Here is a 57,671-nt window from a genome sequence, read left to right as displayed (position 1 = left end):
CCTTACAAAACACGCTGCGCGACGCTGACCTGACCGCCGAGCAGCGCCGGCAAGTGAGTGAGCAGCTGGCCCTGATTCAGAAGCAGCGCCAGGACGCCCGCGAAGATCTGCGCCAGGAACTGGCGGAAGGTCGCTCCGCATCTGGTGGCGACGAACAGCGCGCGGCGGAAGCCGCTGACCGGGCCCGGGAAGCTGAAATGCGCCGCCACGAGGCCGAAATGCGCCGACTAGAGGTAGAGATGCGTCGCCACGAGTCGGAAATGCGGCGGCATGAGTCGGAGATGCGCCGGGTGGAATCAGATGAGCGCCGCCAGGAAAGCAGCGCCACGGAAGAAGCCCTGCGCCGCGAGCTGCGCAAGGATGGCCTAATCACGGACGACAACAACTTTCAGTTCAGCCTTAACACCACCAGCCTCACGGTGAACGGCAAAAAACAGTCGGCTGCCCTGCGCGACAAATACCTGAAGCTGGTAGAAAAGCAAACCGGCCGCAAGCTGGGCCCCAAAAGCACGTTCGGCATCAACCGCCAAACCTCCGGCACTACCACCGTTGACGGCCAGGTAGCGCCGCCTCGCCCACCCCGGCCCCCGCGGGCTCCCCGGGCGCCGCTAGCCCCGGCGGCTCCTTCAGTGCTGGCTCCGGCCGCCCCGAACGCGCCCCTGCCGCCCGCCCCGCCGAAAGCTCCTAACGCCAACTCCGACGAGGTGCGCGCCGAGCTTCGCAAAGACGGCTTGCTGGGCGCTACCGAGAAAGCCTACCAGCTGCAGCTCAACGAGTCGGGCCTGACAGTGAACGGCCAGAAGCAGTCGGCGGAGCTAGCCGAAAAGTACCGCCGCTTGCTGGATGTCCCGGCCAGCAACGGCGGCAAAACCCGCAGCAACATTCAGATATCAGTAAGTGAGTAACTAACTTCTGGTACTTCCGGCCGCCGCTACAACGGCGGCCGGTTTTTTTATAGCAAATTCTGAATACAGCGAGGCAACGGTTTCCTTCCTGCCCGCATCTATTGCAGCATTCCGCCGGCCTGCCCGGTCCCGTTACCTCGTCCTGACGCCGCTTGCCCCCAGCCGGTCGTCGGGTGTTTTGCCCACCCCGTCACCCTACCCGTTTGTCCTATTTTTACTCCCGCCTTTGCGTCGTGAATTGCTGCCGTGTGTTCCTGCTGGCTTGCCTGCTCTTCGTTTGCGGCGCTTTGCAAGCCCAAACTCCCACTCCTCCCGCGGCCGCTACCGTAGCCACGGCGGCTGCCACGCCCGCGCCCAAGCGCCAGCTGCAAGCCGTGCGCATTACGGAGGCCATTAAGCTCGACGGGCAGCTCGACGAAGCCATCTGGCAGCAGGCCCCCATTGCTACCGATTTTATTCAGAACCGGCCCAACCCCGGCCCCCACGAAAAACACCCCACGGAAGTGCGCATCCTCTATGATGACGCCAACCTCTACATCGGGGCCGTGATGCACGATGTCGCTCAGGACTCCATCATGCGGGAGCTTTCCCCGCGCGACGATGCCGGCAATACCGATTTCTTCGGCATCTTTCTGGATACCTACCACGACAAAATCAACGGCTACGGCTTCATCGTGACGACGGGCGGCGTGCAGATGGATTCGCGCTACTCCCCGGCCGGAGGCGAAGATTTCAACTGGAATGCCGTGTGGGACGCGCGCACCAGCATGCGCGGCACCGACTGGATTGCCGAACTGCGCATTCCCTACTCCGCAATCCGCTTCAGCAACGCTTCCGAGCAGCTTTGGGGCCTCAACTTCATGCGCCAGCGCAAGCGCGACAACCAGGCATTTTTCTGGAACGAAGTAAAGCCTGCCGTGGATGGCTTCGTGAACCAGTGGGGCGAACTGCGGGGCTTGCGCGACATCAAGCCCCCGCTGCGCCTCTCGCTCACGCCCTACGTCTCGGCCTATGTGAATCACTACCCCTACAACGAGCAAGGAACCCGCAATACCAGCACCAGCTTCAACGGCGGGGCCGACGTGAAGTGGGGCATCAACGAGAGCTTCACCCTGGACGCTACACTGGTGCCCGACTTTGGGCAGGTGCAGAGCGACAACCAGGTGCTGAACCTCTCGCCCTTCGAGGTGCAGTTTCAGGAAAACCGCCAGTTTTTCACCGAAGGCACGGAGCTGTTCAACAAGGGCAACCTGTTTTATTCTCGCCGCGTGGGCGCTACCCCCATCGGGTTTGGCAACGTAGATGGGCAGTTGCGCCAGGGCGAAAGGGGCCCGGATGGGCAGCGCCGGCCGGGTGAGGCCGTGGTGAGCAACCCCGGCGTGACGCGCCTGCTCAACGCCACCAAAGTATCGGGCCGCACCAAGCAGGGGCTAGGCATTGGGGTGTTCAACGCCCTGAGCAACGACGTGTACGCCACCGTGCGCGACTCCGTGAACGGGCAGCAGCGGGAGGTGCTCACCCAACCGTTCAGCAACTACAACATCATGGTGCTGGACCAGAGCCTGAAGAACAACTCCTACGTCTCGCTCATCAACACCAACGTCACGCGCTGGGGTAGCACCTACGACGCCAACGTAACCGGCGGCTTGTTCCGCTTCGCCAACAAAAAGAACGCCTACGCCATTGACGGGCGGCTGGTGTACTCGCGGCGGCGCGGCACCGTGTTCGGCTCCGAGCAGCAGATTGACGACCAGGACGGCTACAAGTACCAGATTGGGGTCAGCAAAATCAGCGGCAACTTTACCTGGCAGGTAGGGCAGGGCATTGAGTCGGACAAGTACAACCCCAACGACCTCGGCATTCTGTTCGGCAACAACAACATCAGCCAGTTCGTCAATTTCAGCTATAACAAGTACAAGCCCTTCTGGAAGGTCAACAACTTTTACTCCTGGTGGAGCCTGAACCACTCCCTACTCTACAAGCCCACGCGCTACCAGAACGCCAACATTGCGGCCGGCTTTAACAGCACCTTCACCAAGAACTTTCTGACGGTAGGGGCCAACTTCGACGCTAACCCCGTCACGCACGACTACTACGAGCCGCGCCAGTACCCGCTGGGCGACTACTACGTGCGCGTACCGGCCAATGTCAACCTGGGCGGCTTTGCCTCCTCTGACTACCGCAAGAAGCTGGCCTGGGACGTGAATGCCGGGGTGCGCTGGTACGCCCAGGATGAGCGCCTCGTGCGTCCCCGCCGCATGGGCTACGGCTGGGCCATTTCGCCCCGCTACCGAGTGAACAATCAGTTGAACTTCCGTTACTCCCTCGACTGGAACCTGCGCCAAAACCAAATCGGCTACGTGAACGGCGACCTGAATACCAGCCTGCCCGATGACGCCGACTTCCGCCGCAACTACCCCACCGACGTGCTGCTGGGCCGCCGCCGGGTACTCACGGTGACCAACACGCTGTCGGGGGCCTATACCTTCAACAACCGCATGTCGTTTACTATTCGCACGCGCCACTACACCAGCACGGTTACCTACCGCGACTTCGCTCGCCTGGGCACGAACGGGCAGGAAACGCTGGTGGACTACCGCCGCAACCGCGACAACACGTTCAACGCCTTCAACGTGGACGCGGTGTACTCCTGGTGGTTTGCGCCCGGCTCGCAGGTTAGCATCGTCTGGAAAAACGCCAGCTCCAGTTTCCTGGAGGCCAACGAGGCTACCCCGCTCTACTTCAACAACCTGAACAACACCATCAATACGCCCCACAACAACAACGTGTCTATCAAAATCCTCTACTACCTCGACTACCTGATGCTCAAGCGCCTGGGCTCCCGGTCCTGATAGTGGGCCTTGCGGAGCCGATACTTAATCCATAACAAGGGCCCACTTCTCACAAGGAGTGGGCCCTTGTTGTGGTGGAGGGTGGGTTGTGCGGCGAAGATGCGTAGCGTTTACCCAGCCAATAAACCAGGGGAAGCTACACGTAGCATAAGAAGCTGTGATTCAGCTGCCAGAGGTGCTGAGCACGCTTCTATCGGTGCCAATTGGCTAGTGGTCGATTACGATTGGGGAAGCGCTGGGTAGCAAGCAAATTCGGATACTGAATCACGAAATGCTTTAACCTGGGCTGCCTTATGGAACGCAAGAATTTTCTGAAAAGCTTATTTGTAGGAGCCGTTTCGGCGCCGGCGGTACTGGCCGCGTGCGGCAAAGAGTCGGACGCCGTGACGCCCACTACCACGGGCACTACCGGCGGCACCACGGGTACAACCGGTACCAGCAGCTGCGCCGTGGCGCCCACCGAAACGGAGGGCCCGTTCCCGACCAAAGTGCCCGCTTCTTACGTGCGCAGCGACATCACTGACGGCCGCACCGGCTACAAGATGACGGCCAAAATCACCATCACGAACACCAATAACAACTGCGCGGCTCTGGCCGGAGCCTTAGTCGACATCTGGCACTGCGACGCCGAGGGCAACTACTCCGAGTACGGAGGCAGCGGCATGCAATCCATCAACTACACGGGCGTGCACTTCCTGCGCGGCCGCCAAACCACCGACAGCAACGGGCAGGTAACGTTTACCTCCATCTTTCCCGGCTGGTACTCGGGCCGCGCTACCCACATTCATGTGCACGTGTATGCGGCCAACGGCACCTCCCTGAAAATAACTCAAATTGCTTTTCCCGAAGGCACTGGCTCGGCCGTGGCCGCCGTGAATGGCTACAAAAAAGGCCTGTCAGGCTACACCACCAACGCCACCGACAACGTCTTCCGCGACGGCGTGAGCCAGGAGCTGGCCACCGTAACCGGCAACACCACCGACGGATTCCAGTTGGCAATCAGTTTCGGGGTAGCCGCCTAGGCTTTAAGCAAAAGAGGGGAGCGTGAGCGTCAGGCGAGGCTGGTAGTAAGGCGTCTTACGGGCTGCTGTTGCCGGTGTGTTTAGGCTTGGACTTTAACTTACCAGATGCCTCGGCGCTGGCTCTGCCTGACGGGCCCTTCACGTTAAAACAGCTTCTTAATTCGACGCCATGCCCGACCGGATTATCACTTTCTGCTACCGAAAAATCATCGGCGCCAGCTCCGGGCAGCCTTGGGAGAAGCTGGTGTTCGAGGATACCTACCAGGAGTTTCGGCTGCAGGCTCAGCTGTATAATCCGGAGCGCCGCTACCGCACGTTTGGGGAGCTGGTGCACCACGCGCCGGGGGCAGAGCAGCTGCATTTTCTGGTGAGTGCCGCCGCTCGGGGCTACCTGCAGCAGCTTGGCGGGCTGGTACCCGATGTGCTTGATAACCTGGGCAAGCACTTCCTGAAGTTCAGCCAGTTTCAGTTCGAAATCATCAATTCCGACCTCCAGGACAAAGCACGCCACCAGGTAGCCATCAATTTTTACTCTGAGCCGCTGCGGTGGCATGATACGGTGGGCAGTTTCTTGCTGGTATCGGAAGCCGCCGGCCCGGCCGTTGCTCCCGGCGAGGTGCGGACGAACATGGTTCAGCTCCAGCCTTACCTGAGCATTTATTCTTTGCAACAACTGGCCTAAGATGAGCAAGCACACTCCCGGCCGCATCTACCTCGCCGATCAGCACGGCCAGCTACGTACGCCCCAATCCAGTCGCACCAGCGTGTTGTCCTTTGATGGCTTTACGGATGAGCAGCGCCCTGCCGCGGGCCACCTGCTGGCCTTCAATGAGGAAACGCTGGCCGGCGGGCAGCACGTAGTCTTGCCCGCTCCCGAAGCGGCCTACCTCATTCTGCTGCCCCTAACCGGCGAAATCTGTTTGGCTGGCTCCTCCAGCGAGGCAAAGTGCGCGCAGGTGGAGGAGGTTGTGGTGAGTTGGCTACCGGCCGGCGCTACCCTGCACCTCACCAACCCCTACGATGCGGAGCCAGTAAGCTTTCTGCACATCTGGGTGGCGGCGGGGCAGCAAACCAGCCGAACCGCGGCCGTATTCCCCTACACCTTTGAACAGCTTGAAAACGCACTGGTCGAGGTAGTGCCCCGCGCTGCTGAGCTGCCGCAGCCGTTGGGGCTGCCATTTTCCCTGAGCCTGGGGCGCTTTGCCGGTCGGCAGGAGGCCCTGTACTGCCCCGCGCAAACCGGTACGCTGGTTTTCGCCTATGTGCTGGCCGGTGCCTTTGAGGCCGAGGGCCGGTTGTTGCACGCCAAGGACGGCCTCGCCCTCTGGCAAGCAGCCGAAGTAGAATTGGAGGCCCTCAGCAACAACGCCCTGGTTGTGGTGCTGGAAGTCTTGACCTAAGGCGCGTTACCTCATCCCCAACGGTGGCAGTTTCCGCTTGACCAGAGGCCAGGATAACCTGTGGCGGCTGAGCGGCTACAGGCCTAGCAGCTCCTCGGCCGCGCCAAAAGCCGACTTACGCCCATCCATGACCTGTTGGCGCAGGGAGGGAAGGTGGGTGGCTACGTCGGGGCGGGCATAGAAGCGGGTTTCCAGGGCCTCGCGGATGGTTTCGTGGAGCCAGTGCAGGTTCTGCTCCTGGCGGTGGCGCTGGAAGTAACCGCTGGCCTGGGTCTGCTGCACGTACTGCTCTATCACAGCCCACACCTCCGGCACGCCTGCCCCCGACAGGGCCGAGCTGGTGGTAACCACCGGGCTCCAGGCGCTGGGGGCCAGCGGAAATAGGTGCAGGGCGTTCTGGTACTCCCGGCGGGCCCGGCGGGCGGCCTGCTCGTTGCCGCCGTCGGCCTTGGTGATGGTCACGGCGTCGGCCATTTCCATGATGCCTTTCTTGATGCCCTGCAGCTCGTCGCCGGCCCCGGCCAGCATCAGCAGCAAGAAAAAATCAACCATGCCGTGCACGGCCGTCTCGCTCTGGCCCACGCCCACGGTTTCCACAAAAATAACGTCGTGGCCCGCCGCCTCACAGAGCATCAGGGCCTCGCGGGTGCTGCGCGTAACGCCGCCCAGGCTGCGGCCGGCGGGCGAGGGCCGAATAAACGCCTGGGGGTGCGCAGCCAACTCGTTCATGCGGGTTTTGTCGCCGAGGATGCTGCCGCCGCTACGCTGGGAGCTGGGGTCAACGGCCAGCACGGCCAGGCGTCTGCCTTGCTCCCGTACCAAGTGCAGGCCCAGGGCCTCAATAAACGTGCTTTTTCCTACCCCTGGCACCCCCGTGATACCCACCCGTACCGAGCGACCGGCGTGGGGCAACACTGCATCCAGCACCTGCTGGGCCAGGGCCTGGTCGGAGGACAGGGTGCTTTCCACCAGGGTAATGGCGCGGCTGAGCAGCACGCGGTTGCCCGCCAGGATGCCGTCGGTGTATTCAGAAACGGAAAAGCGCTTGGCCATGAGTGCAGAAACGGAGCTGACCGAGAAAAGTAGCCCGCCAGCCGAGCATTACGGCTGCAAACTACCCCATATCGTACATTTGAAAAAATAGCTGCGGGCGCGCCGCCCCGTCTACTCGTCCTTACCTCGCTGCATCATGGGCAAAAAATTTACCTCGCTTCTCACGGCCTGCCTGCTGGCTAGCACGCTGCCGCTCTACGCCCAGAACGAGCTGAGCAACTTTACGGCCACGGGGCGCGGGGGCGTGGCTACCACTTTTGCCTCCGACTACCAAGCCATTGGCATCAACCCCGCCAACCTGGGGCGGGTAGGAGGCTCCACGGTGGCCTTTACCATTGGTGAGTTTGGGGCGGGAGCCGGTTCTCAGTCGCTCACGCGTCAGCAGCTGCGCAAGTTTATCTTCGACACCGGCCAGCGCCTTACCCTCACCGACAAGCAGGAACTGGCCCGTGCCTTCACGTCTGACAACGCGCTAAACTTCAACGCCGATGCCACTACCCTGGCCTTGGCCGTGCAACTACCGGTAATAGGAGGTATTGCCATCAGCAACCGGGTGCGTAGCGCCGGGCACGTGGCCCTTAACCAGACTGCCGCCGAAATTGCCTTTCTAGGTCGCGACGCCCCCATTTATACCTCCGCCAGTGCCGGCAACTTGCCCCTGGTTACGGAAGCGCTGGCCGGTACCGATTTGCAACTGGCCGTGATGAACGAGTTTAACCTAGCCTGGGGTACGCGCGTGCTCGATTTGCCGTTGCTGCAGGTGTCGGCGGGGGCGGGCTACCGCTACATTCAGGGCGTGGGCATTGTCGATATTCGGGTGCAGCCGGGCAGCCTGCGTGCTTACAGCTCCATGTCGCCGGTGTTCGACCTCAACTACGGCGACATGGTCAATGACCCCAGCTTTAACCTGCGCAACGGCGGGAGCGGCCTGCAACCCGTGGGCAAAGGCCACGGCTTCGACCTCGGGCTGGCCGTGGAAGCGGGCAAGGCCGTGCGGCTGGGCGTAGCCGTGACGGACATCGGCCACATGACCTGGGAAGGCAACCTGCTCACGGCCAACGACCAGAAGCTGAAGCAGCTAAAGTCGGAAGGCATTGGCTCTTACAACTTTATCAAGGAAGCAGCCGAAATCTTTGCTACCGGCACCGACAGCCTCTTTACGTATCAGACGGGGCAGGAGCGCCGGGCCGAGCTGCCCACCAAGCTGCGAGCGGGCGCGGGCCTGCGCATCAGCGAGTTTTTCGAGGCGGGCCTCGACGTGACCCTCCCCTTGAACAACGTGGCTGGCAACATCACTACCCCCTTCATCGGGGCGGGCCTCGATTACAAGCCCACCCGCTGGCTGCGCCTGAGCAGCGGCGTAACGGGCGGCGCCGGCTACGGCATCAGCGTCCCCCTGGGCCTCACGCTGGCCACCAAAGTCTACGAAGCTGGCATCAGCACCCGCGACGTAGCCGGCCTGCTTACCTCCGAAAATCCCTACCTCTCCGTCGCTGCTGGCTTCCTCCGTTTCAAGCTCGGCGGCAAAACGCAGTAGTGATTCGGTGAGTGATTCAGCAAGGGTAATAACGTTAAAACCGCTTGTCATCCTGACGAAGGAAGGACCTTACCACACCGGAACGAACATCGTTGTAACGACTCGTTCACTTGGGGTAAGGTCCTTCGCTGTATTCAGGATGACGGGCGGTTTGTAGGAATTCTTGGGCTGTCTACCGATCAATTCACCATCTTCGGTCATTTCCTAAATCATCAACACGTCAAACCCACCACCTCACTACTTCCCTGGCTCGGTGATGAAGCTGGGTAGGCCGAGCTTGCTGCGGCGGCCACCGAGCTTGAGGCCATCGTCAAGGTATTTGGCCGCGTCGGAGTTGGGGTTTTGGATGATGCCCAGGAAGAGGTTGTCCTCGCGGGCCACGTAGATGTTGCCATCGGGGGCGCGCTGCAGGGAGCCTACCTTGCGGTTAGCCGATTTGCCAATTACCGTGGCTTTGCCGGTTTTCATATCGAACTGAAAGATCTGGGCCTGGCCGCCGCCTTCGCCGTTGCTGGAGCCGTAGAGCTTGGTGCCGTCGGGGGAGAATTCTACGCCGTAGGCTTCCGGGTAGGGAGCAAAGGCTTTCACGTTGCGCACTTGGCCCGTGCTCCGGTCGAAATCAAACACCTCGTACTTGTTGGCCTCACGCCAGAGGGCCACGGCCAGCTTTTTGCCATCGGGGGAGAATTTCATGGCTCCAATGGCATTGCGGCCGGGGCCGGCGTGCATGCTACCCACGTTGCTCATGATAGGCTTGCTCTGCACCCCATCGGCCGTGACCAGGAAGCTCACGAAGGCGTTGGAGTTCCAGCGGTGGGCCACAATCCAGACGTCGCGGCCGTTTTGGTGGCGGACGGCGGCCAGCTTCTCGGCCACTGGCGTAATGAGCAGGGCATTGGCGCGAGGTACGTCGCCGAGGCCGTTTTCGCGGGTCATATCCACAATGGAGTAGCGCAAACCATTGGGGCCGCCCTGGGCGCCCACCGTGAATACGTAGAACACATTGCCGCTGCCGGGGTCCGGTACCACCAAGGCGCTTTGAGTGCTGGAATTGGAGCCCATCAGCTTTTTGCCGTTGGGCATTACCTGATGCTGGCGGTTAAACACAAACTCGCCGTTGGTATAGAACAACAGTTGACCCTGCTGATTGGTGGCTACCGCGGAGCCCTCATACGTGGTCATCTTGCTGGTGAGCAGCGGGGTAGGAGCGCCCCCGCCAGCCGGGAAGGTCAGGCCCGCCTGCTGGCCAAACAGCCACACGGATTGTTCCCGCTGGGCCAGTACCGCACCGGGCAAGAGCAACGCCAGCAAGAGCGGCAAAAGCGAAAGTCGTTTCATAGAGGTAAAAAGAACTACAGTCGTGTTATAACGCAATTTCGTGCCAAAATAGTAAGGGGTGAGGTGGCGCGTTAGTGATTGAGGTAATGAGGTAATGAAGTGATAAGGTGGTGAGTAAAGGCCATCATCCTGAGGCGGTAGCCGCAGGACCTTATCAGATAAGAACGAAAATCGTTGTGACGACCTATGCGGACGTGATAAGGTCCTGCGGCTACCGCCTAAGGATGACGTACCGCTATATGCTACTTCACCATCTCACTATCTCATACTTCCCACTCACCGGCCAGCAGGCGCGGAATTAGGGGCTGAATGATGCGGTAGCTGGCGCCCCAGAGCGGGTAGTTGCTGCCTACGCGGTAGAAGGGCACCCGGTACGGACTGGGCCAGCCGGCTAGTTGCCAGGTTTCCTCAGTGTGGTTGGCCGCGTCGGCGAGGTGGCGAAGCGGGATTTCCAGCACTTCATCTATTTCCGAGGTTTGCCACTGCCAAGCCGCCGGCCGACGGATGCGGCCCAGAAATGGGGCAATACGGAAGCCCGAGGGCACATCGACGGTAGGCAAAGCGGCCAGCACCTCTACGTCGGTGGGTGGCAGGTGTACTTCTTCGAAAGCCTCGCGCAGGGCCGTGGCTTGCAGGTTGGTATCCGTGGGCTCGTGCTTGCCGCCAGGAAAAGCCAGCTGGCCCCCGTGCACACCAAACGCCGCCCGTCGCACCATCACTACCTGTAACTCACCCTGCGCATCGCGGAAAATAGGAACGAGCACGGCCGAATCGCGCAGGTTCTTGGGAATTGGAAAATCGGGCATAACACAACAGCGCCGCCGCGGGCAAGTCCGCGGCGGCGCTGGCAAGGTACAACCCGCGCCGCTTAGGTAGCGGGGCCGGGCACTGGCGGGCTAGTAGAGGTAGCTAAGCGCCGTGCGGTCGTTGGCATTGAAGGGGCGGCTCTGGCCCGAGCCGATGCAGGCCAGCATCCAGGAGTTGGGGTCGGCCGCGGCGGGCGTGCCCGGAATCAGGACGGCGCCCACGGTGCTGGCGCCTTCATTGGCCGTAGAGCCACCGCAGCTATAGCTCCGGTCCATGTAATCGGTGTGGCGGAAGCCAATGCAGTGGCCAATTTCGTGGGCCAGAATGGTAGCTAAGTAGCCCTGCACTGGGGTGTTGCCGATGGCGCGCGAGTTCACTTTCACTTCGCCGTAGGGGTTGCCGCCGGTGGGGAAGCCGGCCGAAGCCAGGTAGCTGCCGCTGCCGCGCACAATGCTGATGTTGCCACCCGAAGAAACCCGGCTAAAGGTCAGCTGCAGGCCCTGGGCGTTGTAACGGGCAATGGCTTCGTCGAGACCCGCCACGTAGGCGCTGGGTAGCTGGCTGGAAATGCTCACGGTAATAACGCGCGGCAGGCCCGTTACCAAGTTGGTGGTACGGTACTGCTCGGCCGTGCCCACGCGCAGCAACTGCACGGCGGCACGGTTGCTCAGGTCGGCCGGCGACAACACAATGTCACCCTCTACCACGTAGTTGCCATCCTCGTCGCGCTGTACGTTCTCGGCGCTAAAGCCAAGCTGACGGATTTGGGTAAGCGCATCGGCACTGATGTCCTCGGCCTTATTTACTACTGCTTCTTTTTCCGAGCAGCTGCTCAGAGCCGTTAGCATGGCGAAGCCGCCCATCAGGAGGTAGGAAGTGATTTTCATAGAGTGTGTGAGGTTGTGTGAAAGGAAGGATTCAATGTATTCAAAATATCTATACTATAATTATTTTAATTTTATTTTAATGATATCAGCTGAACACTAGAGCTTTAGATACGGATAAGTAGGAAATGCCTCCTCACCGCACCGCGTAGCGGCCAGCGGCATCAACTGCCACCGTTGGGAGTTGGTGGTGGTCTTCGAAATGTTGGTAGCCGGCAGCCAGCTGCTGCCAAAACGCCAGGTGCGGACTGTTCAGGCGACGCGCCAGGTTATCAGCCGTCAGCTCAAAAGGAAAGATGTGCACGGGAATGGCTGCCTGGCCCGCCGCCCGAGCCTCCACGGCCAGCACGTACAGCTCCCGGATGCCCGCGTCGGTGATGGGCAGGCAGCCGATGGTTACATCAGAGCCGTGAATGAAAATATCCTGGCCGGGGTTGAGCGAGCCGCTCCGGTAAGCGTCGGCCGCATTGGGGTAATCAAGGCCCAACGATAGATGGTACTTGCTGGCCGGATTAAACCGGTCAATCGTATAAAAGCCTTCCGGCACTTGCCCGTCGCCGGCCTGCCGCTTGGGCCCTAGCGTGCCCGAAGTGCCCGCCAGCCGAAACGTGCGCAGCAGCACAAATTGACCCTCGTCGTGGTTGCGGCCCCACACCTCCAACCGGCGCCCTACCTTAAACGCCCGCAGAAATAGCTCCAGCCGCTCCGCTACCACACCATGCCGATGCAACAGTGCCTGCACGGGGGCGTGGTGCAGTGTATAGGCCGTGCGCACTCGCGGAAAGCGCTGCTGCTCACTTCGAAAGGTAAGGTTAGGCTCGGGCCGGCGGGCAGAGGAGCGGGCATAGAGGGCCACGAGTAGCGCGGCGGCAAGCAAAAGCAAAAGTCGCATCAGTTGGCAAGGGTAGGCGGGCAGCTATAGAAGGCAGCTGGGACTTCCTCAACGGTAGCACGGTGGCGGTTAGTATAGAGCGTTTGGTATATAGAGGCGTATCATTGTTTGCGCGCTGGCAGCAGGCAGCCAGGGGGTATCGGCAGCACCTTGTTTTCCGTAGTGCTGCTATGCCATCTGCCCCCGCTACTGCCGCGCCCTACCAGCCCGACCCGCTCGGGCCCGATTTCGAACAGTTGGTACTGCCTCAACCCGATGATTACGAGGGCCCGGTACGAGCCGTGCTGGTGCGCTGCCGCCAGGAGCTGCCCGCGCCTACCCCGCGGGCGGTGCTTTACGTGCACGGGTTCAACGACTACTTTTTTCAGCGCGAAATGGCGGAAGCGTACATCCAGCACGGCTACCGCTTTTACGCCCTCGACCTGCGCAAATACGGGCGGGCCCTGCTACCCCACCAGCGCCCCAACAACGTGCGCAGCCTCACGGAGTATTTCTTTGACCTAGACGCCGCTTTAAGCCAAATGCAGCGGGAAGGCAGCGCCAGCGTAATACTCAGTGGCCACTCCACGGGCAGCCTTATCACGACCCTTTACGCAACCCACCGCCGGCCGCCGGGTGTAGTGGCCCTGGTGCTGAACAGTCCGTTTCTGGAGCTACACCAGTCATGGCTGCGGCGGCACGTGGCCGTGCCGGTGGCCGTGGCACTCGGGGCCCGCTGGCCAAACCTGCCCTTGCCCGCCGGCCTGCCCCCTACCTACGGGCAAAGCCTGCACCGGGCCTATCGGGGCAATTGGGAATACAACCTAGCCTGGAAGCCCAACCATGTGTTTGCCGTGAATGCCGGCTGGCTGCGGGCCATCCGGCAGGGGCAGGCCCAGGTACGGCGCGGATTGGGACTGTCCTTGCCCGTACTGGTCCTGCACTCCGACCGCACCACGGAGGGCCGCACCTGGCACGAAGAAGTTAAACGCACCGACATTGTGTTGGAGGTGGCGCATATTGCGGCCCTTGCTCCCCGCCTCGGCCCCAACGTAACCGTGCGCGCTGTACCCGGGGCCGTACACGATGTATTTCTGTCGGCGCCGGCGGTACGGGCCGAGGCGTACCGGGCAGTATTTGCGTGGTTACGGCAGCAGGTACCGGTGCCAGCTTTAGGCCACCCGCAATCCGTGGTGTAGCGCCCACAGCTTATCTACCGGCGTTGTTCTACGGAGCCAACAAGGCAGGTTTACTTTATACCGCTCCCGTTTCTCTTTCTTCGACATGGCTTTCTATGCGCTACTTTCTGCCTTGCTGAGCATCCCGCTCTGGCTGGCCCCGGTAAGTGCCCCAGCCCAGGGGCTGCCAGCGGATGGTTTGGCCGCTACCCTCCACGCCAGCAAGTGGCAGCAGCGGGTGCTTTTGCTCTGCGCGCCAACCGCCGACAACGCCGAGCTGCGCCGGCAACAGCAGGTACTGCGCCCGGCAAAAGCCGAGTTAGTGGCCCGCGACGTGGTGGTGTACGAGGTAATTCAAAACCGGCTTTCTGCCGCCGACCAGCGCTACCTGCGCCAGCGGTTAGGAGTGGCAAGCGGCTCATTTACGGTGCTGCTCCTGGGCAAAGACGGCGGGGTAAAGCGGCGCGAAATGCAGCCCCTGTCCGCCGCTCAGCTGTTCGCTACCATTGATGCCATGCCCATGCGCCAGCAGGAGATGCGCCGGCCCCGGAAGTAGCGGATGCGGTACAAGCGGCGGCCGGTGCGTACTTTCGAGCGTGGCCACTACTCCCCCATATGACGTGCTGATTGTAGGTGCCGGTCCGGCCGGGGCGGCGTGCGCCTTGGCGCTGGCCGGGAGCGGCCTCCGGGTTGCGCTGGTCGATAAGGCCCGGTTTCCGCGCGACAAGGTGTGCGGTGATGCTATTCCGGGCCCTACGCTCAAGGCATTGGCCCGCCTGAAGCCCGCCTACGCCCAGGAATTGCGCAACCTCACCCAAGCCCACCGCACCGATGTCCGGACCAGCCGGCTGCTTTCCCCCGCCGGGGTTGAGGTGAGCGTGGAGTGGCGGGCGCCCGCCTTCAACAGCCCCCGCCTGCACTTTGATGAGGCCTTGCTCACGCTGGTGCGGCGCCACACCTCTACCACGCTCCTCGAAGGCGACGCGGTGAAAAAAGTGTGGCAGACCGACGAGCTGGTGATGGCGCAACTAACCGACCAGACCGAGCTACGGGCCCGCCTTATTATTGGGTGCGACGGGACCCATTCCGTGGTAGGCCGGAGCCTGCTGCCCCAGCCACTAAACCGGGCCCGGCACTGCGCGGCCGTGCGCGCCTACTACCGCGGCGTTACCGATGCCCCCGAAACGACCAGCGAGTTTCTGTTTTTGCGGCGGTACCGGGCGGGGTACTGCTGGGTTTTTCCGGTAGGCGGCGGGGTGTATAACGTAGGTTTCGGGATGCTCTCGGCTGATATTGCCCGTCACAAAGTAGACCTGAAGCAGGAGTTACAACAACTGCTTACAACTCATCCGGCGCTAGCCAGCCGCTTCCGGGCGGCGCTACCCCTGGGGCCAGTGCAAGGGTTTGGGCTTCCGTTGGGTGGGTCCGGAAGGCCCCTTTCCGGCCGCCGGGTTCTGCTCTGCGGCGACGCGGCCGCCCTCATTGATCCGCTCCAGGGGCACGGCATCGACAAAGCAGTTATCAGCGGAATCCTGGCCGCGGAGCACGCCCGGCGCTGCTGCGAAGCCCAGGATTTCAGCCGGGCTTCCCTCGCCCAGTACGACCAAGCCGTGCACCGCCGCCTTGGCCGCGACTTGGCCCGCCGCTACCAGCTCATGCGCGTACTGGCTCGGGCGCCTTGGCTGGTAGAGCTGGCGTTTGCGGCGGGCCGCTGGCCCCGGCTCCGACGGTGGCTGGTGCAAGCAGTCGGGTAGGAGCGAGGAAAGGCAGGCGCACAGCTGGTCGGGCTTACCATGTGTCCGGCAGCGTAATAGCATCAGCAGCAGATATTACTGTGTAACCTGCCGCGGCTTGAGTGCTTCGGCTACCTAGTTTTTGCCAGCTACACTGAAGCTGATCTATTTCGGGTTCCTGTCGTACTACCTTCCGGCGTCAACAGAAAATTGGGGCGGGGCACCGCCAACTCCCTGGTTTCTTTGTTTAGCGAAACAGTCCTTCGCCTGCTAGGCGGGCGCGGAGGCTGCCGGCTTTGGCTTTTCACTCAACCTACCTTTTCCATGTCCTTCACCTCTTCCCGTCCCGAAGACCTCCTGACCAACGCCGCCCGCAACGGCGACGTAGCCACGATTCAAACCCTGCTGGCCGAGGGCGCCGACGTCAATTACCAGGATGGCCGCGGTTTCACGCCCCTAATTCTGGCCGCCTACGATGGCCACCTCGAAGCCACGAAAGTACTGCTGCAAGCCGGCGCTAACCCCAACGTGCACGACGCCAGCGGCAACACGGCCCTGATGGGCGTTGCGTTCAAAGGCTACCCCGAAATTGCCCAGCTACTCATCGACAACGGCGCCGACTTGAACGCCCGCAACGGCAACGAGGGCACGGCCCTCATGTTTGCTACCCTCTTCGGCCGCCACAACATAGTGCCCCTGCTGCTCAAGGCCGGTGCCGACGCTACCCTGCGCGACGTGCGTGGCCTCTCGGCCCGCGACCTGGCCATTCAGCAAGGCAACGAGCAAGCTTTGGAGCTGCTGCCCCAGCAGTAGCCACTAGGTCAGCCCGACTGAAAACAGAACGTTCTGCTTTTACCCCGCGCCGTGGGGTAAAAGCAGAACGTTCTGTTTTCGGTGGGGCACCAGGGGTAGGAGCCACTATCAGTCGGTAGGCCGCGCATAATTCTGGCATGGGGTAGCCGTGCGCCCTGCTTGGTCGTATGGAAAGATGACCTGAGCATCTTACCTGTACTACTATGAAACTCAAACCACTTAAAAAGCAGACGCTGGTTATAACCGGCGCCACCAGCGGTATTGGTCTGGCTACGGCTCGCATGGCCGCCCAAGCCGGAGCCAACCTGGTGCTAGCCGCCCGCAGCGAGGAAGACCTGCGCAAAGTAGCCGCCGACCTGCGCAAGCGCGGCGGCCAGGTGGCCACGGTAACCGCCGACGTAGCCCGCATTCCCGACGTTCAGCGCATAGCCGCTACCGCCCAGGAGCGGTTTGGGGGCTTTGATACCTGGATTAACAACGCTGCCGCCTCTATTTGGGGCCGGCTAGAGGAAGTCAGCGACGAGGACAGCCGCCGCATGTTTGATACCAACTATTGGGGCGTCGTGAACGGCTCTCTGGAAGCCATCAAGCACCTAAAGCGGCATGGTGGGGCCCTGATTAATCTGGGTAGCGTGGCTTCGGATATTGCGTTTCCGCTCCAGGGTCAGTACTCGGCTAGTAAGCACGCCATTAAGGGCTTTACCGATGCCTTGCGCATGGAGCTGGAAGAGGAAGGGGCACCGGTTTCGGTTACCCTGATTAAGCCTTCGGCCATTAACACCCCCTTTCCGCAGCACGCCAAAAACTACATGGACCGGGAGCCCCAGCTGCCGCCGCCCGTGTATGAGCCTGAGGAAGTAGCCAACGCCATTATTCACGCCGCCCAGCACCCGGAACGCGACGTGTACATTGGCGGCGGGGGCAAGATGTTCAGCTCCTTGAACAAGCATTTCCCCCGGGCCATGGATTTCATGAACGAGAAGGTAAACATGAAGCTCCAGACCCGCGACGAGCGGCCCCGCCACCCCGCCGGTTCCCTGCACCGCCCCGAAGTGCGCGACGGCCACGTGCACGGCGACCATCCGGGTTACGTGATGAAGCGAAGCCTCTACACCCGCGCCAGCATGCACCCCGTCATGACGGGCGCTTTTGCCGCTCTGGCCGGGGGAGTGCTGGTAGCACTGCTGTCCGGCAAAAACGGTAAATAAACCTTGCTAGCTCACAAAAAAGTCTCCTGCTGCGTAACGCAGCAGGAGACTTTTCTGTGCTTGGAGGTAGGCAAAGTAACCCAGCAAGACTTGCCGTTTCACGCATTAACGCATCGTGCTGCCGTGGTGTCAGGGTAAAGTACTTAACAGCACTCCAGCTCTATGTTTGCTTCCTGTCTACTTGTCTAATGTATTCCCCGCAAATCGGTGAGGCCGGGCTATACTGCTGGGGCGCTTAGTCGCGCTTTTCCAGTGGCTGCCAGGGCTGTTCTACCACGGCGGCAGTATTGGTGGAGAGGTAGTGGTTGTAGAGCTGTTCAGCGGGGCCCTGGCCGAGCAGGGGTTGGCCTTCAGTAGGTAGCACCAGCAGCAGAGCGTCCGGGGCCAGGCCTAAGGCGGTAGTGAGCCGCTGCTGCAGGGCTGGCAAATCGGGTTGGTTGGCTTCTTGGAGCTTTACAACCGTAAGGTGCTGCCCCTCGTGCTCGATGCGGGCGAAAACGCCGGTGGGTCCGGTAGAAAAGGTATCTGTGGTCATGGCAGTAAAGAAGGTACGGCCTACTATACGCAAGCCGTCTTGGTCCCGCTGCCTTTTACGGAAGCTGGCCTATTTCCAACGTTTCGCCGGCGGCCAGGGCGTGCACCGTCACGTCATCGTCTTGCCGCAGGTATTCTTGCAACTGGTCCGGAGTGCCCACCAAGGAGGCAAACGTACCGTAGTGAAACGGCACGAGGTGGGCCACCCGCAGCAACCGGGCGGCGTACGCTGCCTCCCGGGGCCCCATCGTGTACCGGTCGCCGATGGGCAGTAGGGCCACAGTGGGCTTGTACAGGTCGGCTAGCAGGCGCATGTCGCCGAACAGGGCTGTGTCGCCGGCGGCGTAGAGCACGGTGTTATCCGAGAAGTGCAGGATGTAGCCCACCCTCTCGTGCTGAAAGCCAGGGGTGCCACCGGGCAACTCTACGTGGGCCGCGTGGTGGGCTACGGTCATGGTCAGGCGCAGGCCAACTACCTCAATGCTGCCGCCTACGTTCATGGCCTCGCACTGCTCACCGGGCACGCCTTGCTCCTGGAGGTAGAACCGCACGGGTGCGGGTGCTACAACCCGGGCTCCGGTGCGCGCCAGCAGGGCTGGTAACTCCGCATCCAGGTGGTCGTCGTGGCCGTGCGTGAGGAGCACGAGGTCGGCGTGTTCGGGCCGCCGAAGGTGCTCGGGCACGTAGGGGTTGCCCGTCAGCCAAGGGTCAAGCAGTAGGACGTGGCCTTCGGGGGTAGTGATGCGGAAGCTGGCGTGGCCCAGCAGTTGGAGGCGGGTGGTTGGCATAGCAGGGAAAGATGGGAAGCAGGCGGGAAGGTACTACAGCCGAAGGTGTGGTAGTACGGCCTTGGCAGTACCGGCCCCGCGGCACCCGGCCCCAGCCTCAAAATACCTTCCTGGCGGCTAGCTGAACCATAATTCGTTGATCTTCTTTTTACTATATTTGACTAATTCCTTCCTCGCCCTGGCCTCCTATGCCCGCAGCCTCAACCTTACACTTTGAAAATGTGGCCGGTCGCTTAACCGTGCACCCGGCCGGCTTTGTGGTAGTAACTTGGCACAAAGGCACGCGGCGGCTAGACGACTTCAAGGCCGTACTCAACCACCTCGACCAGCTGCTCCGCCTGCACCGCTTAAGCAAGCTGCTCGCCGACCAGCGGGAGCTGACGCCCTTCACGGAGGCGGAGCGCACCTGGGTTGTAACCGAGTGGCTGCCCCAGGCCGTGGGCAACGGGCCCTACCGCTACGCCGCCGTGTTACTGCCCCTCGACGTGTTTGCCCGCCTGGCCTCGAAGTCGGTGATGTCGGAGTCGCAGGAGAAATTTTTGGCCTACCAGTTCTGCGAAACCGAAGCGGAAGCCACTAAGTGGTTGCTGCTTCAGCGGTAGGGTAGGGGTGAAGTGGTCATTGGCTTACCGCTGCCCACGGGTTTTGACCTTGAAACGGCCTCCTTTCGGTATTGACTTCATCCCTCCGGAAAGTGGCCCTACGCGCCATCCACGGAAGAACTCTGGCAGCTACCGGGTTGCTTACACTCCCTTTTTTCAGGCTAGCAGCAGTGGCTGCGTCTGGAGCAAATGCCACCGGGGAGTGGTTCTCCGTAACCTACTTCTCCAGCGCACACGCCGCTACTTTTCTGTTTCTCAACCACAGCACTACCGATGACTAGCAACCGGATTCTGAGTGCCGCAGTTATGTTGCTGGCCCTGACCGGCTCCGGCCGAGCAATGGCTCAGGCGCGCCCGGCCGTAAATCACATTGCCCTCTACGTCTATGACTTGCAGAAAAGCACGAATTTCTATCAGAACGTGCTGGGGCTGCGGCAGATTTCGGAGCCGTTTAAGGATGGGCGCCACGTTTGGTTTCGGATGGGGCCGCACAGCCAGCTCCACCTCATTCAGGGCGCCGCGAGGGTAGAGGAGCACGCCAAAGACACGCACCTGGCCTTCCGGGTGAAAGACCTGGGCAAGTTCACCGCCCGCCTCGATCAATCGGCCACGCCCTACAGCAGCTGGACCGGAGAAGCCAAGCAAACCACTGCCCGCCCCGACGGCGTGAAGCAAGTGTACCTGCAGGACCCCGACAAGTTCTGGATTGAAGTCAATGACGACAAGTTTTAACGCGGCGGCTCTGTCTACTGCCAACCCAGCCGGTAAGCGTGCTTACTAAAGTGGTTTACCTCAGCGAAGTTGGTTAAACGAAACGGAGCTATTAGGAACCCCAGATTCCGGGAGCTAGAGTTTCTGGGAAACCGGGGGCTGGGCGCCGGTAATCTGTAGCAGCACCTCAGCCAAAGGCTCCAGGCTCGTAATTTCTTCCACGTGCGCCAGCGGACGGAGGCCGGCAAAGCGGTTCAGCCAAACCGGACGGATGCCCACGTCTAGCGCGCCGACCACATCGGCCTGCCAGTTGTCGCCGACCATCACGGTTTCGGCGGCGCGGCTGCGCAGGCGCTGCAGGGCCACTTCAAATATGCGCGGGTTAGGCTTGGTTACCCCGACTTCCTCGGAGGTAACAAGGGCATCAACCAGGTGCGCCATGCCCAGGTGCCGGAGCTTTTCTTGCTGCTCGGCCGTGCGGTTGTTGGTTACGATGCCAACCTTATAGTGGGGCCGGAGGGCTTCGAGCAAGGCCACCGCGCCCGCAATTGGCTGGCGCAGGCGCTGATAATGGCCGTAGTGCTGCTGGGCAAACTCCGTTGCCGCCGCATGGGTGCGGGCGAGGCCATACGGGGCCAGCAGGCGCTGGAAACGCAGGCGGCGGGCATCTTCATAAGTGCACTTGCCAGCCAGCACCTGCGGGTGCATTTCCTCCAGTATCTCGCTGTACTGCTGGTACAAGGCCTCCATATCGGCCCCCGCAAACTCCGGCAGCCCGGCCGTGCTGGTGGCCAGCGCCGCCCGAGCCGTATTGGCGTGGTCGAACAGGGTATCGTCCAGGTCGAAGAGGACGGTAGTAACGGGAACGATGCTGGACGACGGCTCTGGCTGCATGGCAACGGGTAAGTAGGCGACTTGACAATCAGAAACCCCGATAGTGCTTGTGGGGCACCCTACAAGATGGTTGCTACATCCAAGGTAGCCTGCCCTGCCACGGCACCCGGCAGTTGGGTTCGACGTAGCAGGGTAGCCATGTTCTTCGGCAGGTCAGCCACCGTGAGCGGCTGCAAGGGCCGGGCCACCACGTAGTAGCGCGTATCGGCGCGCTCGTGCAGGCGGGTTTTGGCGAAGGAGAACAGCCCGCGTCGGGCGTAGCGCGCAAAGCCCTGGTAGCTGCCCTCATCCGTGCCCTCGGCTACCCCCGCCGCCACCGCCGAATCGGTTTCCGGCAGCGTCAGGAAATACTGGTGCAGCTCCAGCAGCACCTCCTGGGAAGCCGCCACCGATTCAGGCAGTATCCCGCCGCCGGATGCTACGTGCACAACATGCCCGTTACTATCTGCCGCAAACCAATCAATGTCCGCGTCTTCTTGGTCTATGTCGTCAATGCGCATATTGTGTGTTATATTTATTTCACTGTTTTTATACCCTGGTTCGTATACCTTGCTAGACTCTTGCCATGAAATTTTTTAAATTTTATAATTAGTTCCTGGAACTTTAGATTAGCAGATGTTGGAACTGAGGAGCTTATTATATATCCTTCAATATTGTTCTTATCTAGCCTTTGTATTTTATTAAAATGATTTATCGTTTCGATTATTTGGTTAAAGGCATGCTCAATATCTTCACTTTTTAACTCTACAAAAAAATATGTGTTGTTTTCAGGTATTATAAATGCATAGTCGCATCTTATCTGTTTTCCTTTTATGAAACAACCATCTATGTGTATTTTGAAGACTTTTAATTTGTTGTTACACTCTATTCTAAATGTTTTATTTTTTTCTTTTGCAACAGTGCTATGTGATATACAAGCTTCTGCATTTAAAGAATGGATAATATTTTGTGCCATATTTACGAATATATTATATCTGTAAGTTGATTAAATTCATTCCCTATTTCTTCTGATACATCATCTATTTTGCTAGCTCCTATTGATTTAATATCGCTATTCATAATATTTTCAGTTAAGCCGTTATTTATATAGTATGCTGAAACTCTATTGTATTCTAACCAATAGTTTGGACTTATAATATCTTTTATTGATTCAATCATTTCCGGTCTCTCTTGAAATGCGTTTGCTCCTTGTATAAAGTTATTTATGCAAGTTAATATATATGGACTATGAGTAGTAATTGTAAGGCTTCCATTTTTGTTTGTGCATTTTGCAATAATGTATTCTATTAATTTCTTTTGATTAGTAGGATATAGGTTTAACTCAGGTTCTTCTATTATAAAATTTGTATTCTGGTCGTTTGTATATATTTTGTATTCAATGGCTAGATAGAGCGGGATTATTGTTTGTATACCACTAGCGGCTTTGCTTAATTCCGTCTCATATCCATTTTGTGTTATTATATTCTTGCCTTTATCAAACTTATATTTAGTTCCTATGAAATCTAAATTATACTCTTTGGAAGATATTTTTGCTTTTTCGACAATTGTTCCAAAATCGATCATTACTTGAGGCAATGCCAATTTGGCATTTTCAAAAGAAAACACCTTTTCTGTTATTAAAGAAAATAATATTCTTTCTGCTGGTATATATGTTGAACTTTGTACACTTTTTAATTCACTTAATTCATTCCTAAAGAAAATTATAGAATTTTTGGTCAATAATTCAATTTCGCTTACTATTTCTTCAAATTCATCTTCATCGTAATATAAACTTTCATCGTCTAAATCATAATTATCTGAATCTAATTCTGTGAATATTTTACTGTAAATAAAGCTAGCTCTGTGTGTTATGCTTTTAAAATTATAAAACGCTTTATAAGAAAGTTGGTTGAGTGATTTAACTATTGGTTCAGATAAAATTCTAAGATGTTCGAAGACGGGTTCGTATACCTCTAATTCTGTGTATTCGAAATCTACTGTTTGTGAAAGTTTTGCATATTGAAATAATGCGTTGTAAGAATCAATAATTATGTTTTCCTTAGGCACGTTTGAAATGCGTCCATTGTTTATAGTTAAAGTAAGTACATCAGAATCATATCTTATGTATGTGTTAGTTGTTAAATATTCACTAACATTATATTTTTCTAAATATTCTTTAAATTTAGAAAATCTCTTGACTTTTTTAATAAAGTCATAATCATTTAAAATTGCACACAGTTTTGCTATTGTGCTTTTGCCACTTGATGATGGACCAATAAATATGTTGACGTCCTTTAAAACTATAGATGCCCGGACGATGGGTCCGAAGTTTCTAACTTCTAGTGTTTCCATATTATTAGCTAAGTCTATCTAGCTTCTCCAATATCTCCTGCGCCGCCACGGCAATGACGGTGCCGGGACCGTACACGCCGACTACCCCGGCATTGTAGAGGAAGTCGTAGTCCTGGGCGGGGATGACGCCGCCAGCAATGACGAGGATGTCTTCGCGGCCGAGCTGCCGGAGCTCCGCAATGAGCTGCGGAATCAGGGTTTTGTGGCCGGCGGCGAGGCTGCTCACGCCCACTACGTGCACGTCGTTTTCGGCGGCCTGGCGGGCTACCTCGTCGGGGGTTTGGAACAGGGGCGCGATGTCCACGTCGAAGCCTACGTCGGCGAAGGAGGTAGCAATAATCTTGGAGCCCCGGTCGTGGCCGTCCTGGCCCATTTTGGCCACCATCATGCGAGGGCGGCGGCCTTCGCGGGCGGCAAAGTCGTCGGCCATCTGGCGGGCCTTGGCAAACTGCTCGTCGTAGTTCATTTCCTGAGAATACACGCCCGAAATAGCCCGAATGGTGGCCTGATGGCGGCCGTACACCTTTTCCAGAGCATCGGAAATCTCGCCGAGGGTAGCACGCAGGCGGGCCGCGTTTACGGCCAAGGCCAGTAGGTTTAATGAGGAATTAGGAGTGAGGAATGAGGAATGAATAGTCTCTCCCAGTTCCTCATTCTTCATTCCTGATTCCTCATTTCCTGAGCGGGCGGCTTCGGTGAGGGCCGCCAGGGCCTGCTGCACGGCGGCGTTGTCACGGGTAGCTTTAATTTGGTTTAGGCGCGCAATCTGCGACTCGCGCACGGCGGCGTTGTCGATGTCGAGTACCTCAATGTCGGTGGCCTCGTCGATGCGGTACTTGTTTACGCCTACCACGATTTCCTTGCCCGAGTCGATGCGGGCTTGCTTGCGGGCGGCGGCTTCCTCGATGCGCATTTTAGGCAGGCCAGTTTCAATGGCCTTGGCCATGCCGCCCAGTTCTTCAACCTCTTGGATAAGGGCCCAGGCTTTGTCGGCCAGCTCGTGGGTGAGGGTTTCCACGTAGTAGGAGCCGCCCCAGGGGTCCACCACGCGGGTAATGTCCGTTTCGTGCTGGAGGTAGAGCTGGGTGTTGCGGGCAATGCGGGCCGAGAAGTCGGTGGGTAGGGCAATGGCCTCGTCGAGGGCGTTGGTGTGCAGGCTCTGGGTGCCGCCCAGAGCCGCGGCCATGGCCTCGATGCAGGTGCGGGCCACGTTGTTGAAGGGGTCCTGCTCGGTGAGGGAGTAGCCCGAGGTCTGGCAGTGCGTGCGCAGGGCCAGGCTCTTGGGGTTTTGGGGCTCAAACTGCTTGATGAGCTTGGCCCAGAGCAGGCGGCCGGCCCGCATCTTGGCAATTTCCATGAAGTGGTTCATGCCAATGGCCCAGAAAAACGAGAGGCGCGGGGCAAACTGGTCGATGCTCATGCCCGCCGCCAACCCGGCGCGCACGTACTCCAGCCCATCGGCCAGGGTGTAAGCCAGTTCCAGATCAGCGGTAGCCCCGGCTTCCTGCATGTGGTAGCCCGAGATGCTGATGCTGTTGAACTTGGGCATATTCTGCGCCGTGTAGCTGAAAATATCCGCAATGATGCGCATGCTCGGCAGGGGCGGGTAGATGTAGGTGTTGCGCACCATGAACTCCTTCAGAATGTCGTTCTGAATGGTGCCCGCCAGCTTATCCGGCGTTACGCCCTGCTCCTCGGCCGCCACAATGTAGAAGGCCATAATGGGTAGCACCGCCCCGTTCATGGTCATCGACACCGACATCTGGTCCAGCGGAATCTCATCAAACAGGAGCTTCATGTCCTCCACCGAATCAATGGCCACGCCGGCTTTGCCCACGTCGCCCACCACGCGTGGGTGGTCGGAGTCGTAGCCCCGATGGGTAGCCAGGTCGAAGGCCACCGAAAGTCCTTTCTGCCCGCCGGCCAGGTTGCGGCGGTAGAAGGCGTTGCTGGCCTCAGCCGTGCTAAAGCCCGCGTACTGCCGGATGGTCCAGGGGTTCTGGATGTACATGGTGCTGTAGGGCCCGCGCAGGTAGGGCGCCTGCCCCGCCCCAAACCCAAGGTGGTCGAGGTGCTGCACATCCTGAGCGGTATAGAACTGCTTCAGCGCAATGCCTTCCGGAGTAGTGGTTTGGGTGGCTTCGGTGGTCGGCGCGGGCAGCTGAGCCGCGTCGTAGGATATCTGAGAGAAGTCGGGCTTCATGGCAATGGTGAAATGGTGAGTTTGTGAAATGGTGGAGTGCGGGGATAATGAAATGGAGGTATCGAATTCAGGTAGCGCAGTTTGCGCTGCCTGAACAGAGGCTCACTTCATCACCACTTCACTATTTCACTTTCTTGCCCTGCAAGCGGGCAAGCACGTCCTCGGTGCTGTAGCCTTGCACGGTAAATTCCTTGAAGCCGAACACGTGCACGGCTTCCTGCATGGTGGCCAGATCGGCGGTGAGCAGGGCGGGCGGAATGAAGTTGGGCTCGTCGATGGGCACGCGGCTGATGGCCCGGGAAAGGCGGCCGAACTGCTCGGGGGTAGCGTACATGAGCGTAGCTTCCTCCGTGGAGGAAAACAGTACCGACAGTGTCCCTTCCGGGTGAGCCGCCCGTAGTTCCAGCCGCTCCTTTTCGGGCAGCGTATTCAGGAAAGATTCCAGAATAATCTGGTTGGTGTGGGCGCCCAGTAGCACCAAGGCCGCCCGCTTCTTGCGCTTTTCTCGCCGCTCGAAGTGCAGGGCCGTCGCCAGCCGAAGCACTTCGGTAGGGTAGGTGGCGCGGGTGCTGTCAAACTCCCGGCTGCGCAACAGGCGCTTGGGGTTGTAGTCGAACGTCTCGTTGGGGTTCTGAAACTTGTTGGTGCCCACTACCACCTGCTCGCCGTTGGCAATGCGCCGAAACTGGGCCTGGGCCGAGGCGTGCAGCTCCTGCATCACGAGGCCCGTGGCGGCAGGTAGGCCCCCAGCCGCTTCCAGCTTCTGAAATAAGGCCCACGCTTCGCGGCTGAGCTGGTCGGTAAGGGTTTCGAGGTAGTAGGAGCCGGCGGCGGGGTCCTGCACTCTATCCAGGTAGGCTTCCTCACGCAGCAGTACTGGCAGGTTGCGGGCTAGGCGCTCGGCAAACTCGTTGGGAGCATGGAACAGGCAGTCGAAAGCCCCCACGCTCACGGCATCAGCCCCACCCAGTACGGCGCTCATGGCCTCGGTGGTGGTACGGAGCAGGTTGGTGTGCGGATCGAGGGTGGTCTGGCTCCAGGTAGCCGTGCTAGCGAAAATGGTTAGTTGCTGGGCTGCTTCGGCGGGTAGGCCGTAAGCATGCAGCAGGGTAGCCCACAGCCGGCGCAGGGCCCGTAGCTTGGCTATTTCAAAGAAGTAGTTCGGGCCAACGGCCACGTGCACATGCAAGGCGGCGGCCACGTCTGCTACGGTCACATCGGCAGTAGTGGGGAGGGCACTAAGGTAGGCGGCGGCCGTAGCCAGGGCGAAGGCTACTTGCTGCGTAGCCGTGGCGCCGCGGTTGCCATAAAAGGCGGCGTTAATCCCTAAGGCCCGAAACTCCGGCCAGTTTTTGCTTAGGCGGATGGCCGTGCGCAACTCCTCTTGCTGGTTGGCCAGGTCGGGAGCATGGCGGGTAATGGGGTCCGAAACTAGGAAGCCACGTGGTGCTACCTCCAGGGCCGCCAGGCGCTGTACCAGCCGGGCCGCGCCACCCCGCACCGTGTAACCCAAGTAGGTATCGGCCATAGGCAGGCGCTGCTGCAAGTGCTCCACGTCGAAGCCCTCGGCGTGAGCCAGCACGAAATGAGCACCGTCGGCGCCGCGGTGCAGGGCCGCGGCGGCACTGTCGATGGCGCTGCCGCCCCGCTCCAGGGCTGGCACCGAGTAGGTAGGCACGTTACGCCAGTGCGCGCTCGGTCGCACCTGGGGGGTAGGGGCGCCGCCCAGTTCCTGCAAGGCCTCCAGGTGGTAAAAAGGCTGCACCGGAAAACTATCAGGGGTTTGCCAGGTGAGGGTGGCCGGGTCCTGGCCTTTCAAGTCGCGGGCGATGCGCTCCAGCCACTGGGGGGTTGTGGTGGCGTCAAACTCAGAGAACGAAACAGGCGCGGGGCGCGGCGAATCGGCCATAATGCAGCGGGGTGGGGTGGGAAAACGAAAACCCAAAGGGGCGGGCTAAAGATACCGGTTCAGGGCCAGAACTAGGCTTTAGCAGATGCATACTAAGACCAGCAATATTTCGGCAAGTTCCTCTCTGTGCAGAGCCAGAAGCGTTATACAGTTGCTGGCGCCGCCCAGAGAAATCGGGTTTCTTCTGGTGAAGTATATGAACGCCAATTTCACCGAACATCCTGCCGTGGCGCCGTATTTTGCTTGACTGATGCTTGACCTGGGTGGCAGTGCTTACCGCACAGTGTTTTACTTTCTCGCACTGCCGAATGGGCTTTTGTGCGCACAAAAGCCGTAGTAGTTGCTAGCTGCCAGTGAGTATCAAGTATGAGGTTGGTGCCCCGCCTTCCGTTGTGCGCGCTGTCCGCTAGTGAGTGCCGCGAAGCAGCACGGGGAGCAGGTATGTTCAGTAATGCTGTCGAGTGGGTAGGCTGAAAACGAGTGAAATGCCCTGGTTTAACTGATTGGTAGTCTGTGTTTTTTGGGTGCGTTGTCTTCGGCAATAAAATACAGTCGTTCCAACTCCCGTTGCGCTGCCGTACCTTTGCCGCTCGCATTTCCCTTCTTCCTGACCTGATGCAACTTCTTCGTTCCCGCCTGGCTGCTCTGGGCCTGCTGACGGCCGTAGCACTGGCCCCTGCCTGCCAGCGCGGAGCCTACCTGCCCAAGGCGCAGCTGGCCCCGGTGACGGCCCAACCCGTTGGCAAAACCATCCCCGAAGACCCCAAAGCTGCCGCCACCATTGCCCCCTACCGCCAGCGCGTAACGGAGCAAATGACGGCCGTACTGGGCCAAGCCCCGGTAGCCATCGTCAAAAACAACGGGGAGTCGCCGCTGTCCAATTTTGTGGCCGACATTCAGCGCATTCGCGCCAGTCGGGAGCTAAAGCAGCCCGTGGAGCTCAGCGTCATGACCAACGGCGGCCTGCGGGCTCCCATTCCGGCTGGGCCCGTTACGATGGGCTCGGTGTTTGAGCTCATGCCCTTCGAAAACGAGCTGGTGGTGCTAGACGCTCCCGGCGCCGTAGTACAGCAACTTTTTGACTATGCTGCCCGCATCAAAATGCCGGTTTCCGGAGCGGTGTACGCTGCCGTTGAGGGCAAGCCCCAAGACATTCGCATCGAGGGGCAGCCGTTTGAGCCCGCGCGTACCTACACCATTGCTATTTCCGACTACCTAGCCGGCGGCGGCGACAACCTGACGTTCTTTAAAACCATCAAGCCCCGCGGGACCGGAGTGCTGCTGCGCACGGCTATTGCCGACTACATGCGCGAACAAACCCAGCAAGGCAAGTCCATTGAGGCCAGCGTTGACGGCCGGGTGAAATAGCGTAGCTGAGTAGGCTGAATAACGGAGCAAGAGCTCTGATAATCAGCCCCTCGAGTAGCTGCTCGCTCTCCTGCACTCTGCCACTCAATCACCCGTTACTTTCTCCTTCATGCAGCGTCGCGAATTTTTAAAACATACCGGCCTGGGCGCCGCTACTCTGGGCTTGTTGGGGGTTTCGGCCCTGCCAACGGTGGCCGCCGATAAAAAGGCTACCCGCCTGACCATCCTGCACACCAACGACATGCACTCCCGCATCGAGCCCTTCCCCGACAATGCCGCCCAGTGGGCTGGCTTGGGCGGAATGGCCCGGCGCGCGGCCCTGATTGAGCAAATCCGGAAGCAGGAGCCCAACGTGCTGCTCCTAGACTCCGGCGACATCTGGCAGGGCACGCCCTATTTCAACTTCTTTCAGGGGGAGCTGGAATATAAGCTCATGAGCCAGATGGCCTACGACGCCAGCACCCTCGGCAACCACGACTTCGACAACGGCTTAGAAGGGCTGCAGAAGCAGCTGCCCCACGCTACCTTCCCTTTTCTGATTGCTAATTACGACTTCTCCCAGACGATTCTGGCGGGTAAGTTTCAGCCTTACAAGGTGTTCGACAAGCAGGGCGTGCGGGTAGGCGTGTTCGGGTTGGGCATTGAAATGGCCGGACTGGTAGCCGATAAAAACTTTGGGGCCACGAAGTACCTTGACCCCGTAGCCACGGCCAAAGCCATGGTAGCCAAGCTGCGCGGCCCCGAAAAGTGCGACCTGGTGATTTGCCTTTCCCACCTCGGCTACAAATACGAAAGCGCCAAAATCGACGACCGGAAGCTGGCGGCCCAGGTAAGCGGCATCGACCTAATTCTGGGCGGGCATACCCACACCTTCCTGGAGCAGCCCGAGCCCATTGCCAGCCCCAACGGCCGCAACACCCTGGTCAACCAAGTTGGCTGGTCGGGCATTAACCTGGGCCGCCTAGATTACTCCTTTGAGCGGGGTACTCGCCAACCTACGGTAGCCGCTACCTCGGTAGTTCCCGTACAAGCCGCATAGGTTACCACTGGGCCAGCTCACCGTACTGTTGAGCTAGCCTTGCGGTAAAAGTGCGTAAAATGCAAGAGTTAAGGGCGTTTTTTTGTCTCCTGACTTTTCCACATTTTTGTCTCCCCCTAAAAAAAACGGGCCTTTCGCGGCTCGTAGCCAGCCTGTTATCCCGCCCACCTGCACCCCCGTTGCTTTTGCCTTATCTGATTGATGCTGAAGGATTGCCGAACCGTATGGGCCAACTGTCTTCGCGTCATCAAGGCAACAATTGGTGAGCAGAGCTTCCGAACATGGTTTCAACCCATTGTGCCGGTTCAGCTCCACAATAACGTCCTGCTGATTCAGGTGCCCAGCACCTACTTCTACGAGTTCCTGGAGGAGCACTACGTGGAGGAACTCAAGCGCGCCATTCACCAGGAACTGGGCCCAGAAGGGCGGCTGGAGTACAGCATTGTGGTAGACCAGGGCAATGCTCAGCAAAAGCCGCGCACCCTCAACCTCCCAACCACCCGCAAGGCCGCGGGACCAGCTGCTGTAGTTTCGCACGCCGCTACCTCGTTGGCGGCCAGCGCCATGACGGGCTCGGCCCGCAATACGGCGGCGGCTTCCGTAACGCCTGCCCCGGCGCCGCCTACCCTGCGCAACCCCTTCGAGGCCAGCAAAACCATTGAGCGCGACTACCTGAAGTCGCAGCTGAACACGACTTATACCTTCGAGAACTACATTGAGGGTGACTGTAACCGCTTGGCGCGTTCGGCGGGCCTCGCCGTTGCCAACAAGCCGGGTACTACCTCCTTTAACCCTTTAATGGTATATGGTGGGGTAGGGCTAGGCAAAACGCACCTGGTGCAAGCCATCGGTAACCACATCAAGGCCACGAACCTGGATAAGTTCGTGCTCTACGTGTCGGCCGAAAAGTTTACTAACCAGTTTATTGAGAGTCTGCGCTCCAATGCGGTGCAGGATTTTGCCAATTTCTACCTGCTGGTCGACATCCTGATCCTGGACGACGTACAGTTTCTCTCCGGCAAGGACAAAACTCAGGAGATGTTCTTCCACATCTTCAACCACTTGCACCAAGCGGGTAAGCAGATTGTAATGACCTCGGACCGGCCCCCGCGCGACCTAGTGGGCCTGGAAGACCGCCTACTCTCGCGCTTTAAGTGGGGCCTAACCGCCGACTTGCAAAGTCCTGACTTTGAGACGCGCATGGCCATCATCCAGAACAAGATGCAGCAGGATGGCATCGATATTCCGCCGCAGGTAGTGGAGTACCTGGCTCACTCGGTGAATACCAACGTGCGGGAGCTGGAAGGCGTGCTGATTTCTCTGGTAGCCCAGAGTAGCCTGAACCGCCGGGAAATTGACTTGGAAATGGCCAAGCAGGCCCTACGCCATATTATTGAGGAAGTAGAGGCCGAGGTAAACCTGGACTTCATCCAGAAAACTTGCGCTGAATACTTTGGTGTATCCCTGGATCTGCTCAAAGCCAAAACCCGCAAGAAGGAGGTAGTAACAGCCCGGCAGGTGGCCATGTACTTTGCCAAGGAGCACACTACTCACTCCCTCAAAAGCATCGGCCACCATTTCGGCGGCCGCGACCATAGTACCGTCATCCACTCCGTGCAAACGGTTTCGGACCTGATTGATTCCGATAAGTCTTTCCGCAGTACCATTGCGGAGTTGCGCAAGAAGTTCGCCGGTAAGTAAGTTCTTATTTGGCACAGCCTGATCAACAAAAGAGCCCGTTTGCGGAAGCAGACGGGCTCTTTTTTAGGCAAAAAACTGCCGGCGTATTAGGCCTGCGTATCGCGCAGGGCAATGTCGTGCTTGGAGGCGAAAGATCGTACCTGCTCGCGCATGAGACGCTTGCGGCGGGCTCCTTTCACTTGGCGCAGGCTCATGGCGTAGGTCGTGCCTTCCTTGAGTTGCACCCGCAGCTGCTGAGGAACCAGCTCCAGGGCAGCTATATCCTGGGCTGCAAAGGCTTGCTTGGGCCGGAACAGCCCGTCCTTGTGCACAATGTAGGCGGGCGTAAACTCCAGGTAGCTCTGGGTGCCGAACACGGGGGCATTGTGCACCAGCACGTAGCCCAGATACACCAAGCTAAACACCAGAAACACGTAGTGCAGGAAGTGCATGTCGCTGGCCCCTTCGCCCGTCACAATAAGCGACACGGTGTAGGCAATCCAGAGCAAACCAATGAAAAGCTGGCCCCAAAAAGGAATGCGCTGGGTGTTAGCGGGCTGAAGACGAATGCGAGTAGAATCTGGATGCATAAGGGCGTAAAAGTCGCTGAGGCCCGCAAAAGTAAGAAGTTCAGCTTGCGTTGTTTGTTTTTTGGTGATTTGCTTTTACTTACCCAGTGAGGGTAGCGGGTATCAAGTCGTTACCAATAAATCAACACTACCCACAAACCACGAAACGTAAACGGCAAGCAAGCCCTCTACTTTAGAGTAGCCGAAGCCAGTTCCATTTCCGGCACGGCCCGCAAAAGCTGCGAAATCGGGCAGTTCTTTTTCGCCGTTTCGGCGTACTGCTGAAACTCCTCCTGCGAAATACCCGCCACCCGGCCTTCCGTGGTAAGGCTGATCTTGACGATTTTAGGAATCTCGCCCGACGTGTCGAGCGTAACTTTCGATTCGGTGGTAATCTGCTGTACCTGCTTGCCTTCCTTGGTCAGAATGCTAGTCAGGAACATTGTGTAGCAGCCGGCGTGGGCCGCTCCCACCAACTCCTCCGGGTTTGTGCCTTTCTGGCCTTCAAACCGGGCGCCTACGGAATAGGGAGCTTCTACCGTACCGCTCTGGGTAGTAATACTACCGCTGCCTTTGATGTCGCCGTTCCAAACGGCAGTACCCCGCTGATTAATCATGAGAAAAACGGTAAGAGGTGATAGTTTGGGAGTAGATACGCGGACCACCGGCGAAAGGATGAGCTTGGCCCCGCTGATGGGGGCCGGGCCTTAGTAGCAAGGCGAGTACTTTTGCCGGCGCCACTTGTGCGGCGTAAGAAAAGCACCGTTAACTTCTCATCTTCGCACTTTCACACGTTTTCATGGGCCTGAAATCTACCCTGAGTCGGCCCCTGGCCGCTTACATCGCGCACCAGTACCGGCAGTGGCAGCACGACCCGATTGGCACCCAGCAGCGGGTGCTGCGCGGGCTACTAAGCCAAGGCACCCGCACCAGTTTCGGCCACGACCATGACCTGGCCAGCGCCCGCACCGCCCAGGACTTGGCCGCCCGCGTGCCAGTGCGGGATTACGAAGGGCTAGCTCCGTACTTCAACCGGGTGAAGGCCGGGGAGCCAAACGTGCTGTGGCCCGGTAAACCGCTGTATTTGGCCAAAACCAGCGGCACTACCTCCGGGGCCAAGTACATTCCAATAACTACCGACAGCATTCCGAACCACATCAACGGCGCCCGAGATGCCCTGCTTCATTACGTGCACGCCACCGGGAAAAGTCGGTTTCTGGACGGGAAACTGATTTTCCTGTCGGGCTCCCCCGAGCTGGAAACGGTAGGCGGCATTCACACCGGGCGCCTCTCCGGCATTGCCAACCACCACGTGCCCGCTTACCTGCGCCGCAACCAGCTACCCAGCTACCCAACCAACGTCATTGAGGATTGGGAAACCAAGCTGGACCGCATTGTGGAGGAAACCGTGGCTCAGCCTATGACCCTGATTTCGGGGATTCCGCCCTGGGTACAGATGTACTTCGACCGAATTGTGCAGCGCGCGGGCCGGCCGGTGGGGGAGGTGTTTCCGCAGTTCGACCTGTTCGTGTACGGCGGCGTCAACTTCGAGCCCTACCGCAAAAAGTTGTTCGATACCATTGGCCGGCCCGTGGACAGCATCGAGCTGTTTCCGGCCTCTGAAGGGTTTCTGGCTTTCCAGGACGAGCCGGGCAACCCTGGCCTGTTGCTGCTCCTAAATGCCGGAATTTTCTACGAGTTTATCCCGGCCGAGCGGTTCTTCGAGCCCAACCCGCCCCACCTAACCCTGGCCGATGTGGAGCTGGATAAGAACTACGCCCTGGTGCTGAACTCCAATGCTGGCCTTTGGGGCTACAGCCTCGGCGACACGGTGCGCTTCACCCAGAAGTACCCGTTCCGGGTGGTGGTTACGGGCCGCATCAAGCACTTTCTCTCGGCTTTCGGCGAGCATGTCATTGGCGAAGAAGTGGAACAAACCCTACGCGAGGCCATGCAGCAGCACCCGGAAGTGGAGGTAGTGGAATTCACGGTAGCCCCCCGCGTCAGCGACGACCCTGCCGTGCCCTCCCGCCACGAGTGGCTCATCGAGTTTGCCCGCCCGCCCCACGACCCGGCTGCCTTTGCCGCCGCCCTCGATGCGGGCCTGCGCCAGCGCAACGTCTACTACGACGACCTGCTGCGGGGTAGCATCCTGGCTTCGTTGCTGCTCACGCCGCTACCCGCTGGGGCCTTTCAACGCTACATGAAAAGCTTGGGCAAGCTAGGCGGCCAGAACAAAGTGCCCCGGTTGAGCAATGATAGGAAGGTAGCCGAGGGCTTGATACCAAGCGGAGAAGACACTATTAGCAGTTGATATGAAACAAGGAACCCTACGTATTTGCGCAAGCACTGATGATTACAGTGATGACCTGCGTACGTTTGACGTTGTAGTAGTGAAAGACAAGCTTGAAAGTCACGTCAGCTTCCTGGAGCATATCGATACATGGAGAGAATTCGGTCGTGAGTTGGTGCGCTTTCCTGAAAGCTCGTCCGCTAAAGTCGTGCTGCAAATGGGAGACATCAGTTCCTATGATAGCTACCTCAAGCTGCAGGCATACTGCTTTGATGCCTATGGGCACGCAGCTATCCACGTGTCTGTAGATAACAGAAAGCCCGACCCCAATCGGTGCAAACTAGAATTTTCAATACCTGCCGAAATAGCTTCCATCAATCGTTTAGGTCACCTCTTGGGTAACTGGCGAGTAGAAAATGACCCCGAAATTCTATGGCAGGCTATAACCAGCTAATGCTTAAACCCCACCTCCACGCCCTGTGCCTGGCCTACGTGCAGGAGCGCATCGACGCCTGCCAGGCTGCCATTGATGCCGCCCAGGAATCGGCCAACTCCGAAACCAAAAGCAGCGCCGGCGACAAGTACGAAACCGGCCGGGCCATGGCCCAGAACGAGCGAGACCGAAACGCCGTGCAGCTCCAGCAGGCCCGCCAACTGTTGGCCGAAGTACAGCGCATCAACCCCGACACACCCTGCGACACCGTGCGGCCAGGGGCGCTGGTTGTTACCAGCATGGGCCAGTTTTACATTAGCATCAGTGCGGGCAAGCTCACGATAGAGGGGCAAGACTACTTCGCCGTGTCGGGGGCGGCGCCGGTAGCGGCGGCCCTGAGCGGCAAGCGGGCAGGCGAGCAGGCCGTATTTAACGGCAAGCAAGTGCACATCAACGCTATCCAGTAATACGGCCCGCAATAACTGTTTCGCTACCCCTGCGCGGCCGAAGCAGCAGTATCAGCCCCTCCTTTTGCTGGTGGCCGCAACTGGCGATGCTTCGTGTACCTTTGCCCTTGTCCTGCCCTACCTTACATTATGCCCCCTGAATTTCCTAAGCGCGTTACCCTGCTCGGCTCCACCGGTTCCATTGGCACCCAGGCCCTTGATGTCATGCGCGCCCAGCCCGGCAAGTTCACTGTCACGGCCTTGTCAGCGCAGTCCAACGCCGAGCTGCTGGTGCAGCAAGCCCGCGAGTTTCGGCCGGCCGCGGTGGTTATCGGCGACGAAACGAAATACGCCACCGTAAAAGCTGCCCTAACCCAGCAGCCCGAAACGGAAGTACTGACTGGAGCCAGCGCCTTAGCCGATGTGGCCGGCCGTGAGGATGCCGATGTGGTGCTGACGGCCATGGTGGGTTACGCCGGACTGCTGCCCACGGTGCGCGCCATTCAGGCTGGCAAAACGATAGCCCTGGCCAACAAGGAAACCCTGGTAGTAGCTGGTCAGCTAATTACGGACTTGGTGAAGGAGCATGGAGTAGGTCTGTACCCTGTTGATTCTGAGCACTCGGCTATTTTTCAGTGCCTGGTAGGGGAGGAGCAAAACCCCATCGAAAAGATTATTCTGACGGCTTCGGGCGGACCATTCCGAGGCCGCAGCCGCGAACAGCTGGCCCTGGTAACTAAGGCCCAGGCCCTCAAACACCCCAACTGGGACATGGGCGCCAAAATCACTATCGACTCGGCTTCTTTGATGAACAAGGGCCTGGAGGTGATTGAGGCCAAGTGGCTGTTTGGGCTGCGCAATGAGCAGATTGACGTAGTAGTGCATCCGCAAAGCATCATTCACTCCCTGGTGCAGTTTGAGGACGGTTCCCTAAAAGCCCAGCTCGGTCTGCCCGACATGAAGCTCCCGATTCAGTATGCCCTGGGTTACCCCCAGCGCCTGCCCAGCCAGTTTCCGCGTTTTTCTTTCCTGGACTATCCCCAGCTAACCTTTGAGCCGGCTGATACCAGCACCTTCCGCAACCTGGCGTTGGCGTTTGAGGCCATGCAACGGGCCGGCAACGCGCCCTGCGTACTCAATGCCGCCAATGAGGTAGCGGTGGCTGCTTTCTTGCGCGACGAAATCGGGTTCCTGGAAATGTCGGAGGTGGTAGAAACCAGCCTCGCGCGGGTTTCGTACCTTGCCGCCCCGACCCTGGAAGACTACGTGCAAACCGACCTGGAAACGCGCCGCGTGGCGCAGGAGCTGGTGGGGGCCCGCGCCTGACACCCTGGCCGGAACGGGCACTACCCTTGGGTTCGGTGCGTTGTTTGTATTGCCTGCTCCCGGTGACCAGGCCCGGGGTAGCGCTGTTAGCGTGCCGCGGCTGTTCACCTCATTACCTCATCACCTAATACCCTCATCTTTTGGAAGGACTTATCATGGCCGGGCAGATGCTGCTGGGCCTTTCCATTCTGGTTGGTCTGCACGAGTTTGGACACTTTGCAGCGGCCAAATACTTTAAAATCCGGGTCGATAAATTTTATATCTTCTTCGACTTCCTGTTTCCCCTGCCTGGGGTAATGAACTTTGCCCTTTTCAAGAAGAAAATTGGGGAGACCGAATACGGCCTGGGCTGGTTTCCGCTGGGTGGCTACGTAGCCATTCACGGCATGATTGACGAAACCCAGGACGCCGACAGCCTGGCGGCCGAGCCTCAGGCCAACGAGTTTCGGGCCAAGCCGGCCTGGCAGCGTCTGATTGTGATGCTGGGCGGCATCATCATGAACGTTATTACTGGCATTGTCATCTTCTCCCTGCTCACCTTTACGTACGGGGAAAGATACCTGCCAGCCGCTGAGGCCCGCTTTGGAGTAGTACCTAGCAAGCTAGGTAAGGAAATCGGCTTTCAGAAGGGCGACAAAATTGTCAAGATAAACGGCCGGCCCTTCGATGACTTCAATGATATCTATAGCCCCGAGGTCATCCTGGGCTCCAACGCCTACTATACCGTAGACCGTGGCGGCCAGCTGCTGGATGTGCCCGTTCCGAACAACTTCATGGACCGGTTGGCGGATAATGGTGACCAGCGCTTCGTAGAGCCCCTGGATCCTTTCCGGGTAGACCAAGTAGTGCCCGGCAGCCCGGCAGCCAAGGCCGGCCTGCAGCCCGACGACCAGATTCTGCAGGTGGGCAACAAGCCGGTGCAGTTTTTCCGCGACCTGCAGGAGGCCCTACTGGAAAATGCCAATACGGTTGAAAAGCCGTCCTTGCTGGTGCGGTTTGTGAACTGGCTGCGCGGGGTGAAGCCAGCGCCGCAGCCCGCCGAAAAAATCACGCCCTTACTAGTTAACCGCGGCGGCCAGAACCTCACCCTGCAAGTGCGGGTAGATGAGGAGGGCAAAATTGGGTTTGGGCCCCGGTTTATGCTAAAAAGAAGCAACCGCGAGTACGGACTGCTTGAGTCGGTGCCGCTTGGTACCCAGCAGGCCTTCGGGGTAATTACCACCCAGGCTAAAGCTTTTGCCAAGATTTTCCGCGGCGAAGCCTCCTTCCGCAAGTCAGTGGGCGGCCCTATTGAAATTGCCCAACAGTACGGTGGCAAGTGGGACTGGTTCCGCTTCTGGATGCTCACGGGCATGCTGTCCATGGTGCTGGCCTTCATGAACCTGCTGCCCATTCCGGCCTTGGATGGTGGGCACGTGGTTTTCCTGCTCTACGAGATGATAGCCGGTCGTAAGCCCTCCGATAAATTCCTGGAAAACGCGCAGAAGGTAGGTATGATGCTAATTCTGGGCCTAATGGCCTTCGTGCTTATCATCAATCCGCTGCTCAAGGCCTTCAGCAATTAAGTGCATTAGCCAATAAACGCTTAGAAAAGCCGTGCTGCCGCGAGGTGGCACGGCTTTTATAGTGTGGAGCCTGCAACTTTTCGGCTCCGTATTTCTCTTTCCCGATCATGCCCTGCTCACCCTACATTCGTCGAACGCTGCTAGTGGCTGGCTTGCTCCTGGTGGGGCAGTTGGCCGCCTGGGCCCACGCCTACCACGCCAGCATTATGGAGCTGCGCTTCAACCCCGAGAAGCAACGCCTGGAAATGGCTTTGAAAATATTTATTGACGACTTAGAAAAGGAGTTATCGGTGGGAAAGCCTACCCCCATCCGCACCGACCAACTAGCTCGAACTCAACTCGACCCATTGCTCACTGATTTGTTGCGTCGCTCCGTTCAACTCAGCCCCCGCCCGGGCGCGGTGCTGCCGCTAACTTTGGTCGGCCTGCAGAAAGAGAAGGACTCGTATTGGCTCTACTTTACGGCGCCGCTCCCGGCTTCTGCTACCGGTGTCACGCTGCGCCACAAGCTGCTGCTGGACCTCTTCCCTGACCAAATGAACATCGTTAATCTCGAAGCCAAGGGCCAAAAGCAGAGCCTCCTCTTCCGCGACGGGGAAGAACAGCAACAGCTGAAGTGGTAGCTACAGGTGGCCGCGGAGAATATATTTATAAGTACAAAGAATGGCCAGCCATAGCAGAAAAGGACCTATACCAGCGGTCAGCTTTACCCACAAGGGCTTTCTTATAAAGAATATCTGGGTAGCAGCAATCGTGTAAATAGGTAGTGTGAAAACGAATGCCCACGGGATAAAGGTCAGAAGCATACACAGCACTTCGGCAGTACAGAGTTGCCGAAATTGACGTGCTTCAGCGACGGATGCGCTACCATCCCCCGCTGCCGCCGGCATCCTTTTGCTCGTTTTCCGGTTTGATTAGGCGGAACTCTACGCGGCGGTTGGTGCGGGCGTCTTCTTCAGTGGCTTCGTCCTTGAGGGGCTGGGTGCTGCCGTAGCCCATACTTTCAATGCGGTTGGGCTTGAGCTTACCCTTCTGCTCAATGTAGCGTCGGATGGCTTCGGCCCGGTCTTGGGAAAGGGTCATGTTGAAGTCCGGGTCGCCCTTGCTGTCGGTGTGGCCCGAAATGCTGAGCCGGAACGTGGGGTGGTCGACTAGAAACACCGCAATCCGGTCCAGAATGGGGTGCATGCTGGCTCGGATGGTGGCCTTGTCCTGGTCAAACTCGATGTTTTTGAAGATTAACGGCAGCTTGTAGTCGATGGAGTTGGTCATCAGCTTCATCACCGTGTCGCCCTGGAGGGCAAACTTCTTTTCCACGCTGAAAAAGTCGGGGCTCTGAATCAGCATCACGTAGTGGGAGCCTTCAATCAAATCGAAGTCAAAGGAGCCGTCGTCGCGTAGGTACTTGCTGGCTACCTCAATGCCGTTGTCAGTATCAATAATGCTGACGATGCCGTTGAGCGGCTTCTGGCTCACAGAATCCACTAGCAAGCCTTCCACGTGGGTAGTAGCCAAGGGCTGCGCCTCCATGGGCAGGGGAAAAGAAAACAGGTCGAGGTTTTTCATTTCCTTTTCCTCGGAGCGGGCGTAGTACAGGCTCTTGGAGTCGGAATCAATGGTGAAGTAGTACTCCGAGCCCTTGCCGTTCACGAGTGGCCCGATGTTGATAGGCTCCTGCCAGCGGCCCCGCACCCGGTAGGTTTTGTAAATGTCGAAGTCGCCGAAATTGAGCAACTGCCCGCGGGAGCTGAAGTAGAGCACGTGGTAGAGCGGGTGGTAGAAGGGGCTCACCTCACTTTCGCGGGTGTTCACAGTGGGGCCCATGTTCTGCGCCTTGCTCCACTGCCCATTTTTCTGCTTCACGGTGTACCAGATATCGGAGAGGCCGAAGCCGCCCAGCCGGTCGGAGGCGAAGTACAGCGTATCCTCGCCCGGCGACAGGGTAGGCTGCGAGTCCCAGGCCGTAGAATTCACGCCCGCGCCCAGGCTCTTAGGCATGGTCCACTGGCCTTCCTTGAAGGTAGACACGTACAGGTCGCAGTTGCCGTGGCAGGTAGGACATTCACAGCGGGCGAAAAACAGGGTTTTCCCGTCCTTGCTAATGCAGGCCGAGCCTTCGTTGTAGGGCGAGTTGATGGGTTTGGGTAGGGGCTCTGCATCCGTCCAGACGCCGTTTTCGCGCCGGGCCGTGTACAGGTCTTCGTCAATGATGCCGTTGAGGCCGCGCATTTTCCGCTTCGAGGAGAAAATAAGCTGATCCGCGTCGGAGTTGAGCGTGGGGCCGTAGTCTTCCACCCGGGAGTTGATGGCCTCGCCCATGCTGGTGTACACGCCTTTGGGCGGACGGAAGGAGGCAATATTCTTGCGGTACTCCACAATGTCGTAGTACGTTTTCAGGGGCACGTAGAGCTCGGCCTGCTTCTGCTCCAGGGAGTCGTAGTAGAGCTGTACTTTCCGTAGGTCTTGGCGGCGGTGCTTCAGGGCTAGGCGGTAGTAGGCCTTGGCCCGGTCTTCGTTGCCGGCCTTTTCCCAGAGCTGCCCCAGCCGCCAGAGTAGGCCGGTATCCTTGTAGAAATTCTCGATGCCGAAGCGGCTCACGTACACGTCCAGCAGGTTGCGAGCCGCGTTCCAGTTCTTGCGCTTTTCGGCCCGCTGAATTTCGCGCAGGGCTTTTTTATCCTCGAAATACGCCAGCCGATTGATGTTGGGAAAATCGGGGGTAGCATCGGTGCGGGCACGGGCGCTGCGGATAACTTTCGCCGTCAGCTTGCGTTGCGAGTTAGGTAAACCGCTTTTCTGTTGCGCCTGTACCAGCACTGGTAGCAGCAGAATTAGCCAAACCAGCGGAAAAAAAAGAGGGTAACGAGAAAAGCGGAGCATAGCAATACGTAGGCACTAAGGCGGTGGAAACCGGCAAGCATCAAAAATAGGAATTTTTGGATGCAGCCAGATATCCTGCGGCGCCAGACCAACCAGAACGTTAGCAGGAATTCTTGATTCCGTTTGTGGTTCCCGGAGCTGCCCTGCCGATGTGGCGGTACCTGGTCATGGCACGGCACTTGCCGAATCTGTACCTTCGGAAATTCCGCTCCCTTTTAGAACCGAGCCTGCGTACCGCTTCTGTCATTGTGGCACGCAGCCTCGGCTTTCGCTGTCTACCCCTTCATGAGTCGATATAATTCACCTAAGTCACCACTCTCTTCCTTGTTGCTAATGGCTGAAGATCCTGAAGAAATGGTGTCCATTGTGGCCGCCGACCCCGATCAGCCCCTGAGCCCTGACGAGTCGCCGGAGATGCTGCCGCTGCTACCCGTGCGCAATACGGTGCTGTTTCCGGGGGTAGTGCTGCCCGTAACCGTTACTCGTAAAAAAAGCATCCGGCTAGTACGAAAGGCTTACCGGGGCAACAAGATTGTGGGCGTAGTGGCTCAGAAAAACGGCCAGAGCGACGACCCAACCCTGCAGGACCTCTACCAGGTAGGCACCATGGCCAAAATCCTGAAGCTGCTGGTGCTGCCCGATGGCAATACCACCATCATCATTCAGGGCCAGTCGCGCTTCCGCATTGAGGAGGAAACGCAGAGCACGCCCTACCTTACGGCCCGGGTGAGCTACTCACCGGAGGCTTTCCCGAATAAGCAGTCCAAGGAAGTAAAGGCTCTGGTGTCGTCGTTGAAGGAAGCGGCGGCCAAGATGCTCAAGCTCAACCCCGAGATTCCGCAGGAGGCCCAGGTGGCCCTGGATAACATTGAGTCGCCCTCGTTTCTGACCCATTTCCTTTCTTCCAACATCAACGTGGAAGTGAGCATTAAGCAGCAGTTGCTGGAAATTAACGACGGCGTGGAGCGCGGCACTCAGTTGCTGGAGCTTATGCTCAAGGAAATTCAGTTGCTGGAAATTAAGCGCGAAATCCACACCAAGGTTCACACCGACATCGACCAGCAGCAGCGCGACTACTTCCTGCGCCAGCAGATCAAGGTGTTGCAGGATGAGCTGGGCTTCGACGGGCCCGACCAGGAAGTGGAAAAGCTGCGCCAGCGCGCCAAGGGCAAGAAGTGGCCCGAGGCCGTGGCCAAGCACTTCGCAAAGGAAGTCGATAAGCTGACCCGCATCAACCCGCAAGCCGCTGAGTATCCGGTGAGCCTGAACTACGTGGAATTTCTGCTGGATTTGCCCTGGGCCGAGTACACTAAGGACAACTTCAACCTAAAGCGCACCCAAAAAATCCTCGACCAGGACCACTACGGCATGGAAAAGGTGAAGACGCGCATCATCGAGTACCTGGCCGTGCTCAAGCTCAAGCAGGACTTAAAGGCGCCGATTCTGTGCTTATACGGCCCTCCGGGAGTAGGCAAAACTTCCCTGGGGCGCTCCATTGCCAAGGCCCTGGGCCGGCAGTACGTGCGCATGAGCCTGGGCGGCGTCCGTGACGAGGCCGAAATCCGGGGGCACCGCAAAACCTACGTGGGCGCCATGCCCGGCCGCATCATCTCCCAGATTAAGAAAGCCGGCGCCTCTAATCCGGTTATCGTGCTCGATGAAATCGACAAGCTAGCCTCCGACTTCCGCGGCGACCCGTCTTCGGCCCTGCTGGAAGTGCTGGACCCCGAGCAGAACTCTACCTTCACTGATAACTACTTGGAGGTAGAGTATGACCTTTCGCGGGTGCTGTTCATTGCCACGGCTAACTCTTTGGAAACCATTCAGCCCGCCCTGCGCGACCGGATGGAGATTATTGACCTGACGGGCTATACCCTGGAGGAGAAAACCCAGATTGCCAAGAAGCACCTCTGGCCCAAAATGCTGCACGAGCATGGCCTCGGTCCGAAGGATGCCGGCATCAGCACGGCAGCCCTGCAGCGCGTGATTGATGACTACACCCGCGAAAGTGGGGTGCGGAGCTTGGAGCGCAAGTTGGGAGCCGTGGCCCGTAATGTGGCTAAGAGCAAGGCCATGAAGGAGGAATTTCCGGCTACGCTAGAGCCCAAAGACGTTGCCCGCATCTTGGGTGGCGCCATTTTCGACCGGGACCAGTATCAGGACAACGAAACCGCCGGGGTAGTAACGGGCCTGGCCTGGACCTCCGTAGGCGGTGACATTCTGTTCGTGGAAAGCCTGCTGAGCCGGGGCCGGGGCAAGCTCACGCTGTCGGGCCAACTCGGCGACGTGATGAAGGAGTCGGCTGTGACGGCCCTGAGCTACCTACGCAGCCGGGCTGAGGAGCTAGACATCGACTACCGCCTCTTCGACCAGTACGATCTGCACATTCACTTTCCCGAAGGGGCCGTGCCCAAGGACGGGCCCTCGGCTGGCATTGCCATTTTTACCAGCATCGCCTCAGTGTTTACCCAGCGTAAAATCCGTAGCCACTTGGCCATGACCGGGGAAATAACCCTGCGCGGGAAAGTGCTACCCGTAGGCGGCATCAAGGAGAAGATTCTGGCCGCCAAGCGGGCCGGCGTGCGTGACATCATCCTGTGCCCGAAAAACAAAAAGGACATCGACGAAATTTCGGCCGAGTACCTCAAGGACCTCACCATTCACTACGCCGACCGGGTAGATGACGTGCTGCGGGTAGCCTTGCTGGAAGAAAAGGTAGCTCGCCCCATGAAGCTAGAAGTGCGCGACGAGGCACCCGTACCGGCTTCGCCGAGCGTGGAAGTCAGCTAAAGCTACTAGAATTCCCTACCCCTAAGTGGTTAAACAGGGGTAGGAAATTCTCTTGCCGGGCGCAATAAAGCAGCGGAAACGGGCGTCTTATCGGGCAACCCGCTTTATCTTTCCTTTGATGATCCGACCAGTACGCCGTAGCCTTCTTTTACTGCCCTTCCTTGCTCTCGGAGTTGGCTGGCCCCTACGGGTACAGGCTCAAATTGGGGGGCAGCAGGCGTTTTCGTTTCTAAACCTGCCTACCAGCGCCAAGCTGGCCGGGCTCGGGGGCATCAACGTATCTTCCCGCGACGCCGACGGGACCATGCTCTATGGCAACCCGGCCCTACTCAACGCCGACATGGACGGTCGGCTGGCCCTGGGCTACGTCGATTACCTAGCTGATATCAAGCAAAGCACTGCTGCTTACGTGTTCAACACGGCGAAGGCTGGACGCTTTGGAGTGGGGCTCACCTACCTCAACTACGGCGACTTTAAGCAGTTTGACCCTGCGGGCAACCCATTGGGCCAGTTCTCGGTGAACGAGTACGCCCTGAGTATTGCCAATGCCCATACTAGCGGGGCCTTCACGCTGGCTGGCACCCTTAAGCTGGCGGGTTCCGGCATTGCGGGCAACCACTCTTTCGCTGCCCTCGCCGACGTAGGCGGGTTATTCAAACATCCGGAGCAGGACTTTACGGTCGGACTGGTGGTGCGCAATGCCGGCATTCAACTCAAGCCCTACGACGGGGCCAGCCGGGAACCCATGCCCTTGGACGTGGAAATAGGTACTTCCTTTAAGCCCGAACACCTGCCGTTTCGCTTTTCCTTCTCGGCCCACCACTTGCAGCAGTTGGATATTGTGTACCTCGACCCCAACCAGCGCGGGCAGCTGGATGAGAACGGCGAGGAAGTAAAGCCCAAAAAGTCGCTCGGCGACAAAATTGCCCGACACTTTGTGGTAGGAGGGGAGCTACTGCTGAGCAAAAACCTGAACCTGCGGCTGGGCTACAACCACCTGCAGCGCCGGGAACTGCGCCTAGACAATACCGCCGGCGGCGCGGGCTTTTCCTTCGGAGTGATGCTGCGCGTAAGCCAGTTCCAGCTTGATTATACCCACGCCGGCTACCACGCTTCGGGCGGAGCCAACTACTTCACCATTGCGCGCAACCTCGACTCTCTATTCAAACAAAACCAATAGCTCTCTGGCTACCCCCGCCCGCTCGTGCGTATGTTTCCTTACTGCGCATAGCTCCTAGCCGCTCTGCTTAAACCTTTTGCCGGCTTCCTGAGGGGTAGTAATGCTTCGGAAGCTCAGCTTGTTTACCATTTCCTTATGCTTGATTCTGCTGAATTTTTGACCCCAGCCCAAATTGTGGCTGAACTTGATAAATACATCATCGGCCAGCATGAAGCCAAGCGTCACGTGGCCATTGCCCTTCGCAACCGGTGGCGCCGTCTGCACGCTCCCGCCGATATGCAGCGCGATATCGTGCCCAACAATATTCTGATGATAGGCGCTACCGGGGTTGGTAAAACTGAAATTGCCCGGCGGCTAGCCAGCATCTCCGGGGCCCCATTTACTAAAGTAGAAGCTTCCAAGTTTACGGAAGTTGGCTACGTAGGCCGCGACGTAGAAAGCATGGTGCGCGACCTGGTAGAGCAATCCGTGAACATGGTAAAGTTGCGCCGTAAGGAAGAAGTAAAGGCGCAGGCGGCGCAGGCCGTGGAAGACCTCATTCTCGACATCCTGATTCCGCCCGTCACCGCCGGTGCTGCTACCCCCAAGCCTGCCCTGGGCTTTCCTACTACAAGCGGCACTGACTTGCCTGACTCCGACCACGAGCTAAACGAACGGACTCGGGAGCGGTTCCGGGAAAAGATCCGCAATGGGGAAATGGATGAGCGTAAAATTGATATTCGGGTACAGCAAAGTAGCAGCCCCGGCATAGGAGTTATTGGCGGTCCGGCCGGTATCGACGAAGCCAGCATGGCCGGTATTCAGGATATGCTAGGTTCCATGCTGCCCAAGAAAACGCGTAAGCGTAAGGTGACAGTAGCTGAGGCCCGCCGGATTCTGCTGGACGAGGAAGCGGCCAAGCTCATCGACATGGACGAGGTAAAGGACGAAGCCATCCGGCACGCCGAAAATGCCGGCATCATCTTCATCGATGAGATTGACAAGGTAGCCAGCCGCAGCGGCAAGGGCGGAGGCGGCCCCGATGTCAGCCGGGAAGGAGTGCAGCGCGACTTGCTACCCATTGTTGAAGGCTCAGCCGTCAGCACAAAGTACGGTATCATCCACACCGACCACATCCTGTTCATTGCCGCCGGCGCTTTCCACGTCTCCAAGCCGTCCGACCTAATTCCGGAGCTTCAAGGGCGCTTTCCCATTCGAGTGGAGTTGCAAAGCCTGAGCAAAGACGATTTTTTCCGGATTCTGAAAGACCCCAAAAATGCCCTGACCAAGCAGTATGAGGCCTTATTGCAGGCCGAGAGTGTATTGCTTTCCTTTGAGGACCCGGCTTTGGAGCGCCTAGCCGAAATTGCCTTCGAAGTAAACAGCGAGGTAGAAAACATTGGGGCCCGCCGCTTGCACACCGTCATGAGCCGGCTACTGAATGACATCCTGTTTGATGTCCCGGACCGCATCGGTCCCAACGCCCACATCCTGATAACCCGCGACATGGTAGAGGAACGCCTCCGCGACATGGTGCGCAACCGGGACTTGAGCCAGTATATCTTGTAGCAACTGGTTGGTTTACAAGACATACTATGCCAGAAAACAGAAAAGGGGCTACCGCGGTAGCCCCTTTTCTGTTTCACTGCGTACTTTTTATAACTCAGTTACTCTCGTTCTCACCCTTATGCACTATTACATCATCACTGGAGCCAGCCGGGGGCTGGGTAAAGCCTTGGCCGAAGCTGTATTACGCCAGCCCGATACTACCGTTGTTGGTGTGTCGCGCCACGCTACCATTGAGCACGAGCGGTACAGCCACCAACCCCTCGACCTTTCGGATATGCTAGCTGTGCAGAACAACTTGCACAAAGTATTCCCGCAGTGGCCCGACGCGCAGAGCGTAACGCTGATTAATAACGCGGCCGTCCTCGGAGAAATTGGCTACCTGGGCGAGCACCAAAATGAGCATTTCGAGTTTGTGTTCGATGTGAATATCGTGGCCCCTGCCATGTTCATGAACACCTTCCTGAGTGCTTACGGACAACTGTCTGTCCCTCGCACCATCCTCAACATTAGCAGCGGAGCCGCCCAGCGAGCAGTAGACGGCTGGGGAGCTTACTCCGCATCCAAAGCAGCCCTCGACGCATTGTCCTGCACTGCCCAGAAAGAGCAAGACCTACGAGGCAGTGGCATCCGCATCCGCAGCCTTTCCCCCGGCATCCTCGACACCACCATGCAAGAGCACATCCGCACAGCCGATGAGCACAACTTTAGTGAAGCGGCCAAATTTGCTGATTTCCATGCAGAAGGCCTTTTGGCTCAACCAGAAGAGGTAGCCGCGAAGATTGTGGAGTGGTTGCAGAAGGAAACCAGAAGGGATGAGACGGTAGTATTGAGTATCAACTCACTATAAAAAAAGCCCTGACCGGACACGGTTAGGGCTTTTTTGTGCACATCAATGCGCAGAACAAGACTTAGTAGCCTGGATTCTGCTTCATATTAGGGTTGTTGACAATTTCCCGGTTCGGAATGGGCATGAGCAGACGGGTTGCATCTGTTATACCTAGTACAGACTGCGCCCTACCTGTGCGAATCAAATCAAACCACCGGTGTCCTTCCAAAGCAAGCTCTACCCGCCGTTCGCGCTCAATTGCTTCTAACAAGCTAGTCTGGGTAACGTTTGCTGCAAGCAAGGCCGGTAGGCCAGCGCGGGTACGCACTCGGTTAAGCGCAACTAAGGCCCCGGGAATATCTTGCTGTTGAGCTTTCGCCTCCGCACTGTTAAGGAACATCTCTGCCAAGCGAATGGCTTTGAAGGTATCCGTACCCGTCCCCGGATCGAAATACTTGATCTGGTTGCCTTGCGCTACAGTTCCGGTCCGGCCTACTATCTGGAAAGTACCATCTGAGATAGTAGCAGATCGGCGCTGGTCGCCAGTTTCATAGGCCGTGAGCAGGGTAGCACGCTGTCCGCCAGGGCTCATCTCAAAACGCCCACCGTTAGCCGTAGGCAGCATGAAGAAGGCATACGAACTCTGTACTTGCGCATCAAACTGAATTTCCCAAATGGACTCTGTCGGGTTACGAGTAGCAATGGCCGCCCGGTACGTGGAAGCCAGCGTAAATGGCCCGGCAATTACTTGGTCGGCAAAACGAGCCGCATCAGCCCACTGCTGACGGTAGAGCGCCAAACGGGACTTTAGGGCTATAGCAGACCACCTCGTGGCACGGCCCACATTAGCAGCTGGTAGCACACTCTCGGCCGCATCCAGGTCAGTCCGTATCTGGTTGTACACCTGTTCACGTGGGGTACGAGACACAAAAAGGGAGTTATCCGGAGTTGTAGTAGGCGTGAGAACCAAGGCTACATCGCCCCAATAGTTGGTGAGCATAAAGTAGCAGTAAGCACGCACAAACTGCGCCTCGCCAATCAATTGTCCACGCACTGCGTCCGATATACCGGTTGTGTTCGGAATCTGGGCGATGATGTTGTTCGCCCGGTTGATGGTGGAGTACAGCGAACTGTACATGCTGTTCAGCTCTGCGTTATCTGGCAAAGGATTGCGCGATTTGAGCTGCGCAAAGGAGGGGAATGTTCCCGTGTGGTCCAGGTTGTCAGCCAGTAGATCAGCGAAAATAGGCACCCGCAGACCAAGATTGTTGGCGCTGGTGAGATTACCGTACAAACCCACCACTGCGCCTTGCGCCCCAGCCAAATCTGTGAAAGCTACGTCCCGGTCAATGGAGTTAAGCGGCTCAGGGTTCAGAAAGTCGGAGCAGCTTGTACTGGCTAGGCCCAACAAGCCTAGCAGCGCAAGGCCATAAAATTTAGAGCGAATATTCATTAGAGAAGAAAGTCGTGAGAAGGAAATTAGAAGCCCAAGTTTAACCCAACTTGATACACACGGGCCTGCGGAAAGGTCAGGAAGTCAGTTCCCTGCGAAGTATTGCTCGCGTTGAAGGTGTTTACCTCAGGGTCTAATCCTGAGTAATTAGTAAACGTGAGCAGGTTTTGACCAGCAATGTACACGCGGGCTGAGCGCAAATGGGCCGATTGTATCCACTTGGTGGGCAGGCTGTAGCCCAGGGTTGCCGTTTTCAACCGTATGTAAGAGCCATCTTCAATCCACCGATCCGAAACCCGGGCGTTGCCATTGGGGTCACCCCAAGCAGCGCGAGGAATATCCGTGTCGGTGTTAGTGGCAGTCCACCGGTCACGCACGGCACCAAACTGCCCGAACTGCCCAGACATCCCTTCTCCAAACGCACGGGTGTTATTATAAATTTCATTGCCCGATACAAACTGGAAGAAGAAGTTCAGCTCCAAACCTTTCCAGCCCAAGGAGTTGGTAATGCCGCCACTGGCATTGGGCTGCGCTGAGCCAATGAGTTTCTGATCTTCGGCATCTAGAATACCGTTCTTGTTCAGGTCCTGGAAACGAATGTCGCCGGGCTTCGTGTCGGGAGACTGGTAGTTGGCATTTGTCCGGCCCGTTCTCTGCCGTGCAATAAGGTTATCAGCGTTGATTTCTTCTTGGCTTTGATAGATACGGTCAACTACGTAACCCCGGAAGCTACCTAGCGAAGCTCCTACCTGTACCCAGTTAGCAAAGCCTGCACCGAAGGCCGCATTATTTACCAAACGAGTTACCTGGTTGCGAATAATGGAAGTATTGAAGCTAGTGGTCCAAGTAAAATCTTTGGAGCGCACGTTCTGCGTGGTGAGCTCAAACTCTAGCCCTCTGTTGCGCATATCACCAATATTCTGAGTGATGTTGCCGAAGCCAGAAGTAAGTGGCAATTGACGGTTCAACAGCAGATCATTGGACTTACGATTGAAGGCGTTCACCGTGAAGTTGATTCGGCTGTCCAGCAAACCGAGGTCCATGCCTACGTTTATTTCTTGCGTTTGCTCCCATCCTAAGTCTCTTACTCCTAGCTGCGTAGGGGCAATACCTGCTACCGCGTTATAGTTTGCCAAGTTGGTAGCACCCACGCCATAGAGGTTGCGTGAAGCAAAGTTGCCAATCTCGAAGTTACCAACTACCCCGTAGCCCCCCCGCAAGCGGAGTTCGGAAATGAGGTCATTGTCCTGCAAGAATGATTCCTCCCCTACGCGCCACGCTACCGAAGCTGCGGGAAACCAACCGTACTTGTTTTCAACCCCAAAGCGTGAGGAGCCGTCGCGGCGTAAGGAGCCCTGGAAGATATACTTACCCTTGTAGTTGTAGTTCAAGCGGCCGAAGTAAGACAGCAAGGTCCAGAGCGTCTCGTCTGAAGAGGCATCAACTTTCACTGAGCCAGCGGAGAGCTGGCGAATTCGGTTAGTAGCGAAGCCCGTTACGTTCGTAATGATACCTTGCTGCACCGATTTCTGAGCGCTTTGTCCCAGCAAGAGCGTAAATGAGTGGTCGCCTATGCTGCGATTGTAGGTTAACGTATTTTCATTGATCCAACCTATATCGTAGCGGCTGTTAGCGTTGCCCAAACCATTACTGCCTACTGCTTGCAGCGCCGTGTTGGGTACAAACCGGTCTTCTTTCAGGTTAAGGTAATCACCACCAAGAGACGTGCGTAACCGAAGCCCTTTCAACAGCTCGGCATCGGCGTAGATATTACCGATAGCACGGTTGTTACGCGCACTAATTATAGGTAAAGTTGCAGCGGCTACTGGGTTTTCAACCGAGGAGAATCGGTCCCGGCCAAAGGTACCATCTGCGTTGTAAATGGGAGTCTGAGAGCCCAACAGCAAGGCGGTGCTTAGTACCCCATAAATATTGTTGTCGTTGTTCTGACGTTGAGAAAGAGCACGGCTACCCGTCAGGCTTACCCCTACTCTTACCCGATCCGAGACGTTGTGATCCAAGTTTAAGCGGATACTGCCCCGGTTAAAACCTGATCCAATGATGATGCCTTCCTGATCAAAGTAAGTCCCAGATACCAGAAAGCGCGATTTATTGTCTCCCCCCGACATCGTAACAGTATGACTCTGGATACGCGCGGCACGGAAGATTTCGTCTTGCCAATTGGTGTTGGCTCCCGTGAATAGGCTCTGCTGAGCAGTAGGATTAGCAGCTACGTAGCGGGGCGCTAGCCCTACGTTCGTACGAGCTTCATTAATCAAGTCCTGCGCTTCTTGACCGGTAAGTGGGTCGAGGCGTTTGATCGTGTTTTGGGTACCGATGTACCCATCATAACTGATTCGGGTGGCCCCGGAAGCACCCCGTTTGGTAGTAATTAGCACAACACCGTTGGCTCCACGGGAGCCATAAATAGCCGCCGCCGACGCATCCTTTAGCACCTCAATGGAGGCTATATCATTGGGATTAATATCCGACAGCGCATTCAGGCCTTGGTTGCCTACCCCAATATTGGAATAGCTACCCGAGTTGATGGGTACTCCATCGACCACATAAAGCGGCTCACTACTAGCAGAGATAGAGTTGTTGCCTCGTACCCGCACTGAGATTGCTCCGCCTGGTGTGCCTGAGTTGGAGGAAACCTGCACGCCCGCCGCCCGCCCCTGAAGAGCTTGTTCAACACTTGCAATAGGCTGAGTTTCGAATTCTTTAGCAGAAACTTGAGTAATAGCCCCCGTGGTCAGCTTTTTAGATTGCTCACCATAGCCGACTACTACTACTTCACTGAGTGCTTTACTGTCGGGTGCAAGACCAACTGTGATGTTGCCATCGGTAATAGGACGCTCTATGGGCAGGAAGCCAACGGAGCTAAAGGAAAGCGTAGTTGCTGAACTAGGCGCAGTTAGGGTGAAGGAGCCATCTGAGTTGGTTGAAACCCCATTGGTGGTACCCTTAACCAATACGGTAACACCAGGTAGCCCCTCGCCAGTTGTACGGTCAGTAACTCGCCCAGAAATGGTCCGTGTCTGTGCAACTGCATACGTTGCTGTTAGAGCAAGTATGGGCAGCGCAATGAATAATCTTTTTTTCATGTAAGCGCAAGATGTGTTAGAGAAGTTTTTCTTAGTAAGGACGGTCATTGAATTTTTGCTAAAATAGCAATAGAAAAATTGTCAATTTTATTAATCGTGAAAATTTACTTCAACCCTATCTGTAGACTCGATGAAACAAGCTTATTTGTAGACGAAAGGATGGATTATGATGTCTAACGAAATACTTATTCAGCTATACTTCCATTTCGCAGTAGTGCATGTAGAGTAGTAACATGTCTTTACCTGCCGACTGTCACGGTATGTGCATTTCCCTAATATGCGGCAAAAAAGAAGCATTGATTAGAAATTTACCCGCAGGTTAACTCCATAACGGCGGGCAGTTGGAGCATTCGTAAACTCGAAGCCCTGCGCGTTAGAAGCACCAAACGTGCTCGTTTCCGGGTCGAAGTTGGTGTACTTCGGGATGTTAGGAGCATACCACCACAAGTTGCGACCCGATAGGCTCAGGTTCACTCCCCGAATTGGGGTTTTGGCTAGCAGCTTTGCTGGCAAATCGTAGCCCAATGTGATTTCACGCAGACGAAGAGTTGTACCGTCGAACACCGAGAATTCTGAAGCACCATTGATAGCTGCAGAACCAGTGCCGAAGTAGTAATCGTTCAGTGAAACGGCCACGTTGTTCGGGATTTTGCTACCATCTGCAGCAGTCAGAGGCTGCAGAGTGCCAGGATTACCTAAGTAGCCGTTGATAATGACGTTCTTATCACGATCCTCCGTGTCTTGCGTCACGCCCCGGCCCAGGTACGACTGTAGGGTGGTCGAGTAAATGTCTCCACCTTTCCGGAAGTCAATAACTCCCTCCAGCGTCAAGCCTTTGTAAGTGAAAGTGTTGATGAAGCCAATGGTATAGTCCGGGTTGGGATTACCTACAATTTCTGGATTAATGGCAGTCAGCATGCGGCCCGTAGACGGGTTGATCAGCAGGTTGCCTTCGTTATCACGGGCAGCTACGGAACCAATTAGCAAACCATAGGGCTGACCTGGGCGGTGTACCGCTTGGATGTCGCCGAAGTTGGCTGCAATTACCACCTGTTCTACACCTTCACGCAGCTTCTCAACTATGTTGCGGTTGCGAGTAAAGTTAGCTACGCTTGTCCACCGGAACCCACCAGCATCAACTGGAATAACGGTCAGAGCGCCTTCAATACCTTTGTTGGAGATTTCGCCAAAGTTGGTAATGTACGTTGTAAAGCCGGAGGCCGAGGGCAACGGTACGTTGGCAATCTGGTTGGTGGTGCGCTTGTCGTAGTAGGTAGCCGAAAGAATGATCCGATCCTTGAGGAAGTTCAGGTCAGTACCGACTTCGATTTCCTTAGAGAACTCCGGAGTCAGATTTGGGTCACCAACGAATCCGCCGATGGCGGCACCGGAAACAGTGTTACCGTTGGTCGGAGTAATAGGGAATTGCGTGCCCCCTACGTTGTTACCGTAGAAAGGCTGCAGCCCGTAAGTTGTAATGAGGGAATAAGGAGGAGCATCATTACCTGCGTTAGCGTAGCCAGCGCGCAACTTGCCCATGTTCAAGATATTGGATTCAATACCGAAGGCCTCCGTGAAAATCAACGAGGCACTAACGCTTGGGTATAAGAAGCTACGGTTGACCGTAGGAAGCGTTGAGGACCAGTCGTTGCGGGCTGTGGCGTTCAGGTAAACAAAATCCTTGTAGCCTAAAGTCAAGTCGCCCAGCACACCAAACAGACGACGCTTGCTGAAGCCACTACCGTTGTTAATTACTTGGCGTGTATTCTGGATGTCATCAATATCAAACTGCAAGTACGTGTTGCCGGAAACAGACGAAGACTCAAACTGACGCTGGTTGATGTTAGCGCCTACAATCGCCTTAATGCTAATATCTTCCGTTATGTTCTGGTCCGCCGTTAGCAAGGCGGTAGATTCCAGTTCCGTATTACGGAGATAGTCCTGAATCACGTTACCAGCCCCTTGGAAAGCTACCGAGCCAGGCCGAACTGCCGTTACACGACGGTCAGAATAGGTGTTGACGCCTCCGTTGAAGCTGAAATTCAGCCAGTTCAGAATGTCGTACCCGATATTGGTAGTAACTGCTACACGGTCAACATTTGATTTGTAGCTGTTGTTGGCAACCGACCAGTAAGGGTTATCTGCCTGACCGTTGAGCCATCCAAATGCAGGACCACGCGTAACGGGATTTGTATTTGGCAGGCCTGTCAAATCTAGGTTCCGCGGCATGAACATGATACGGGCAAAAGCCGAGGCATTGCCAATAGCGTTGTTGGCACCAAACTGTGGACCTTGCTGGTTGCTGTTTACATACGTAACGTTACCCCCAACCCGCAGCTTATTAATATTGGCCCGAGCCACCTGCGCTAAGGCTGGTGCGGTCAAATTTCGAAAATGGAATCATACCGCTCTGATCCGAGCGAGATAAAACCGTATTGAAGGATGCATTTTCGCTGCTTGCCAATAGATCAATAGATTAACAGAGTTCTCAATCAGCTTACTAGTTTCAGAGAAATTGAAGCTCTGTAGACAGTTCGCAATCGAATTATATATCGGTTCGACCTTATCGACTATGTATGTATTTATTTATCCCTATTTATAGATTGGATGGAATTTTACGGCAGTTGCAGAGAGGAAATATATAGTGTCTTAGAAGGGAAACTTTTAATACAATAAGAAGATCTTGGTCAGGTTGTCAAAAAAACAATTCGTTTATTTACAGCATTCAAAGTTCATCACCACTTCACTCACTTAAACACATGCGCAAAACAATACTTTCTGCGCTTCTGGCCGCACCCGTCCTGTTGCAGCAGGCCGCCGCTCAGAACCGCGAAATCTCTGGGCGCGTCACAGATGCCGCAAACGGCCAAGGGCTACCAGGGGTTACCGTATTAGTAAAAGGCACGACTATTGGGGTTTCAACTGGCTCCGATGGATCATACACGATCAGCGCTCCTGCTACCGCTACAACTCTAGTGTTCAGTTCTATCGGCTTTACAGCTGTGGAGCGGGCTATTGGCAGCGGATCTGCTGTGAATGTTGCACTCACCACTGATGCTAAGCAGCTTGGCGAGGTTGTAGTAACAGCTTTAGGCCGAGAGGAACAAAAGAAAAGCTTAGGCTATGCGGTGCAAGATGTTCGCGGGGCTGATTTAGTACAAGCTCGCGAAACCAACGTAGTAAACTCTTTAGCAGGTCGCGCGGCTGGTGTGCAGATCACGAATAGCACGGGCGCTGTAGGTAGCTCCTCTCGGATTGTAATCCGCGGCGCCAAATCGGTAACTGGTAGCAACCAGCCTCTATTCGTAGTTGATGGTCAACCTATTGACAACTCTAGCTTCTCAAATAGCAGTGCAGGTGGCGGTGTCGATTATGGTAACGCTGTTTCGGATATAAACCCAGACGACATCGAATCCATGACCGTACTGAAAGGGGCTAACGCATCTGCCCTATATGGTACGCGTGGCGCCAACGGTGTCATTGTCATTACTACTAAGTCAGGGCGCAAAGCGCGGGGATTAGGCATTAGCCTTAATAGCACTACGACATTTGAAACGCCACTTAAACTGCCAGACTTTCAACAAGAGTATGGCCAGGGCTTTGATGGGGAATTCGAGTACGTAGATGGCCGTGGTGGTGGTACCAATGATAATGCTGACGAAAGCTGGGGCCCGCGCCTTGATGGTCGTTTAATTCCCCAGTATAATTCGCCGGTTGTCAATGGTGTTCGTCAGGCTACTCCGTGGGTGAGTCCTGGTGAAGATAACATTCGTAATTTCTTCCAAACCGGCCGTACTTTAACTAACAACGTAGCATTATCAGGCGGCAATGACAAGGCGGGCATCCGCGTTTCATTTACGAACCTAGATAACAAGGGCATTCTAGAGAATACCTACCTGCGCCGTAATACTGTAAACGTAAATGGTGGAGCTGATATTACTGACAAGCTCAAAATCAGCACCAACGTTAACTATTCTGAAACTAGAGCACGTCGTCCCGGCCAAGGTTACGATGAGCTAAACGTAATGCAACAGCTGTACACATGGTACGGTCGTCAGGTCAACGTAAGAGACCTCAGGTCAATCTATAGGCAGGGTGGAATAAACGGTAACCGGAACTACAACTGGATTCAGGTGTATGCAAGTAACCCATATTTCATTCTGAACGAAGCCACTAATGACGACCGTCGTGACCGAGTAATTGGCAACTTGACGCTGAATTATAACCCGGTATCGTGGATCACACTGACGGCTCGGACAACTAACGACTTTTACAATCAGCTCAATCAACGCCGGGTGCCGGCTGAAACGCGTGATAACGCTATTCAGGATGACTACACGGAGGAGAATATCTACGTGCTGGAGCGCAACACTGAGTTCTTGGCCTCAGCTAACCGCAACTTAACAGAAGATATTAATCTCGATGTGCTGATAGGGGCCAACCGCCGCGATAACCGTTTGCGCCGTAGCCAAATTGCTGCGCCTGAACTGGCTGTTCCTGGCTTGTTTGCTTTAGGTAACTCGGCTGGGCCACTAGTGGCTGATAACAATTTTGATCCAGCTTCAAACTCCAACAATGGAGGCATTCTAAACCCAATCCAAAAACGTCAACTTAACAGTGTATACGCTTCGGCGCGGGTTGGCTATAAGAACTTTGCATTTTTGGGTGCTACAGCCCGCAATGACTGGTCATCAACGTTACCAGCCGACAGCCGCTCGTTCTTCTACCCTTCAGTTGATGCTTCGGTAGTGCTTAGCGAGGCTTTTGGTTTACAGGATTCCTTCCTATCATTTGCTAAAGTGCGCGGCGGAATTGCCGAAGCTGGCAACGATGCTCCTACTTACTCACTGCGCGACTACTACGTAGGTAGCACTCCTTTCAATACACCAGGAGTTATATACCCGCAGCAAACAGCAGCTAATGTTCGTAACAATCCCAATCTAAAGCCTGAGCGCACTACCTCGCTTGAGGCTGGCATTGAAGTTCGCTTTTTGAAGGACCGGATTGGGTTGGATTTGACAGGATATAGCACCAAGAGTACAGATCAAATCATTCAAGTACCAGTATCAGCCTCAACGGGCTACACCTCGCAGGTGCTTAATGCTGGGGAACTTACCAATAAAGGTATAGAAGCCATTCTAACAGTAGCTCCATTATCTGCCAGCAGTGCGCTACAATGGAATGTGACAGCCAACTTCGCTGCTAACCGTAATCGGCTAGTGAAGTTTGATGATGAAGGGCAGCTAAAGAACCTAATACTTGGATCATCAGGTTTTGGTGTAAACGTAGAAGCCCGGGTAGGGGAGCGTTATGGTGTACTATTCGCTGAAGACTTTCTTCGTGCCCCCGACGGCCAAATTATTTACGTGAATGGCCTACCACAGGCTGACCCAACTCGCAAGATATTGGGTTATTACACGCCAGACTGGATAGGTGGAATTACTAACCGCCTAAACTTTAAGGGGGTAGAATTTAGCTTCACAGTTGATACGCGGCAGGGCGGCCATATTCAGAGCGAAACCAACATGTGGGGTAACTACACCGGTTCGCTGGCTAGTACCCTGCGTGGACGCGAAGAGGGCATTATTGGTGAGG

At 57.0% G+C, this 57,671-nt stretch carries 46 protein-coding genes (2 of these 46 running past the window's edge); 27 read left to right on the top strand and 19 right to left on the bottom strand.

The features are described 5' to 3' along the window. The 5 genes from MWH26_RS13405 to MWH26_RS13385 form a co-directional block, all read left to right on the top strand. A protein-coding gene (locus MWH26_RS13405) for a M56 family metallopeptidase (RefSeq protein WP_247974688.1) crosses the window boundary here: on the top strand, positions 1-905 show its 3' portion. Its footprint begins 1,888 nt before the window's first position; only the last 905 of its 2,793 coding nucleotides appear in the window; its start codon lies off the left edge, out of view; its stop codon occupies positions 903-905. Positions 906-1,138: 233 nt separating this feature from the next. Next, the gene (locus tag MWH26_RS13400) at positions 1,139-3,757 is read left to right on the top strand and encodes a DUF5916 domain-containing protein (protein ID WP_247974687.1); all 2,619 of its coding nucleotides are present in this window, start codon (positions 1,139-1,141) and stop codon (positions 3,755-3,757) included. A gap of 293 nt (positions 3,758-4,050) precedes the next feature. Further along, positions 4,051-4,779 carry a dioxygenase family protein gene (locus tag MWH26_RS13395; RefSeq protein ID WP_247974686.1) on the top strand — a complete coding sequence of 243 codons (729 nt, stop codon included), beginning with the start codon at positions 4,051-4,053 and terminating at the stop codon, positions 4,777-4,779. Between the two features lie 169 nt (positions 4,780-4,948). Continuing rightward, entirely contained in the window at positions 4,949-5,461 is a 513-nt protein-coding gene (locus MWH26_RS13390) for a hypothetical protein (RefSeq protein ID WP_247974685.1), read from the top strand. A 1-nt stretch (position 5,462) separates the two neighbouring features. After that, on the top strand, positions 5,463-6,179 hold the full coding sequence (locus MWH26_RS13385) for a pirin family protein (protein ID WP_247974684.1): 717 nt from the start codon (positions 5,463-5,465) through the stop codon (positions 6,177-6,179). Positions 6,180-6,254: 75 nt separating this feature from the next. Here MWH26_RS13385 and meaB read toward each other — a convergent pair whose 3' ends face one another. Then, positions 6,255-7,232 (bottom strand): methylmalonyl Co-A mutase-associated GTPase MeaB, encoded by a 978-nt coding sequence (gene meaB, locus MWH26_RS13380; protein ID WP_247974683.1) that lies wholly within the window; start codon positions 7,230-7,232, stop codon positions 6,255-6,257. 136 nt (positions 7,233-7,368) lie between these two features. On the opposite strand from meaB, the gene MWH26_RS13375 reads away from it, so the two are divergent. Beyond that, the gene (locus tag MWH26_RS13375) at positions 7,369-8,769 is read left to right on the top strand and encodes a DUF5723 family protein (protein WP_247974682.1); all 1,401 of its coding nucleotides are present in this window, start codon (positions 7,369-7,371) and stop codon (positions 8,767-8,769) included. Positions 8,770-9,006: 237 nt separating this feature from the next. Here the strand turns inward: MWH26_RS13375 and MWH26_RS13370 are convergent, their stop codons facing one another. From MWH26_RS13370 to MWH26_RS13355, 4 genes are all read right to left on the bottom strand, one after another. Beyond that, positions 9,007-10,107 (bottom strand): TolB family protein, encoded by a 1,101-nt coding sequence (locus MWH26_RS13370; protein ID WP_247974681.1) that lies wholly within the window; start codon positions 10,105-10,107, stop codon positions 9,007-9,009. A gap of 263 nt (positions 10,108-10,370) precedes the next feature. After that, positions 10,371-10,913, bottom strand: a complete 543-nt coding sequence (locus tag MWH26_RS13365) for an NUDIX hydrolase (RefSeq protein WP_247974680.1) — start codon at positions 10,911-10,913, stop codon at positions 10,371-10,373. Between the two features lie 90 nt (positions 10,914-11,003). After that, positions 11,004-11,801, bottom strand: coding sequence for a M57 family metalloprotease (locus MWH26_RS13360; RefSeq protein WP_244697103.1), 798 nt, complete (start codon positions 11,799-11,801; stop codon positions 11,004-11,006). 133 nt (positions 11,802-11,934) lie between these two features. After that, positions 11,935-12,690: a L,D-transpeptidase family protein gene (locus MWH26_RS13355; RefSeq protein ID WP_247974679.1), complete on the bottom strand. Its 756-nt coding sequence runs from the start codon at positions 12,688-12,690 to the stop codon at positions 11,935-11,937. A gap of 170 nt (positions 12,691-12,860) precedes the next feature. Here MWH26_RS13355 and MWH26_RS13350 point away from each other — a divergent pair, with 170 nt between their 5' ends. The 5 genes from MWH26_RS13350 (at position 12,861) to MWH26_RS13330 (ending at position 17,601) form a co-directional block, all read left to right on the top strand. Continuing rightward, positions 12,861-13,868, top strand: coding sequence for an alpha/beta hydrolase (locus MWH26_RS13350; protein WP_247974678.1), 1,008 nt, complete (start codon positions 12,861-12,863; stop codon positions 13,866-13,868). An 85-nt stretch (positions 13,869-13,953) separates the two neighbouring features. Continuing rightward, complete coding sequence (locus MWH26_RS13345; RefSeq protein WP_247974677.1) at positions 13,954-14,403, top strand: DUF4174 domain-containing protein; 450 nt, start codon at positions 13,954-13,956, stop codon at positions 14,401-14,403. A gap of 40 nt (positions 14,404-14,443) precedes the next feature. After that, a complete protein-coding gene (locus MWH26_RS13340) occupies positions 14,444-15,601 on the top strand; it encodes an NAD(P)/FAD-dependent oxidoreductase (RefSeq protein ID WP_247974676.1) in 1,158 nt (385 codons plus the stop codon). A gap of 303 nt (positions 15,602-15,904) precedes the next feature. After that, on the top strand, positions 15,905-16,393 hold the full coding sequence (locus tag MWH26_RS13335) for an ankyrin repeat domain-containing protein (protein ID WP_244697097.1): 489 nt from the start codon (positions 15,905-15,907) through the stop codon (positions 16,391-16,393). Between the two features lie 203 nt (positions 16,394-16,596). After that, the gene (locus MWH26_RS13330; RefSeq protein ID WP_247974675.1) at positions 16,597-17,601 is read left to right on the top strand and encodes an SDR family oxidoreductase; all 1,005 of its coding nucleotides are present in this window, start codon (positions 16,597-16,599) and stop codon (positions 17,599-17,601) included. Positions 17,602-17,836: 235 nt separating this feature from the next. Here the strand turns inward: MWH26_RS13330 and MWH26_RS13325 are convergent, their stop codons facing one another. Together MWH26_RS13325 and MWH26_RS13320 are read right to left on the bottom strand one after the other, a co-directional pair. Then, entirely contained in the window at positions 17,837-18,136 is a 300-nt protein-coding gene (locus MWH26_RS13325; RefSeq protein WP_244697095.1) for a hypothetical protein, read from the bottom strand. 55 nt (positions 18,137-18,191) lie between these two features. After that, positions 18,192-18,923: a metal-dependent hydrolase gene (locus tag MWH26_RS13320; RefSeq protein ID WP_247974674.1), complete on the bottom strand. Its 732-nt coding sequence runs from the start codon at positions 18,921-18,923 to the stop codon at positions 18,192-18,194. 188 nt (positions 18,924-19,111) lie between these two features. Between MWH26_RS13320 and MWH26_RS13315 the strand changes: the two genes are divergently transcribed. Then, positions 19,112-19,525: a hypothetical protein gene (locus MWH26_RS13315; RefSeq protein WP_247974673.1), complete on the top strand. Its 414-nt coding sequence runs from the start codon at positions 19,112-19,114 to the stop codon at positions 19,523-19,525. A 273-nt stretch (positions 19,526-19,798) separates the two neighbouring features. Continuing rightward, positions 19,799-20,257, top strand: a complete 459-nt coding sequence (locus tag MWH26_RS13310) for a VOC family protein (protein WP_244697092.1) — start codon at positions 19,799-19,801, stop codon at positions 20,255-20,257. A 114-nt stretch (positions 20,258-20,371) separates the two neighbouring features. Here the strand turns inward: MWH26_RS13310 and MWH26_RS13305 are convergent, their stop codons facing one another. The 6 genes from MWH26_RS13305 to MWH26_RS13280 form a co-directional block, all read right to left on the bottom strand. Further along, positions 20,372-21,130, bottom strand: a complete 759-nt coding sequence (locus tag MWH26_RS13305) for an HAD family hydrolase (RefSeq protein ID WP_247974672.1) — start codon at positions 21,128-21,130, stop codon at positions 20,372-20,374. 59 nt (positions 21,131-21,189) lie between these two features. Then, positions 21,190-21,630, bottom strand: a complete 441-nt coding sequence (locus tag MWH26_RS13300; RefSeq protein WP_247974671.1) for a hypothetical protein — start codon at positions 21,628-21,630, stop codon at positions 21,190-21,192. Positions 21,631-21,644: 14 nt separating this feature from the next. Next, positions 21,645-22,085: a hypothetical protein gene (locus tag MWH26_RS13295; RefSeq protein ID WP_247974670.1), complete on the bottom strand. Its 441-nt coding sequence runs from the start codon at positions 22,083-22,085 to the stop codon at positions 21,645-21,647. A 2-nt stretch (positions 22,086-22,087) separates the two neighbouring features. Beyond that, the gene (locus tag MWH26_RS13290) at positions 22,088-23,461 is read right to left on the bottom strand and encodes an AAA family ATPase (RefSeq protein WP_247974669.1); all 1,374 of its coding nucleotides are present in this window, start codon (positions 23,459-23,461) and stop codon (positions 22,088-22,090) included. 4 nt (positions 23,462-23,465) lie between these two features. Then, positions 23,466-25,664, bottom strand: coding sequence for a methylmalonyl-CoA mutase (gene scpA, locus MWH26_RS13285; protein ID WP_247974668.1), 2,199 nt, complete (start codon positions 25,662-25,664; stop codon positions 23,466-23,468). 121 nt (positions 25,665-25,785) lie between these two features. After that, positions 25,786-27,573 (bottom strand): methylmalonyl-CoA mutase family protein, encoded by a 1,788-nt coding sequence (locus MWH26_RS13280; protein ID WP_247974667.1) that lies wholly within the window; start codon positions 27,571-27,573, stop codon positions 25,786-25,788. Positions 27,574-28,188: 615 nt separating this feature from the next. Here MWH26_RS13280 and MWH26_RS13275 point away from each other — a divergent pair. The 3 genes from MWH26_RS13275 to dnaA all read left to right on the top strand — a co-directional run bounded on the left by MWH26_RS13275 (position 28,189) and on the right by dnaA (position 31,681). After that, positions 28,189-28,941, top strand: a complete 753-nt coding sequence (locus MWH26_RS13275) for a 5'-nucleotidase C-terminal domain-containing protein (RefSeq protein ID WP_247974666.1) — start codon at positions 28,189-28,191, stop codon at positions 28,939-28,941. A 109-nt stretch (positions 28,942-29,050) separates the two neighbouring features. Continuing rightward, the gene (locus MWH26_RS13270) at positions 29,051-29,980 is read left to right on the top strand and encodes a bifunctional metallophosphatase/5'-nucleotidase (RefSeq protein ID WP_247974665.1); all 930 of its coding nucleotides are present in this window, start codon (positions 29,051-29,053) and stop codon (positions 29,978-29,980) included. A 201-nt stretch (positions 29,981-30,181) separates the two neighbouring features. Further along, on the top strand, positions 30,182-31,681 hold the full coding sequence (dnaA, locus tag MWH26_RS13265) for a chromosomal replication initiator protein DnaA (protein WP_247974664.1): 1,500 nt from the start codon (positions 30,182-30,184) through the stop codon (positions 31,679-31,681). A gap of 86 nt (positions 31,682-31,767) precedes the next feature. Here the strand turns inward: dnaA and MWH26_RS13260 are convergent, their stop codons facing one another. Continuing rightward, positions 31,768-32,250: a hypothetical protein gene (locus MWH26_RS13260; protein WP_247974663.1), complete on the bottom strand. Its 483-nt coding sequence runs from the start codon at positions 32,248-32,250 to the stop codon at positions 31,768-31,770. Between the two features lie 167 nt (positions 32,251-32,417). Beyond that, on the bottom strand, positions 32,418-32,846 hold the full coding sequence (locus MWH26_RS13255) for an OsmC family peroxiredoxin (protein WP_247974662.1): 429 nt from the start codon (positions 32,844-32,846) through the stop codon (positions 32,418-32,420). A gap of 182 nt (positions 32,847-33,028) precedes the next feature. Between MWH26_RS13255 and MWH26_RS13250 the strand changes: the two genes are divergently transcribed. The 6 genes from MWH26_RS13250 (at position 33,029) to MWH26_RS13225 (ending at position 38,915) form a co-directional block, all read left to right on the top strand. Then, positions 33,029-34,543, top strand: coding sequence for a GH3 family acyl-acid amido synthetase (locus MWH26_RS13250; protein WP_247974661.1), 1,515 nt, complete (start codon positions 33,029-33,031; stop codon positions 34,541-34,543). 1 nt (position 34,544) lies between these two features. Beyond that, positions 34,545-34,976 carry a hypothetical protein gene (locus tag MWH26_RS13245; RefSeq protein ID WP_247974660.1) on the top strand — a complete coding sequence of 144 codons (432 nt, stop codon included), beginning with the start codon at positions 34,545-34,547 and terminating at the stop codon, positions 34,974-34,976. After that, complete coding sequence (locus MWH26_RS13240) at positions 34,976-35,422, top strand: 3-oxoacyl-ACP synthase (RefSeq protein WP_247974659.1); 447 nt, start codon at positions 34,976-34,978, stop codon at positions 35,420-35,422. The genes MWH26_RS13245 and MWH26_RS13240 overlap by 1 nt, the downstream gene beginning before the upstream one ends. Positions 35,423-35,551: 129 nt before the next feature. Then, positions 35,552-36,727, top strand: coding sequence for a 1-deoxy-D-xylulose-5-phosphate reductoisomerase (locus MWH26_RS13235; protein WP_247974658.1), 1,176 nt, complete (start codon positions 35,552-35,554; stop codon positions 36,725-36,727). Between the two features lie 140 nt (positions 36,728-36,867). After that, the gene (locus tag MWH26_RS13230) at positions 36,868-38,292 is read left to right on the top strand and encodes a M50 family metallopeptidase (RefSeq protein ID WP_247974657.1); all 1,425 of its coding nucleotides are present in this window, start codon (positions 36,868-36,870) and stop codon (positions 38,290-38,292) included. Positions 38,293-38,399: 107 nt separating this feature from the next. After that, positions 38,400-38,915 carry a DUF6702 family protein gene (locus tag MWH26_RS13225; RefSeq protein ID WP_247974656.1) on the top strand — a complete coding sequence of 172 codons (516 nt, stop codon included), beginning with the start codon at positions 38,400-38,402 and terminating at the stop codon, positions 38,913-38,915. Between the two features lie 241 nt (positions 38,916-39,156). On the opposite strand, the gene MWH26_RS13220 is transcribed toward MWH26_RS13225, so the two are convergent. Beyond that, complete coding sequence (locus MWH26_RS13220; protein ID WP_247974655.1) at positions 39,157-41,172, bottom strand: OmpA family protein; 2,016 nt, start codon at positions 41,170-41,172, stop codon at positions 39,157-39,159. Between the two features lie 333 nt (positions 41,173-41,505). Here MWH26_RS13220 and lon point away from each other — a divergent pair, with 333 nt between their 5' ends. From lon to MWH26_RS13200, 4 genes are all read left to right on the top strand, one after another. Beyond that, positions 41,506-43,962: an endopeptidase La gene (gene lon, locus MWH26_RS13215; protein WP_247974654.1), complete on the top strand. Its 2,457-nt coding sequence runs from the start codon at positions 41,506-41,508 to the stop codon at positions 43,960-43,962. Positions 43,963-44,080: 118 nt separating this feature from the next. Then, a complete protein-coding gene (porQ, locus tag MWH26_RS13210) occupies positions 44,081-45,142 on the top strand; it encodes a type IX secretion system protein PorQ (protein WP_247974653.1) in 1,062 nt (353 codons plus the stop codon). 135 nt (positions 45,143-45,277) lie between these two features. Then, positions 45,278-46,690 carry an ATP-dependent protease ATPase subunit HslU gene (hslU, locus tag MWH26_RS13205; RefSeq protein WP_247974652.1) on the top strand — a complete coding sequence of 471 codons (1,413 nt, stop codon included), beginning with the start codon at positions 45,278-45,280 and terminating at the stop codon, positions 46,688-46,690. 118 nt (positions 46,691-46,808) lie between these two features. Beyond that, a complete protein-coding gene (locus tag MWH26_RS13200; protein ID WP_247974651.1) occupies positions 46,809-47,537 on the top strand; it encodes an SDR family NAD(P)-dependent oxidoreductase in 729 nt (242 codons plus the stop codon). A gap of 61 nt (positions 47,538-47,598) precedes the next feature. Here the strand turns inward: MWH26_RS13200 and MWH26_RS13195 are convergent, their stop codons facing one another. From MWH26_RS13195 to MWH26_RS13185, 3 genes are all read right to left on the bottom strand, one after another. Next, positions 47,599-48,969 (bottom strand): RagB/SusD family nutrient uptake outer membrane protein, encoded by a 1,371-nt coding sequence (locus tag MWH26_RS13195; protein WP_247974650.1) that lies wholly within the window; start codon positions 48,967-48,969, stop codon positions 47,599-47,601. Between the two features lie 26 nt (positions 48,970-48,995). After that, positions 48,996-52,076, bottom strand: a complete 3,081-nt coding sequence (locus MWH26_RS13190) for a SusC/RagA family TonB-linked outer membrane protein (RefSeq protein ID WP_247974649.1) — start codon at positions 52,074-52,076, stop codon at positions 48,996-48,998. A 300-nt stretch (positions 52,077-52,376) separates the two neighbouring features. After that, positions 52,377-54,461, bottom strand: a complete 2,085-nt coding sequence (locus MWH26_RS13185; RefSeq protein ID WP_247974648.1) for a TonB-dependent receptor domain-containing protein — start codon at positions 54,459-54,461, stop codon at positions 52,377-52,379. Positions 54,462-54,835: 374 nt separating this feature from the next. Here MWH26_RS13185 and MWH26_RS13180 point away from each other — a divergent pair, with 374 nt between their 5' ends. Continuing rightward, positions 54,836-57,671, top strand: partial view of a SusC/RagA family TonB-linked outer membrane protein gene (locus tag MWH26_RS13180; RefSeq protein ID WP_247974647.1) — the 5' portion only. 353 nt of this gene lie beyond the right edge of the window; 2,836 of the gene's 3,189 nt are visible here — the first part of the coding sequence; the start codon lies at positions 54,836-54,838; its stop codon lies off the right edge, out of view.

The sequence above is a fragment of the Hymenobacter sublimis genome (assembly GCF_023101345.1).
Lineage (GTDB): Bacteria > Bacteroidota > Bacteroidia > Cytophagales > Hymenobacteraceae > Hymenobacter > Hymenobacter sublimis.
The sequence above is the reverse complement of the archived record's forward strand: the minus strand, read 5'-3'. Positions and strand labels throughout refer to the sequence as shown.

Coding starts and splice junctions, on each gene's coding strand:
- MWH26_RS13395 (WP_247974686.1), top strand. CDS start 4,051: ATGGAACGCAAGAATTTTCTGAAAAGCTTATTTGTAGGAGCCGTTTCG.
- MWH26_RS13390 (WP_247974685.1), top strand. CDS start 4,949: ATGCCCGACCGGATTATCACTTTCTGCTACCGAAAAATCATCGGCGCC.
- MWH26_RS13385 (WP_247974684.1), top strand. CDS start 5,463: ATGAGCAAGCACACTCCCGGCCGCATCTACCTCGCCGATCAGCACGGC.
- meaB (WP_247974683.1), bottom strand. CDS start 7,232: ATGGCCAAGCGCTTTTCCGTTTCTGAATACACCGACGGCATCCTGGCG.
- MWH26_RS13375 (WP_247974682.1), top strand. CDS start 7,369: ATGGGCAAAAAATTTACCTCGCTTCTCACGGCCTGCCTGCTGGCTAGC.
- MWH26_RS13370 (WP_247974681.1), bottom strand. CDS start 10,107: ATGAAACGACTTTCGCTTTTGCCGCTCTTGCTGGCGTTGCTCTTGCCC.
- MWH26_RS13365 (WP_247974680.1), bottom strand. CDS start 10,913: ATGCCCGATTTTCCAATTCCCAAGAACCTGCGCGATTCGGCCGTGCTC.
- MWH26_RS13360 (WP_244697103.1), bottom strand. CDS start 11,801: ATGAAAATCACTTCCTACCTCCTGATGGGCGGCTTCGCCATGCTAACG.
- MWH26_RS13355 (WP_247974679.1), bottom strand. CDS start 12,690: ATGCGACTTTTGCTTTTGCTTGCCGCCGCGCTACTCGTGGCCCTCTAT.
- MWH26_RS13350 (WP_247974678.1), top strand. CDS start 12,861: ATGCCATCTGCCCCCGCTACTGCCGCGCCCTACCAGCCCGACCCGCTC.
- MWH26_RS13345 (WP_247974677.1), top strand. CDS start 13,954: ATGGCTTTCTATGCGCTACTTTCTGCCTTGCTGAGCATCCCGCTCTGG.
- MWH26_RS13335 (WP_244697097.1), top strand. CDS start 15,905: ATGTCCTTCACCTCTTCCCGTCCCGAAGACCTCCTGACCAACGCCGCC.
- MWH26_RS13330 (WP_247974675.1), top strand. CDS start 16,597: ATGAAACTCAAACCACTTAAAAAGCAGACGCTGGTTATAACCGGCGCC.
- MWH26_RS13325 (WP_244697095.1), bottom strand. CDS start 18,136: ATGACCACAGATACCTTTTCTACCGGACCCACCGGCGTTTTCGCCCGC.
- MWH26_RS13320 (WP_247974674.1), bottom strand. CDS start 18,923: ATGCCAACCACCCGCCTCCAACTGCTGGGCCACGCCAGCTTCCGCATC.
- MWH26_RS13315 (WP_247974673.1), top strand. CDS start 19,112: ATGCCCGCAGCCTCAACCTTACACTTTGAAAATGTGGCCGGTCGCTTA.
- MWH26_RS13310 (WP_244697092.1), top strand. CDS start 19,799: ATGACTAGCAACCGGATTCTGAGTGCCGCAGTTATGTTGCTGGCCCTG.
- MWH26_RS13305 (WP_247974672.1), bottom strand. CDS start 21,130: ATGCAGCCAGAGCCGTCGTCCAGCATCGTTCCCGTTACTACCGTCCTC.
- MWH26_RS13300 (WP_247974671.1), bottom strand. CDS start 21,630: ATGCGCATTGACGACATAGACCAAGAAGACGCGGACATTGATTGGTTT.
- MWH26_RS13295 (WP_247974670.1), bottom strand. CDS start 22,085: ATGGCACAAAATATTATCCATTCTTTAAATGCAGAAGCTTGTATATCA.
- MWH26_RS13290 (WP_247974669.1), bottom strand. CDS start 23,461: ATGGAAACACTAGAAGTTAGAAACTTCGGACCCATCGTCCGGGCATCT.
- scpA (WP_247974668.1), bottom strand. CDS start 25,664: ATGAAGCCCGACTTCTCTCAGATATCCTACGACGCGGCTCAGCTGCCC.
- MWH26_RS13280 (WP_247974667.1), bottom strand. CDS start 27,573: ATGGCCGATTCGCCGCGCCCCGCGCCTGTTTCGTTCTCTGAGTTTGAC.
- MWH26_RS13275 (WP_247974666.1), top strand. CDS start 28,189: ATGCAACTTCTTCGTTCCCGCCTGGCTGCTCTGGGCCTGCTGACGGCC.
- MWH26_RS13270 (WP_247974665.1), top strand. CDS start 29,051: ATGCAGCGTCGCGAATTTTTAAAACATACCGGCCTGGGCGCCGCTACT.
- dnaA (WP_247974664.1), top strand. CDS start 30,182: ATGCTGAAGGATTGCCGAACCGTATGGGCCAACTGTCTTCGCGTCATC.
- MWH26_RS13260 (WP_247974663.1), bottom strand. CDS start 32,250: ATGCATCCAGATTCTACTCGCATTCGTCTTCAGCCCGCTAACACCCAG.
- MWH26_RS13255 (WP_247974662.1), bottom strand. CDS start 32,846: ATGATTAATCAGCGGGGTACTGCCGTTTGGAACGGCGACATCAAAGGC.
- MWH26_RS13250 (WP_247974661.1), top strand. CDS start 33,029: ATGGGCCTGAAATCTACCCTGAGTCGGCCCCTGGCCGCTTACATCGCG.
- MWH26_RS13245 (WP_247974660.1), top strand. CDS start 34,545: ATGAAACAAGGAACCCTACGTATTTGCGCAAGCACTGATGATTACAGT.
- MWH26_RS13240 (WP_247974659.1), top strand. CDS start 34,976: ATGCTTAAACCCCACCTCCACGCCCTGTGCCTGGCCTACGTGCAGGAG.
- MWH26_RS13235 (WP_247974658.1), top strand. CDS start 35,552: ATGCCCCCTGAATTTCCTAAGCGCGTTACCCTGCTCGGCTCCACCGGT.
- MWH26_RS13225 (WP_247974656.1), top strand. CDS start 38,400: ATGCCCTGCTCACCCTACATTCGTCGAACGCTGCTAGTGGCTGGCTTG.
- MWH26_RS13220 (WP_247974655.1), bottom strand. CDS start 41,172: ATGCTCCGCTTTTCTCGTTACCCTCTTTTTTTTCCGCTGGTTTGGCTA.
- lon (WP_247974654.1), top strand. CDS start 41,506: ATGGCTGAAGATCCTGAAGAAATGGTGTCCATTGTGGCCGCCGACCCC.
- porQ (WP_247974653.1), top strand. CDS start 44,081: ATGATCCGACCAGTACGCCGTAGCCTTCTTTTACTGCCCTTCCTTGCT.
- hslU (WP_247974652.1), top strand. CDS start 45,278: ATGCTTGATTCTGCTGAATTTTTGACCCCAGCCCAAATTGTGGCTGAA.
- MWH26_RS13200 (WP_247974651.1), top strand. CDS start 46,809: ATGCACTATTACATCATCACTGGAGCCAGCCGGGGGCTGGGTAAAGCC.
- MWH26_RS13195 (WP_247974650.1), bottom strand. CDS start 48,969: ATGAATATTCGCTCTAAATTTTATGGCCTTGCGCTGCTAGGCTTGTTG.
- MWH26_RS13190 (WP_247974649.1), bottom strand. CDS start 52,076: ATGAAAAAAAGATTATTCATTGCGCTGCCCATACTTGCTCTAACAGCA.